At 62.0% G+C, this 57671-nt stretch carries 53 protein-coding genes and 7 tRNA genes (1 of these 60 running past the window's edge); 12 read left to right on the top strand and 48 right to left on the bottom strand.

What is annotated here, in order from left to right; translation table 11 throughout:
• On the bottom strand, positions 1–260 hold the start of the coding sequence (rlmE, locus tag BMY52_RS00305; protein ID WP_090249430.1) for a 23S rRNA (uridine(2552)-2'-O)-methyltransferase RlmE. The gene continues 376 nt to the left of window position 1, outside the view; the window shows 260 of its 636 coding nt (coding positions 1–260); the start codon lies at positions 258–260; the stop codon falls past the left edge of the window.
• A 141-nt stretch (positions 261–401) separates the two neighbouring features.
• On the opposite strand from rlmE, the gene yhbY reads away from it, so the two are divergent.
• Positions 402–692, top strand: coding sequence for a ribosome assembly RNA-binding protein YhbY (gene yhbY / locus BMY52_RS00300; protein ID WP_090250441.1), 291 nt, complete (start codon positions 402–404; stop codon positions 690–692).
• 114 nt (positions 693–806) lie between these two features.
• On the opposite strand, the gene greA is transcribed toward yhbY, so the two are convergent.
• From greA to hrcA, 8 genes are all read right to left on the bottom strand, one after another.
• On the bottom strand, positions 807–1283 hold the full coding sequence (greA, locus tag BMY52_RS00295) for a transcription elongation factor GreA (RefSeq protein WP_090249427.1): 477 nt from the start codon (positions 1281–1283) through the stop codon (positions 807–809).
• The gene (carB, locus tag BMY52_RS00290) at positions 1280–4504 is read right to left on the bottom strand and encodes a carbamoyl-phosphate synthase large subunit (RefSeq protein ID WP_090249424.1); all 3225 of its coding nucleotides are present in this window, start codon (positions 4502–4504) and stop codon (positions 1280–1282) included. Before carB ends, greA begins: the two co-directional genes overlap by 4 nt.
• Positions 4505–4589: 85 nt before the next feature.
• The gene (carA, locus tag BMY52_RS00285; RefSeq protein WP_090249421.1) at positions 4590–5726 is read right to left on the bottom strand and encodes a glutamine-hydrolyzing carbamoyl-phosphate synthase small subunit; all 1137 of its coding nucleotides are present in this window, start codon (positions 5724–5726) and stop codon (positions 4590–4592) included.
• Between the two features lie 148 nt (positions 5727–5874).
• On the bottom strand, positions 5875–6684 hold the full coding sequence (dapB, locus tag BMY52_RS00280; RefSeq protein WP_090249419.1) for a 4-hydroxy-tetrahydrodipicolinate reductase: 810 nt from the start codon (positions 6682–6684) through the stop codon (positions 5875–5877).
• Positions 6681–7832: a molecular chaperone DnaJ gene (dnaJ, locus tag BMY52_RS00275; protein ID WP_090249417.1), complete on the bottom strand. Its 1152-nt coding sequence runs from the start codon at positions 7830–7832 to the stop codon at positions 6681–6683. Before dnaJ ends, dapB begins: the two co-directional genes overlap by 4 nt.
• A gap of 129 nt (positions 7833–7961) precedes the next feature.
• Positions 7962–9908 (bottom strand): molecular chaperone DnaK, encoded by a 1947-nt coding sequence (gene dnaK, locus BMY52_RS00270; protein ID WP_090249414.1) that lies wholly within the window; start codon positions 9906–9908, stop codon positions 7962–7964.
• 115 nt (positions 9909–10023) lie between these two features.
• A complete protein-coding gene (gene grpE, locus BMY52_RS00265; protein ID WP_090249411.1) occupies positions 10024–10611 on the bottom strand; it encodes a nucleotide exchange factor GrpE in 588 nt (195 codons plus the stop codon).
• Between the two features lie 52 nt (positions 10612–10663).
• Positions 10664–11722, bottom strand: a complete 1059-nt coding sequence (gene hrcA, locus BMY52_RS00260; RefSeq protein ID WP_090249408.1) for a heat-inducible transcriptional repressor HrcA — start codon at positions 11720–11722, stop codon at positions 10664–10666.
• Between the two features lie 149 nt (positions 11723–11871).
• On the opposite strand from hrcA, the gene BMY52_RS00255 reads away from it, so the two are divergent.
• Both BMY52_RS00255 and recN read left to right on the top strand, forming a co-directional pair.
• A complete protein-coding gene (locus tag BMY52_RS00255; RefSeq protein WP_090249405.1) occupies positions 11872–12753 on the top strand; it encodes an NAD(+) kinase in 882 nt (293 codons plus the stop codon).
• 66 nt (positions 12754–12819) lie between these two features.
• Positions 12820–14508 carry a DNA repair protein RecN gene (gene recN / locus BMY52_RS00250; protein WP_090249402.1) on the top strand — a complete coding sequence of 563 codons (1689 nt, stop codon included), beginning with the start codon at positions 12820–12822 and terminating at the stop codon, positions 14506–14508.
• A gap of 6 nt (positions 14509–14514) precedes the next feature.
• Here recN and fur read toward each other — a convergent pair whose 3' ends face one another.
• The gene (fur, locus tag BMY52_RS00245) at positions 14515–14952 is read right to left on the bottom strand and encodes a ferric iron uptake transcriptional regulator (RefSeq protein ID WP_090249399.1); all 438 of its coding nucleotides are present in this window, start codon (positions 14950–14952) and stop codon (positions 14515–14517) included.
• A 107-nt stretch (positions 14953–15059) separates the two neighbouring features.
• Between fur and BMY52_RS00240 the strand changes: the two genes are divergently transcribed.
• Positions 15060–15389 carry an outer membrane protein assembly factor BamE gene (locus tag BMY52_RS00240; protein ID WP_090249396.1) on the top strand — a complete coding sequence of 110 codons (330 nt, stop codon included), beginning with the start codon at positions 15060–15062 and terminating at the stop codon, positions 15387–15389.
• A gap of 15 nt (positions 15390–15404) precedes the next feature.
• On the opposite strand, the gene BMY52_RS00235 is transcribed toward BMY52_RS00240, so the two are convergent.
• Genes BMY52_RS00235 through BMY52_RS00225 form a run of 3 tightly spaced genes read right to left on the bottom strand, consistent with a single transcriptional unit; the run spans position 15405 to position 17529 of the window.
• Positions 15405–15695, bottom strand: a complete 291-nt coding sequence (locus BMY52_RS00235; protein WP_177169785.1) for an RnfH family protein — start codon at positions 15693–15695, stop codon at positions 15405–15407.
• Positions 15685–16122 carry a type II toxin-antitoxin system RatA family toxin gene (locus BMY52_RS00230; protein WP_090249393.1) on the bottom strand — a complete coding sequence of 146 codons (438 nt, stop codon included), beginning with the start codon at positions 16120–16122 and terminating at the stop codon, positions 15685–15687. Before BMY52_RS00230 ends, BMY52_RS00235 begins: the two co-directional genes overlap by 11 nt.
• A gap of 15 nt (positions 16123–16137) precedes the next feature.
• Positions 16138–17529: a sodium-dependent transporter gene (locus tag BMY52_RS00225; RefSeq protein WP_090249389.1), complete on the bottom strand. Its 1392-nt coding sequence runs from the start codon at positions 17527–17529 to the stop codon at positions 16138–16140.
• A gap of 96 nt (positions 17530–17625) precedes the next feature.
• Here BMY52_RS00225 and smpB point away from each other — a divergent pair, with 96 nt between their 5' ends.
• Complete coding sequence (gene smpB / locus BMY52_RS00220; RefSeq protein WP_090249386.1) at positions 17626–18102, top strand: SsrA-binding protein SmpB; 477 nt, start codon at positions 17626–17628, stop codon at positions 18100–18102.
• A 4-nt stretch (positions 18103–18106) separates the two neighbouring features.
• Here smpB and dnaQ read toward each other — a convergent pair whose 3' ends face one another.
• Genes dnaQ through BMY52_RS00205 form a run of 3 tightly spaced genes read right to left on the bottom strand, consistent with a single transcriptional unit; the run spans position 18107 to position 20082 of the window.
• The gene (dnaQ, locus tag BMY52_RS00215; protein ID WP_090249383.1) at positions 18107–18820 is read right to left on the bottom strand and encodes a DNA polymerase III subunit epsilon; all 714 of its coding nucleotides are present in this window, start codon (positions 18818–18820) and stop codon (positions 18107–18109) included.
• Between the two features lie 55 nt (positions 18821–18875).
• Positions 18876–19331 (bottom strand): ribonuclease HI, encoded by a 456-nt coding sequence (gene rnhA / locus BMY52_RS00210; protein ID WP_090249380.1) that lies wholly within the window; start codon positions 19329–19331, stop codon positions 18876–18878.
• Complete coding sequence (locus BMY52_RS00205) at positions 19324–20082, bottom strand: class I SAM-dependent methyltransferase (RefSeq protein ID WP_090249377.1); 759 nt, start codon at positions 20080–20082, stop codon at positions 19324–19326. The genes rnhA and BMY52_RS00205 overlap by 8 nt, the downstream gene beginning before the upstream one ends.
• Before the next feature lie 90 nt (positions 20083–20172).
• On the opposite strand from BMY52_RS00205, the gene BMY52_RS00200 reads away from it, so the two are divergent.
• The 3 genes from BMY52_RS00200 (at position 20173) to BMY52_RS00190 (ending at position 23288) form a co-directional block, all read left to right on the top strand.
• Positions 20173–21615 (top strand): LysM peptidoglycan-binding domain-containing protein, encoded by a 1443-nt coding sequence (locus tag BMY52_RS00200; RefSeq protein ID WP_090249374.1) that lies wholly within the window; start codon positions 20173–20175, stop codon positions 21613–21615.
• A 121-nt stretch (positions 21616–21736) separates the two neighbouring features.
• Positions 21737–22555: a Stp1/IreP family PP2C-type Ser/Thr phosphatase gene (locus BMY52_RS00195; protein WP_090249371.1), complete on the top strand. Its 819-nt coding sequence runs from the start codon at positions 21737–21739 to the stop codon at positions 22553–22555.
• A gap of 10 nt (positions 22556–22565) precedes the next feature.
• Positions 22566–23288: an FHA domain-containing protein gene (locus tag BMY52_RS00190; protein ID WP_090250436.1), complete on the top strand. Its 723-nt coding sequence runs from the start codon at positions 22566–22568 to the stop codon at positions 23286–23288.
• Between the two features lie 199 nt (positions 23289–23487).
• On the opposite strand, the gene BMY52_RS00185 is transcribed toward BMY52_RS00190, so the two are convergent.
• Genes BMY52_RS00185 through BMY52_RS00170 form a run of 4 tightly spaced genes read right to left on the bottom strand, consistent with a single transcriptional unit; the run spans position 23488 to position 29593 of the window.
• The gene (locus BMY52_RS00185; protein ID WP_245740506.1) at positions 23488–25140 is read right to left on the bottom strand and encodes an ABC transporter ATP-binding protein; all 1653 of its coding nucleotides are present in this window, start codon (positions 25138–25140) and stop codon (positions 23488–23490) included.
• A gap of 5 nt (positions 25141–25145) precedes the next feature.
• Entirely contained in the window at positions 25146–26339 is a 1194-nt protein-coding gene (locus BMY52_RS00180; RefSeq protein WP_090249365.1) for an ABC transporter permease, read from the bottom strand.
• Entirely contained in the window at positions 26332–27714 is a 1383-nt protein-coding gene (locus tag BMY52_RS00175; RefSeq protein ID WP_090249362.1) for an ABC transporter permease, read from the bottom strand. Before BMY52_RS00175 ends, BMY52_RS00180 begins: the two co-directional genes overlap by 8 nt.
• 4 nt (positions 27715–27718) lie before the next feature.
• Positions 27719–29593 (bottom strand): peptide-binding protein, encoded by a 1875-nt coding sequence (locus tag BMY52_RS00170; RefSeq protein ID WP_090249357.1) that lies wholly within the window; start codon positions 29591–29593, stop codon positions 27719–27721.
• Between the two features lie 150 nt (positions 29594–29743).
• Between BMY52_RS00170 and fabI the strand changes: the two genes are divergently transcribed.
• Positions 29744–30532 (top strand): enoyl-ACP reductase FabI, encoded by a 789-nt coding sequence (fabI, locus tag BMY52_RS00165; RefSeq protein ID WP_090249353.1) that lies wholly within the window; start codon positions 29744–29746, stop codon positions 30530–30532.
• Positions 30533–30786: 254 nt separating this feature from the next.
• On the opposite strand, the gene BMY52_RS00160 is transcribed toward fabI, so the two are convergent.
• The 22 genes from BMY52_RS00160 to hypF all read right to left on the bottom strand — a co-directional run bounded on the left by BMY52_RS00160 (position 30787) and on the right by hypF (position 49846).
• Positions 30787–32688 carry a SurA N-terminal domain-containing protein gene (locus tag BMY52_RS00160; protein WP_090249349.1) on the bottom strand — a complete coding sequence of 634 codons (1902 nt, stop codon included), beginning with the start codon at positions 32686–32688 and terminating at the stop codon, positions 30787–30789.
• Between the two features lie 140 nt (positions 32689–32828).
• A tRNA-Asp gene (locus BMY52_RS00155) sits at positions 32829–32905 on the bottom strand.
• A gap of 26 nt (positions 32906–32931) precedes the next feature.
• A tRNA-Val gene (locus tag BMY52_RS00150) sits at positions 32932–33007 on the bottom strand.
• Between the two features lie 12 nt (positions 33008–33019).
• Entirely contained in the window at positions 33020–33292 is a 273-nt protein-coding gene (locus tag BMY52_RS00145) for an HU family DNA-binding protein (protein ID WP_090249347.1), read from the bottom strand.
• A gap of 334 nt (positions 33293–33626) precedes the next feature.
• Positions 33627–36065, bottom strand: coding sequence for an endopeptidase La (gene lon / locus BMY52_RS00140; RefSeq protein ID WP_090249344.1), 2439 nt, complete (start codon positions 36063–36065; stop codon positions 33627–33629).
• A gap of 314 nt (positions 36066–36379) precedes the next feature.
• Positions 36380–37654: an ATP-dependent Clp protease ATP-binding subunit ClpX gene (gene clpX / locus BMY52_RS00135; protein WP_090249341.1), complete on the bottom strand. Its 1275-nt coding sequence runs from the start codon at positions 37652–37654 to the stop codon at positions 36380–36382.
• Between the two features lie 114 nt (positions 37655–37768).
• A complete protein-coding gene (gene clpP, locus BMY52_RS00130; protein WP_090249339.1) occupies positions 37769–38416 on the bottom strand; it encodes an ATP-dependent Clp endopeptidase proteolytic subunit ClpP in 648 nt (215 codons plus the stop codon).
• Positions 38416–39726, bottom strand: coding sequence for a trigger factor (gene tig / locus BMY52_RS00125; RefSeq protein WP_090249336.1), 1311 nt, complete (start codon positions 39724–39726; stop codon positions 38416–38418). Before tig ends, clpP begins: the two co-directional genes overlap by 1 nt.
• 113 nt (positions 39727–39839) lie before the next feature.
• A tRNA-Leu gene (locus BMY52_RS00120) sits at positions 39840–39924 on the bottom strand.
• Between the two features lie 131 nt (positions 39925–40055).
• Positions 40056–40131, bottom strand: a tRNA-Lys gene (locus tag BMY52_RS00115).
• A 59-nt stretch (positions 40132–40190) separates the two neighbouring features.
• Positions 40191–40266 (bottom strand) — tRNA-His (locus BMY52_RS00110).
• Between the two features lie 36 nt (positions 40267–40302).
• A tRNA-Arg gene (locus BMY52_RS00105) sits at positions 40303–40379 on the bottom strand.
• Between the two features lie 27 nt (positions 40380–40406).
• Positions 40407–40483, bottom strand: a tRNA-Pro gene (locus tag BMY52_RS00100).
• Between the two features lie 88 nt (positions 40484–40571).
• Complete coding sequence (pssA, locus tag BMY52_RS00095) at positions 40572–41327, bottom strand: CDP-diacylglycerol--serine O-phosphatidyltransferase (protein ID WP_090249333.1); 756 nt, start codon at positions 41325–41327, stop codon at positions 40572–40574.
• On the bottom strand, positions 41324–41953 hold the full coding sequence (locus BMY52_RS00090) for a phosphatidylserine decarboxylase (protein ID WP_143050387.1): 630 nt from the start codon (positions 41951–41953) through the stop codon (positions 41324–41326). Before BMY52_RS00090 ends, pssA begins: the two co-directional genes overlap by 4 nt.
• A 48-nt stretch (positions 41954–42001) precedes the next feature.
• A complete protein-coding gene (gene ilvC, locus BMY52_RS00085) occupies positions 42002–43018 on the bottom strand; it encodes a ketol-acid reductoisomerase (RefSeq protein WP_090249327.1) in 1017 nt (338 codons plus the stop codon).
• A gap of 47 nt (positions 43019–43065) precedes the next feature.
• Positions 43066–43560: an acetolactate synthase small subunit gene (ilvN, locus tag BMY52_RS00080; protein WP_090249324.1), complete on the bottom strand. Its 495-nt coding sequence runs from the start codon at positions 43558–43560 to the stop codon at positions 43066–43068.
• 2 nt (positions 43561–43562) lie between these two features.
• On the bottom strand, positions 43563–45257 hold the full coding sequence (locus tag BMY52_RS00075) for an acetolactate synthase 3 large subunit (RefSeq protein ID WP_090249321.1): 1695 nt from the start codon (positions 45255–45257) through the stop codon (positions 43563–43565).
• 308 nt (positions 45258–45565) lie between these two features.
• The gene (hypE, locus tag BMY52_RS00070) at positions 45566–46591 is read right to left on the bottom strand and encodes a hydrogenase expression/formation protein HypE (protein WP_090249318.1); all 1026 of its coding nucleotides are present in this window, start codon (positions 46589–46591) and stop codon (positions 45566–45568) included.
• Between the two features lie 6 nt (positions 46592–46597).
• A complete protein-coding gene (hypD, locus tag BMY52_RS00065) occupies positions 46598–47728 on the bottom strand; it encodes a hydrogenase formation protein HypD (RefSeq protein ID WP_090249316.1) in 1131 nt (376 codons plus the stop codon).
• On the bottom strand, positions 47725–47937 hold the full coding sequence (locus BMY52_RS00060; protein WP_245740446.1) for a HypC/HybG/HupF family hydrogenase formation chaperone: 213 nt from the start codon (positions 47935–47937) through the stop codon (positions 47725–47727). The genes hypD and BMY52_RS00060 overlap by 4 nt, the downstream gene beginning before the upstream one ends.
• Before the next feature lie 7 nt (positions 47938–47944).
• Complete coding sequence (gene hypF / locus BMY52_RS00055) at positions 47945–49846, bottom strand: carbamoyltransferase HypF (RefSeq protein ID WP_143050386.1); 1902 nt, start codon at positions 49844–49846, stop codon at positions 47945–47947.
• A 74-nt stretch (positions 49847–49920) separates the two neighbouring features.
• On the opposite strand from hypF, the gene BMY52_RS00050 reads away from it, so the two are divergent.
• Positions 49921–51056 (top strand): IS3 family transposase gene (locus BMY52_RS00050; RefSeq protein ID WP_425429211.1). Its coding sequence is split into 2 segments (ribosomal slippage): positions 49921–50197 and positions 50197–51056, totalling 1137 coding nucleotides; the frame shifts between segments, so codons are not numbered across the junction.
• Positions 51057–51124: 68 nt separating this feature from the next.
• On the opposite strand, the gene BMY52_RS00045 is transcribed toward BMY52_RS00050, so the two are convergent.
• Complete coding sequence (locus BMY52_RS00045) at positions 51125–51577, bottom strand: acylphosphatase (protein ID WP_177169784.1); 453 nt, start codon at positions 51575–51577, stop codon at positions 51125–51127.
• A 462-nt stretch (positions 51578–52039) separates the two neighbouring features.
• Here BMY52_RS00045 and BMY52_RS00040 point away from each other — a divergent pair, with 462 nt between their 5' ends.
• Positions 52040–53422 carry a nicotinate phosphoribosyltransferase gene (locus tag BMY52_RS00040; RefSeq protein ID WP_090249301.1) on the top strand — a complete coding sequence of 461 codons (1383 nt, stop codon included), beginning with the start codon at positions 52040–52042 and terminating at the stop codon, positions 53420–53422.
• 43 nt (positions 53423–53465) lie between these two features.
• On the top strand, positions 53466–53648 hold the full coding sequence (locus BMY52_RS00035) for an isochorismatase family protein (protein WP_090250433.1): 183 nt from the start codon (positions 53466–53468) through the stop codon (positions 53646–53648).
• Between the two features lie 134 nt (positions 53649–53782).
• Here BMY52_RS00035 and BMY52_RS00025 read toward each other — a convergent pair whose 3' ends face one another.
• From BMY52_RS00025 to BMY52_RS00005, 5 genes are all read right to left on the bottom strand, one after another.
• Positions 53783–54049 (bottom strand): DUF2442 domain-containing protein, encoded by a 267-nt coding sequence (locus BMY52_RS00025; RefSeq protein WP_090250430.1) that lies wholly within the window; start codon positions 54047–54049, stop codon positions 53783–53785.
• A gap of 10 nt (positions 54050–54059) precedes the next feature.
• Positions 54060–54311, bottom strand: coding sequence for a DUF4160 domain-containing protein (locus BMY52_RS00020; RefSeq protein WP_218140377.1), 252 nt, complete (start codon positions 54309–54311; stop codon positions 54060–54062).
• A gap of 66 nt (positions 54312–54377) precedes the next feature.
• Positions 54378–55172 carry a hypothetical protein gene (locus BMY52_RS00015; protein ID WP_177169783.1) on the bottom strand — a complete coding sequence of 265 codons (795 nt, stop codon included), beginning with the start codon at positions 55170–55172 and terminating at the stop codon, positions 54378–54380.
• A 42-nt stretch (positions 55173–55214) separates the two neighbouring features.
• A complete protein-coding gene (ltrA, locus tag BMY52_RS00010; RefSeq protein WP_281244058.1) occupies positions 55215–56480 on the bottom strand; it encodes a group II intron reverse transcriptase/maturase in 1266 nt (421 codons plus the stop codon).
• A gap of 736 nt (positions 56481–57216) precedes the next feature.
• The coding region (locus BMY52_RS00005) for a LysE family translocator (protein ID WP_143050384.1) at positions 57217–57671 on the bottom strand (455 nt) is incomplete at its 5' end.

Raw genomic sequence — 57671 nt, 5'->3', positions numbered from 1 at the left:
AGGGGCGCCATTTCCAGGATATCCGAGGCAATCACGCAGCCCTTGCGACCCACCAAGCCGGCAGCATACTGACTCCACCCTCCGGGCGCCGACCCCAGATCCAGCACCCGCATCCCCGACCGGATCAATCGATCCCGCTCCTGGATCTCCTGGAGCTTGTACACGGCGCGACAGCGCCAGCCCTCTTCCTGGGCCTGCTGCACGTAGGGGTCGCTAAAATGTTCCTTGAGCCAGCGCTGGCTGCTTTTGCTGCGGGACATGATTGGCAGGATCTGTGAGTGGGAATGACGGTTCAGGATACCCTAACGAGGTATGCCTCGGGGGATAGCTACTTGAGAGTTGAGGTGAGAGCCCTCAAACTGCGCGGCCTGTTCATCCTAGTCGGAACCCTGTTAGCCACCATGCCCACCCCTCAGCAGATCAAACACCTCCGCGCCCTGGCCCACGACAAAAAACCCGTGGTCAGCCTCGGCCGGCACGGCCTGACCGATGCCGTGCTGGAAGAACTCGACATCGCCCTGAACCATCATGAACTGATCAAGGTCAAGGTGGGCGTGGGCGATCGTGAACTGAGGGATCAGGTGGTGACGCAGATGTGCGAGCGCAGCGGTGCTGCGCTGGTACAGCGGATCGGCAACATCGCCATCTTGTTCCGACGCAATCCGGAGAAGCCGGTGGTGAAACTGCCCTGATTCTCAGGCATCCACAGGATGAGAGGGAAGGATCGGCGTCGTGCCTACCTCCCCCTCATCCCCGCTTTGAAGCTCTACTCTCCCGTGGGTAGAGGGACTGGGGTGAGGGGGCGCTCACACATACCGGACGGCGACGATCTCGTAGTGCTTTTCCCCCGCCGGGGCATTGAAGGTGATCTCGTCACCCTCCTCCTTACCGATCAGGGCGCGGGCAATGGGTGAATTCACGGAGATTCGGCCCGCCTTGATATCCGCCTCATCGTCCCCCACGATCTGGTATTTGACCTCCTGATCCGTATCCAGATCCAGCAGTTCCACCGTGGCACCAAAGACCACCTTGCCACCCGCGTTCAGCGTGGTCACATCGATGATCTGGGCATTGGAAAGCTTGCCCTCCAGTTCCTTGATGCGCCCCTCGATGAACCCCTGCTGCTCCCGGGCGGCATGATACTCGGCATTCTCCTTGAGATCGCCGTGCGCCCGAGCTTCGGAAATGGCGGCGATCACCCGGGGGCGATCCTCGCTCTTGAGCTTTTGCAGTTCTGCCTTGAGCAGTTCGGCCCCGCGGACCGTCAGCGGCGTCTTGCTCATGCCAGGTTCTCCTTATGCATGTCCTGCAGGCAGTACACATTCTCACTGTCCAGGAAGGACAAGGCCTCAACGGTGGCAAAGGCACCCGCCAGCGTGGTGGTGTAGCTCACCTTGTGTTGCAGCGCCTCGCGGCGGATCGTGTAGGAATCGGCAATGGCCTGCCTGCCCTCGGTGGTATTGATGATCAGACTGATCTCGTCGTTCTTGATCATGTCGACGATATGCGGCCGCCCTTCAGTTACCTTATTGATGCGCTTGCAGGCGATGCCGGCGTCCTCGAGAACCTGCGCCGTCCCCCGGGTGGCGATCAACTCAAAGCCCTTGTCGGCCAATTGACGCACCACATCGGCAATACCGTCCTTGTCAGCATCGCGCACGCTGATGAAGGCCTTGCCTGATGTGGGCAGGGTCACACCCGCGCCCAGCTGACTCTTGGCGAAGGCCTCGGGGAAGCTACGACCCACACCCATCACCTCACCAGTGGACTTCATTTCGGGGCCCAGGATGGGGTCCACGCCAGGGAACTTGATGAACGGGAACACCGCCTCCTTCACGGAGAAATACTTGGGCCGGATCACATCGGTCACGCCCTGTTCAGCCAGGCTACGACCCGCCATGCAGCGCGCGGCGATCTTGGCCAGGGGCATGCCGATGGCCTTGGAGACGAAGGGCACGGTGCGTGAGGCCCGCGGATTCACCTCCAGTACGAAGATCTTGTTGCCGCCCTGAACGGCGAACTGGGTGTTCATCAGCCCCACCACATTCAGGCCCACGGCCATCTTGCGCACCTGCTCGGCAATCTCGTCCTGCAACTCCATGCTCAGGCTGTACGGGGGCAAGGAGCAGGCGGAATCACCGGAGTGCACACCGGCCTGTTCGATATGCTGCATGATGCCGCCGATGACCACTTCCTTGCCGTCGCTGATGGCGTCCACGTCCACCTCGACGGCATCATCCAGGAAACGGTCCAGCAGCACCGGGGCATCATTGGACACCTGCACAGCATCGCGCATGTAGCGGCGCAGGTCAGTCTCGTTGTAGACAATCTCCATGGCCCGACCGCCCAGCACATACGAGGGGCGCACCACCACCGGGAAGCCGATGGCCTCGGCGTGGCGCACAGCCTCTTCCACGCTGCGGGCGGTGCGGTTGGGCGGCTGAATCAGATCCAGTTCATTGATCAGGTTCTGGAAACGCTCCCGGTCCTCGGCCAGGTCGATGGAGTCCGGAGTGGTGCCGATCACGGGCGCGCCGGCGGCCTCCAGATCCCGGGCCAGCTTCAGCGGGGTCTGGCCACCGAACTGGATGATGATCCCCTTGGGCTGCTCCAGATGCACGATCTCCAGCACATCCTCCAGGGTGAGGGGCTCGAAGAACAGGCGGTCGGAGGTATCGTAATCAGTGGAAACGGTCTCCGGGTTGCAATTGACCATGATGGTCTCATAGCCATCCTCACGCATGGCCAGGGCCGCGTGCACACAGCAATAGTCGAACTCGATACCCTGGCCGATGCGGTTGGGGCCGCCCCCGAGCACCATGATCTTTTCCCGACCCGAGGGCTCGGCCTCGCATTCCTCCTCGTAGGTGGAATACATGTAGGCCGTGGTGGAGGCAAACTCGGCGGCACAGGTATCCACCCGCTTGTAGACCGGATGGACCTTGAGGCCGTGGCGGTACTCACGCACGGTGCGCTCGGTCTCGTTCAGCAGGGCGGCCAGACGGCGGTCAGAGAAGCCGTACTGCTTGAGGCGGAACATCTCCAGGGCATCGACGCTCTTGAGCGAGCGATCCTTGAGGGACTGCTCGATCGCCACCAGTTCCTGGATCTGCTCCAGGAACCAGGGGTCGATCCAGGTCATCTCCACCAACTGTTCCACGCTGTAGCCCAAACGGAAGGCGTCGGCGGCATACCAGATCCGTTCCGGGCCGGGATCGGCCAGGCGGGAGCGCACCTGAGCGTCAGCGTCCTCGCTACCCAGGTCCACCTTGCCATTGAGGCCATCGTTGCCCGTCTCCAGGCTGCGCAGCGCCTTCTGGAAGGACTCCTGAAAAGTCCGACCGATGGCCATGGCCTCACCCACCGACTTCATCTGCGTGGTCAGCCTGGCCTCGGCACTGGGGAATTTCTCGAAGGTGAACCGCGGGATCTTGGTGACCACGTAGTCGATGGAGGGCTCAAAAGACGCCGGCGTGACACCGCCGGTGATCTCGTTGCGCAACTCATCCAGGGTAAAGCCCACGGCCAGTTTGGCCGCCACCTTGGCGATGGGGAAACCGGTGGCCTTTGAGGCCAGGGCCGAGGAGCGGGATACCCGGGGGTTCATCTCGATGACCACCAGGCGGCCATTTTCCGGGTTCACGGCAAACTGCACGTTGGACCCACCGGTTTCCACACCGATCTTGCGCAGCACCGCCACGGAGGCGTCGCGCATGATCTGGTATTCCTTGTCGGTGAGGGTCTGGGCCGGCGCCACGGTGATGGAGTCACCGGTATGCACCCCCATGGGGTCCAGGTTTTCGATGGAGCAGATGATGATGCAGTTGTCCGCCTTGTCGCGGACCACCTCCATCTCGAACTCCTTCCACCCCAGAACGGACTCCTCCACCTGCACCTCGTTCACCGGAGAGAGATCCAGGCCGCGCTTGACGATGTCTTCGTATTCCTCGCGGTTGTAGGCGATGCCGCCACCGCTGCCCCCCATGGTGAACGAGGGCCGAATGATGATGGGATAGCCGATCTGGGGCTGAACCCTCTGGGCCTCCTCCCAACTGTTGACCATGTGGGCCACCGGACTGTCCAGCCCGATCTCGCTCATGGCCTCGCGGAAGCGTTGCCGGTCCTCGGCCATGTCGATGGCATCCTCGGAAGCCCCGATGAGTTTGACCCCATGCTTGTCCAGTACGCCATGTTTGGCCAGGTCCAGGGCACAGTTCAGGGCCGTCTGCCCCCCCATGGTGGGCAGGACCGCATCCGGCTTCTCGCGGGCAATGATGCGCGACACGGTCTTCCATTCCACCGGCTCGATGTACACCGCATCGGCCATCTCCGGGTCCGTCATGATGGTGGCCGGGTTGGAGTTCACCAGGATCACCCGGTAGCCCTCCTCGCGCAGGGCCTTGCAGGCCTGGGCACCGGAATAGTCGAACTCGCAGGCCTGGCCGATGACGATGGGGCCGGCACCGAGGATCAGGATGCTCTTCAGATCGGTTCTCTTGGGCATGGAATGTCTTACCGTGGGCAACGCGGCGCGCCAGGCGCGCCGGTGGGCGAATGGGGTCTGGCGGAGCCGGAGACCACCGGCGTCCTCAGGACGCGCGGGATCTCATCATGTCAATGAACCGGTCGAATTCCGGGGCCACGTCGGTGGGCCCCGGCGAGGCCTCCGGGTGTCCCTGAAAACTGCGTGCCGGACGATCGGTAAGCTCAATACCCTGCAGGGTGCCATCGAACAGGGAGCGGTGCGTAGGTCGCACGTTGTCCGGCAGGTTGGCATCGTCCAGGGCAAAACCGTGGTTCTGGCTGGAGATCATCACCCGTTGGCTGTCCAGATCCTGGACCGGATGATTGGCGCCATGGTGGCCGAATTTCATCTTCAGGGAGCGAGCGCCCGTGGCCAATCCCAGCAGCTGATGGCCCAGGCAGATGCCGAAGACAGGGACCTCCTTGTGGTCCAGCACCTCCCGGATGGCCGCAATGGCGTAATCGCACGGCTCCGGGTCACCGGGACCGTTGGAAAGCAGCACGCCATCAGGCTTGAGAGCCAGCACTTCGGCTGCCGGGGTCCTGGCGGGCACCACGGTGATGCGGCACCCGCGATCCACCAGCATGCGCAGAATGTTGCGCTTGGTACCAAAATCATAGGCCACCACGTGGTAGGGCTGATCCTCGGGGGCCTTGCGATGTCCCTCTCCCAGCACCCAGGTACCCTCGTCCCAGGTGTAGCTCTCCTGGGTGGTGACTTCCTTGGCCAGGTCCATGCCCTTGAGCCCGGCAAAGCCCCGGGCAGCCTCGATGGCCTTCTGCGCATCCACCGCACCCGCCATGATGCATCCGTTCTGGGCACCCTTTTCACGCAGCAGACGGGTCAGACGCCGGGTATCCACGCCACTGATGGCCACGACACCGTGACGGGCCAGGTAATCCGGCAGACTCTCTGTGGCCCGCCAATTGGACATGCGCGCAGGCACATGGCGCACGATCAACCCGGCTGCCTGGGGCGCGGCGGATTCCTCGTCCTCCGGATTGACCCCGGTGTTGCCGATGTGCGGATAGGTGAGCGTGACCAACTGACGCGAATAGGAAGGATCGGTGAGGATCTCCTGATAGCCGGTCATGGCGGTGTTGAACACCACCTCGCCCACGGTGAGACCTTCAGCACCCACGGCATAACCGTGAAAGAGGCTGCCATCTTCCAATGCCAACAAGGCGGGTGTGGTTTTCAAGCTGACCTCCGACACGCATACAGACGGGGCGGGACGAGACCAGCCCGACCAGCCCGGATGGGATTAAACAGAAACGTAAGGATAACGAAATAGTAGCGGATCCGGCCTGGGGGTGTCCAATGCCACCCCGCGGCGCCAAGCCCTGACATCAGCGCAGACCCAGCACGTCCTGCATGTCGTAAAGCCCGGCCGGGCGCCCCGCCAGCCAAGTGGCGGCACGGGCAGCCCCCTTGGCGAAGGTCATGCGGCTGGAGGCCTTGTGGGTGATCTCCACCCGCTCCCCCAGGCCGGCAAACATGACCGTATGCTCGCCGACGATATCACCGGCGCGAATGGTCTCGAAGCCGATGGTTTGACGATCCCGCTCCCCGGTGACGCCTTCACGACCATAGACGGCGCAGTCCTTGAGATCACGCCCCAGGGCCGAGGCCACCACCTCCCCCATGCGCAGGGCCGTGCCGGAGGGGGCGTCCACCTTGTGGCGGTGATGGGCCTCCACCACTTCCACATCCACCTCATCCCCCAGCACCCGGGCGGCCATGTCCAGCAATTGCAGGCACAGGTTGACGCCCACGCTCATGTTGGGCGCGAAGACCACCGGGATGTCCCGGGCCGCCTCGCTGATCCGCGCCTTCTGCTCATCGGTGAAGCCGGTGGTACCAATGATGATCCCCCGTCCTGCCTGACGGCAGATCTCCAGATGGGCCAGGGTGCCTTCTGGCCGCGTGAAGTCGATGAGCAGGTCGAAATCTTCGGTCAGTGCAGCCAGATCCGACGCCAGGGCCACCCCCAGGCGCCCCTGACCCGCCAGTTCTCCGGCATCGCTCCCCAGCAGGCTGCTCTCAGGCTGTTCCGTGGCCACGGTCAGTTCCAGACCCGGCGCTTGGCCCACGGCCTCAATCAGGGTCCGGCCCATGCGACCACCGGCACCGACGATGGCGATACGTGCAGGGGTCATGACTTTCTCCAGAATTTCAGATCTTCAAAAAAGCCCTTCACACCATCCAGCCAGCCCTCGTGTTGCGGGCTATGGCGCTCGCCGCCGGCCTTCATGCTGGCCTCGAACTGCTGCAGCAGTTCCTTCTGCTCCTTGGTGAGATTGATGGGGGTTTCCAGCTTCACGCTGCAGATCATGTCGCCCTCGGCGCCGCCATGCACCGAACGCACCCCCTTGCCCCGCAGCCGGAACAGCCGCCCGGTCTGAGTTTCCGGTGGAACCTTCAGGGCGACCCGACCCTTGAGGGTGGGGATCTCCAGTTCGCCACCCAGGGTGGCGGTGGCAAAGCTGATGGGCACCTCGCAGTACAAGTCGCTGCCCTTACGGGTAAATATCTGGTGGGGCTTCACATGCACCTGCACATAAAGATCCCCGGACGGGCCGCCATTGATACCGGCCTCGCCCTCACCCGACAGGCGGATGCGGTCGCCACTGTCCACGCCGGGTGGCACGGTCACCGTCAGCGTGCGGCGCTCTTCCACACGACCCTGTCCACGACAGGTACCACAGGGCTTGGGAATGATCTTGCCGGTCCCCCGGCAACGGGGGCAGGTCTGCTGCACGGAGAAAAACCCCTGCTGCATGCGGACGCGGCCCATGCCGCCGCAGGTGTCACAGGTCTCCGGCGTGGTGCCGGGCGCAGCGCCACTGCCATTGCAGGCCTGACAGGTGGACAGGGTGGGCACGCGAATCTTCACGTCCGTACCGAACACCGCCTCCTCGAGGGTCATCTCCAGGTTGTACTGGAGATCGGATCCGCGGAAGGCGCCACTGCCACCACCGCCCCGGGCGCTGGTGCCAAAGATATCGCCAAAGATGTCCTCGAAGATATCGCTGAAGCTGCCACCACCAGCCCCACCGCCACCTCCGCCACCGCGGACCCCATCCACGCCGGCGTGACCGAACTGGTCATAGGCAGCCCGCTTGCGGGCATCGGAGAGCACCTCGTAGGCCTCACGGGCCTCCTTGAAACGGTCCTCCGCCTGCTTGTCACCGGGATTGCGATCCGGGTGATATTTCATGGCCATCCGCCGGAAGGCCTTTTTGAGCGCGTCCTCGCTGGCGTTCTTCGCCACCCCCAGGACTTCGTAATAGTCGCGTTTTGCCATGATTACCGTGGGTCACTCAGAAACGGTAAAGCCCGCAGGCCGCCTTCCTCCCCGGGTGGAGACAAAGATGGCCAGCGGACCTTGATTGCCTGACACGGGACCGCCAAAGCGGCGGCCCCCTGCGCGGGTTTACTTCTTCTTGTCGTCCACTTCCTCGAACTCAGCGTCCACCACGTCATCCTGGGCGGACTGCTGTCCCTGGCCACCGGATGGCTCACCGGCACCGCCGGTGGCACCCTCAGCGCCCCCCTGGCCGGCCTGCTGAGCATACATGCGTTCAGCCAGTTTACCGGAGACCTCGGTCAACTTCTGCGTCTTGGCCTCGATATCCTCCTTGTTATCGCCCTTCATGGCCTCACGCAGCTCACCCAGGGCCGATTCGATACTGCTCTTCTCATCGGCCTCTACCTGCTCACCCATGTCGGAGAGGGTCTTCTCCACCGAGTGGATCAGATTATCGGCCTGGTTGCGCACGGCCACCAGTTCGTGGAAACGCTTGTCCTCCTCGGCGTGGGCCTCTGCATCCTTGACCATCTTGTCAATCTCATCCTCACTCAGACCGGAAGAGGCCTTGATGACGATGGACTGCTCGCGGCCGGTGGCCTTGTCCTTGGCGGACACGTTGAGGATGCCGTTGGCATCGATGTCGAAGGTGACCTCGATCTGCGGCACACCGCGCGGCGCAGGCGGGATGTCCGTGAGATCGAAGCGTCCCAGGGACTTGTTGGCGCCAGCCTGCTCACGCTCACCCTGCAACACGTGCACGGTGACCGCTGTCTGGTTGTCCTCGGCGGTGGAAAACACCTGATTCGCCTTGGTGGGGATGGTGGTGTTCTTCTCGATGAGCTTGGTCATCACCCCGCCCAGGGTTTCGATGCCCAGGGACAATGGCGTCACGTCCAGCAGCAGCACGTCCTTGACGTCGCCACCCAGCACGCCCCCCTGGATGGCGGCACCCACGGCCACGGCCTCGTCCGGGTTCACGTCGCGACGCGGCTCCTTACCGAAGAAGTCCTTCACCGCCTCCTGGACCTTGGGCATGCGGGTCTGACCGCCCACGAGGATGACATCATCCACTTCGGATACCGACAGACCGGCATCCTTCAGCGCCACCTTGCAGGGCTCGATGGTGCGCTTGATGAGTTCTTCCACCAGGGACTCCATCTTCGCCCGGGATACCTTGATGTTGAGGTGCTTGGGCCCGGTGTTGTCCGCCGTGATGTAGGGCAGGTTCACGTCGGTCTGCTGGCTGGAGGACAACTCGATCTTGGCCTTCTCGGCGGCTTCCTTGAGACGCTGCATGGCCAGCGGATCACCCTTGAGATCGATACCCTGCTCCTTCTTGAACTCGGAGGCCAGGTAATCGATCAGGCGGGTATCAAAGTCCTCACCGCCCAGGAAGGTGTCACCGTTGGTGGCCAGCACCTCGAACTGATGCTCACCGTCCACCTCGGCAATCTCGATAATGGAGATGTCAAAGGTGCCACCGCCCAGGTCGTACACGGCCACCTTGCTATCACCGCGACTCTTGTCCAGGCCATAGGCCAGGGCCGCCGCGGTGGGCTCATTGATGATGCGCTTCACTTCCAGACCGGCAATCTTGCCCGCATCCTTGGTGGCCTGGCGCTGGGAATCGTTAAAGTAGGCCGGCACCGTGATCACCGCCTCGGTGACCGACTCGCCCAGATAGTCCTCGGCGGTCTTCTTCATCTTCTGCAGCACGCGTGCGGAGATCTCGGGCGGGGCCATCTTCTTGCCGCGCACTTCCACCCAGGCGTCATTGTTGTCCGCCTTCATGATCTTGTAGGGCACCATGTTGATGTCCTTTTGCACCTCGGGCTCCTCGAAACGCCGCCCGATCAGACGCTTGACCGCAAACAGGGTGTTGGTGGGGTTGGTCACCGCCTGGCGCTTGGCGGATTGTCCCACCAGCACCTCGCCGTCTTCGGCGAAGGCCACAATGGAGGGTGTCGTGCGCCCACCTTCCGAATTCTCAATGACCTTGGCTTTTCCACCTTCCATCAAGGCGACGCAGGAATTGGTGGTTCCCAGGTCGATACCAATTGTTTTACCCATGGTGATTCTCCAGATTTCAAATGACTTTCAAGACGGTATTCGTCAGGACTACCCGGAAGGTGGGGGCACTCCCGGGCTTTTCAACCCCTGACGCTTTCATTGTGCGATGACTTCATTACCCGGCATTCGGATCCTGCGACGCGGGTGGCTCCGAGGCCGGGGCCCGGCTGACGATCACCATGGCGGGGCGCAGCAAACGGTCATTGAGGATGTAGCCTTTCTGCATCACCGTGATCACCGTATTGGGTTCCAGCTCGGCGTTCTCCTGCATGGACATGGCCTGATGCTGCTCCGGGTCGAAGCGCTCACCCTCGGGATTCAATTCCTGAACCCCGTGCTTGGACATGGCCTGCACGAGCATCTTCAAGGTCAACTCGGTGCCCTCGCGGATCTTGTTCACATCCGCCTCGCCCTGGGCCGCGTCCAGCCCCATTTCCAGGCTGTCGCGCACCGGCAGCAGTTCGCCAGCGAACTTCTCCAGGGCGTACTTGTGGGCCTGCTCCACATCGCGCTTCATGCGCTTGCGCAGGTTTTCCAGCTCCGCCTGGCTGCGCACCAGCTTGTCCCAGTACTCCCGGGCTTCGTTCTGGGATTCTTCCAACTGCTTGAGCAGCGTGGCTGGATTGAATTCCGTCTGCTGTTCCTGCGTGGGCGCAGTGTCCTCGGCGGCCTGCGCATCTTCTTTGTGTTCGTCGTTCGCCATGAAAACTCCGCTCGGCTATTACGTGACTGGTGTGTTGCCACCAATGTGGGATTCAATTCCGGGAATTCAAGGCCGCGCCCAATAACTTCGCGGTGATGTCCACCACCGGAATGATGCGCTCGTAGGCCATGCGGGTGGGACCGATCACGCCCAGCACCCCCACCACCTGCCCCCCCACGTTGTAGGGGGCCGTGACCACACTGCAGTCATCCAGCACCTTGTGGCCCGACTCCTGGCCAATGAAGATCTGCACTCCCTGGGCGCTGATACAGGTATCCAGCAGGGTGAGCAGGTCCCGTTTCTCGGTGAAGGCCTCGAACAGGCTGCGCAGCTTGTCCACGCTGGACAGTTCGGCGTAGTCCATCAGGTGAATCTGCCCCGTGAACACCACCTGGTCATCCTGTTCCTGGTCGCTGAAGACCTGCTCACCCAGCTCGATGGCGGCCAGCATCATCGTGTTCATGTGTTCACGCACCGCCTTCATCTCCCGCAGCACCTGCTCGCGGGCCTGGCGCAGATCCAGTCCCGCCAGATGTTCATTGAGATAGTTGGCCATCTGCTGCAACTCGCTGTGGGAATATTCCCGGTCCAGCTGCAGGATGCGGTTTTGCACCTCGTTCTTGTTCATCACCAGAATGGCAAGCACCTGGCGACCGGACAGCTTGAGAAACTCGATCTGCATGAGGGCAGCATGATCCCGCCGTGGCACCCGCACCATGCCGGCCATCTGCGTCACGGCGGAGAGCAGGTCCGAGGCGGACTCCACCAGCGATTTGGTGTCCAGCTCCGGATTCAGACGCTCCTTGAGGATGCGCACCTCATGACTATCCAGAGGCTTGACCTCCAGGAGAGAATCCACGAACAAGCGATATCCCTGGGCCGTGGGCACGCGACCGGCCGAGGTGTGCGGCGAACTGACCAGCCCCATTTCCTCCAGATCCGACATCACGTTGCGAATCGAGGCAGGACTCAGGTCCAGACCCGCAGTGCGCGCCAGGGTGCGCGACCCCACCGGCTGACCTTCGCGGACATAGCTTTCCACCAACGCCCGCAGCAGGCGGCGGGCGCGATCATTGAGAAGCTGCGAATTCGAAGTGTGGGACGTCTTCATGGGCCACCTTGGCACTCATCAGGGTAGAGTGCCAGGTCCGCATGTTACTCCTGCGCCCCCTGCTGTCAAGAAACCCCCGGCCCCCACTATTGATCGCGCATGGACCTGGGCCCATACCCTCCCGGCAGGATTTCCACCATAATCCGGCCATGAACCAGCATTTTCAAACCATTGGCATCATTGCCAAGACCGGCGACCAGCCACTCGCCGACATCCTCGATGCCCTGGTGTCACATCTTCGGCATCATCAGCGACATATCCTGCTCGACAGCAGCGCCATTCCCTGGCTGAGCGACACCGTTGGCTGCGAAACGGCCTCCCGGGAACAGATTGCTGCCCGTGCCGACCTGGCCATCATCGCCGGGGGAGATGGCACCTTTCTGGCAGCGGCCCGCACCCTGGTGGACACCGGCGTGCCCCTACTGGGCATCAACGCGGGGCGACTGGGCTTTTTGGTGGACGTCTCTCCCCACGAGATGCTGGGCCGACTGGACGAGATCCTCTCGGGGCTCTACGTGGAGGATGACCGTCACATGCTCACTGCCCGCGTCATGCGTGGCGATCAGGTGGTGGCGGAAGGGGACGCCCTGAATGACGTGGTGATGCATATCCGCGACGTGGTACGCATGATCGAATTCGACACCTGGATCAATGGACGCTTCGTGAATACCCAGCGGGCCGACGGCATGGTGGTGGCCACCCCCACCGGTTCCACCGCCTATGCACTTTCCGGAGGCGGCCCCATCCTTTCCCCTTGCCTGGAAGCCGTGGTGCTGGTCCCCATCTGCCCCCACGGCCTGAGCAACCGCCCCCTGGTGGTGCCGGCCGGCGCCCGCATCGAGATCGCCGTCAACGAGCACAGCCGCACCCGAGCCCAGGCCGCCCTGGATGGTCAGGACACCATCGATATGGAACCGCTGGACCGTATCATCATCGAGAGCAAACCGCGCAAGCTGCACCTGATCCACCCCACCGGTTACGACTATCTGCAGATCCTTCGGGTGAAGCTGGGCTGGGGTGAGCAACCCTGAGCCGGGTGCGCGGCACTACTGTATGTGATTACAATAGGACGAACCTGACAGCGGACACCCGAGGCCATGCTCACCCACATCCATATCCGTGACTTCGCCATCGTTGATGAACTCTCGCTGGACCTGTGCGATGGCATGACCGCCCTCACTGGCGAGACCGGTGCCGGTAAATCCATCCTGGTGGATGCCCTGGGCCTTGTCCTGGGGGACCGGGCCGACAGCGGCACGGTGCGACACGGGGCGCAGCGCGCCGAAGTGAGCGTCCAGATCGAGATCGGCAACGAGGCGGCAGCTTCCGCCTGGTTGGAGGAACAGGGCATGGAAAGCGGTGAATGCCTGCTGCGCCGGGTGGTCAACCGCGACGGCAAGAGCCGGGCCTGGATCAATGGCAGCCCCGCCACCCTGCAATCCCTCAAGACCCTGGGCGAGATGCTGGTGGATATCCACGGCCAGCACGCCCATCAGTCACTGCTGCGCAAGGAGGTGCAAAGACGCATCCTGGATGAATACGCCGACCATCCCAAGCGGCTGGCGGCCATGCGCCAGCACCACGCCCAGTGGCAAAAGCTGGCCCGGCGCCTGGCCGATCTGAGCGAGGACAGCCAGGCCCGGGATTCCCGCCGGGACCTGCTGCGGTTTCAGGTGGATGAACTTGAGGCACTGGCACTGGGCCCGGACGAATGGTCACAACTGGAGGAGGAACATGGCCGACTGGCGCATGCCGGGAAACTCATGGAATTGGCGGAATCTGCCTACCAGGCACTGTATGAGCGCGATGGCAGCGCCGAGTCCCTCATCGGACACTTTACCGGAGAACTGGAACAGGGCCAGACACTGGACGCCCGCCTGGACGAACCCCGCGACCTGCTGGCCACCGCCCACATCCAGATCCGCGAAGCGGCAGACTGGCTCCGTCGCTATGCCGACGGCCTGGAGATGGACCCGGCGCGCCTGGAATTCGTGGAATCGCGCATGGCGGCCATCCAGGATCTCGCCCGCAAACACCGGGTGGAACCGCAGGCGCTTCCCCTGGTGCTGGAACAGATGCAGGCCGAATTGACCGATCTGGAAGAAGGGATGGGCAACCTGGATGAGTTGCGTCAGGCGGTCGATCAGGCCCTGGCGGAGTGCCGCAAGGTGGCCCAAGCCCTGCACCAGTCCCGTCGCAAGGCCGCCGACCGGCTTTCTCGTGCGGTCACTGAGGCGATGCAGGGTCTGGGGATGGAGGGCGGATGTTTCCAGTGCCATGTGGAGACACAGACCAAGGCCGAGCCCACCGCGCAGGGGACCGATCAGGTCAGCTTCCAGGTCAGTGCCAATCCCGGCCAGCCGGTTCAGCCCCTGGCCCGGGTGGCTTCCGGGGGAGAGCTTTCACGCATCAGTCTGGCCATCCAGATGATTGCTGCCCGCGCCCTACCCACGGCCACCCTCATCTTCGATGAGGTGGATACCGGCATCGGTGGCGCGGTGGCCGAGGTGGTGGGTCGGCAGTTGCGGGCCCAGGGGGAATACCGTCAGGTGCTGTGCGTGACCCACCTGCCCCAGGTGGCGGCACAGGCCCATCATCACCTGCAGGTCAGCAAGCACAAGGGCCGGGATCACACCGCAACGCACATCCAGCCCCTGGTGGACGACAACCGCATCAGGGAACTGGCCCGCATGCTCGGCGGCGTGGAGATCACCGATCAGACCCTGGCCCACGCAGCAGAGATGGTCGACCGGGTGGGGCCAACGAAACCGTCGTCCAGCCCTTGATGCGCCCTACTCGTCTTCCCCGTCCTTGTCGCAGGGGCACGGGCTCTGGCTGCATTCACCATAAATGATCAGGGCGTGATCCTTGATGGTATAGCCCAGACGGTCGGCAATGGCCCGCTGGCGCTCCTCAATGATTGGATCCACGAATTCATCCACGCGCCCACATTTAACGCAGACGATGTGGTCATGATGACGACCACGCTCAAGTTCAAACACCGCCTGATTGCCTTCAAAGTGATGGCGAGTCACCAGACCGGCGGCCTCGAACTGGGTCAACACCCGGTACACGGTGGCCAGACCGATTTCCTCCCCGGCCTCCAGCAATTCCCGGTAGATGGCCTCCGCGCTCATGTGGTGATCTTCCTCCTTCTCCAGGATCTGCAGGATCTTGACCCTGGGCAACGTCACCTTGAGTCCGGCCTTTTTGAGGTTTTGGGTTTCCACGGGGGATTCTCCATGCGGGGCTACACCCTGGCTTGGTGTAGAATTCCGCGCTGTATGGTGTTCGGGACGGGACCCATCTTGCAATTCACGGCTTACTGGAAGCAATCATGGCAAGACTGATTCTCTATTCTATCCTCATCGCCGGCCTGCTGCAGGGTTGCGGCGGCGGGCTGTTCTCGGTTTTCGAGCCGGACGTGCAACAGGGCAATGCCCTCAACGAAGATCAGGTGGAACAACTCCAGGAGGGCATGACGCCACGCCAGGTGCGCTTCCTGCTGGGGGAACCCGTGCTCAAGGATCCCTTCCAGGGGGACCGGCGTTGGGACTACGTCTATTACCTCAACCCCGGGGATGGCCCTGTGGAACGCCGACGCCTGACAGTGTTCTTTGAACAGGGGCAAGTGAGCCAGATCAGCGATACCGGCATCTACCCATGATGCTGAAGCGGGCCGCTACTTGGCGGCCCGCTGCTTGCGTACGGCCTTGGGGTCGGCGATCAGTGGCCGATAGATTTCCACCCGGTCCCGGTCCCGCAGGGGCGCATTGAGCTTGGCCAGCTTGCCGTACACCCCCACCTTGTTGCTGGACAGGTCGATCTCCGGACACTGCTCCAGAATGCCTGATTCCCGAATGGCCTCTTCCACCGTGGCCTCTTTCGGCAGGGAGACCTCCAGCACCACCTGCTTCTCCGGCCGGGCATAGGCCACTTCCACGCGCAGACCCGATGCATTGTCAGCGGGCACCGTAGACCTCCCGAGCACGTTTCACAAAAGAATCCACCAGGCTGTTGGCCACCTGGTGGAACACCGGCCCGATCACGGTACTCATGATGCGGTTGGAGAACTCGAACTCCAGGTCCAGAGAGACCCGCGTGGCCCCCTCACTCAGGGCATCAAACCGCCAGAACCCCTCCAGGTGACGGAAGGGACCGTCCACCAGGCGCATTTCGATCATCTTGTTACGCTGCAGACGATTGCGCGTGGTGAACGATTTGCGCACCGCCCCCTTGGCCAACTCGATGGACGCCTTGATCTCGTCCTCATCGGCTGAGAGCACCGCCGAGGAACGGCACCCGGGTAGGAAGGCCGGATACGCCTTGACGTCGTTCACCAGGTCGAACATCTCCTGAGGCGTGTGCGGCACGATGGCCTGACGACTGATGGAAGGCATGAGACTCCTCTGGCATTAGATAAGATTGACCGCTTTGAGGAACACCAGCAGGATACCGATGGGCGCCGCGAAGCGCAGCAAATAATACCACGCCCCAAAAATCACCCGGGAGCTGATGCCCAATTCATCCTCCACCGAGCGCCGGGTCATGCGCCAGCCCACGAACAGGGCGATCAGCAATCCTCCCAGGGGCAGCAGGATGTTCATGGTCAGGTATTCCAGGATCTCGAACAGCGTGCCACCAATGTAGATCATCTCCCCACCCCAGGAGACATGGAAGCCGATACCGGCGGACCACAGGTTGAAGGATAACAACGTCCCGACCCCCAGCAGCCAGGCCACGGCGCCGACGATCACCGCTGCCACCGGGCGGTCAATATCCCGGTTTTCCGAGAGCCAGGCCACCGCCGGTTCCATCAGGGAAATGGACGAGGTCCAGGCAGCCATCACCAGCAGCACGAAGAACAGGGTGCCGAAAAAGATGCCGAAGGGCATCTCCGCGAAGGCCAGGGGCAAAGTCATGAAGATCAGCCCCGGCCCCGCATCGGCGGCCAGGCCACTGGCGAAGACGATGGGGAAGATGGCCAGGCCGGCCAGCAGCGCGACCGCCGTATCGGCAGCCACCACAGCGGTCGATGTCCGGGCAATGGAGGCCCGGGAACTCAGGTAGGAGCCGTAGATCATGATGGCCCCCATACCCAGGCTCAAGGTAAAGAATGACTGCCCCATGGCCAGCAGGATGGTATCCCCGGTCACCTTGCTGAAATCGGGCTGGAACAGGAAGCGCAGGGCCTCACCAAAGTGGCCCAGGGTGTAGGCATAGCCCACCATGACCAGCAATAAGACGAAGAGGGCCGGCATCAGGAGTTTCACCGCCTGCTCAAGGCCTGAACGCACCCCCCTGGCCACCACCAGCACATTCATTGCCATGAAAATGGTGTGCCAGGCCAGAAGACGCTCCGGATCGGCCACCAAGCCATCAAACAAGGCCTTTACGCCGTCCGTATCCAGCCCGGAGAAGGCGCCGCCCGCGGCACGAAACACATAAGACAGCGACCATCCGGCGATGACGCTGTAGAAGGACAGGATCATGAAACCAGCCGCCACGCCCAGCCAACCTACCATGCCCCAGAAACGACTCAATCCTTCTTCCCGCGCCAGGGTGGTCATGGTGTTGATGGGGCTTTGCCGACCCCTCCGCCCCAGGGCGATCTCCGCGACCATGATGGGCAGCCCGATGGCCAGAATGCATGCCAGGTAGATGAGCACAAAGGCCGCGCCGCCATTGTCCCCGGCAATGTACGGAAACCGCCAGATATTCCCCAGCCCCACTGCCGAGCCGGTGGCCGCCAGCACGAAGACCAGCTTGGACGACCACTGCCCGTGTATCGAGGTTTCTCTTCTCATTGTTGACCCTCCGGATTTGAGGCTCATTTTGATGAAATTCGGCTCTGGCCTCAACGTCTCACCCCGAGGAGGGCCCCCTCGTTTATAATCGCCCGCATGAGCAAGAAACAGAAAAACCAGGGGGGCGGCAGTACCATCGCCCTGAACAAGAAGGCCAAACACGACTATTTCATCGAGGATCGCCTGGAGGCGGGCCTGGTGCTTGAGGGCTGGGAGGTCAAGAGCATGCGTGCCGGACGGGCGCAGCTCAGTGAGAGCTACGTCCTGATCAAGCGCGGCGAGGCCTGGCTGTTCGGGGCCCATATCAGCCCACTCACCACGGCCTCCACCCACATCAACCCGGACCCGTCCCGCACCCGGAAGCTGCTGTTGCACGGCGCAGAACTGAGCAAGCTCATCGGTCTGGTGGAACGCCGTGGTTACACGGTCGTGCCGCTGGCCCTGTATTGGAAACGGGGTCGGGCAAAGCTGGAGATCGGCCTGGCCAAGGGCAAGAAGGCCCACGACAAGCGGGCCGTGGAAAAGGAGCGGGACTGGCAGCGGGAGAAGGCGCGGGTACTCAAGACCGGCTGAAGGCTTACCAGCGCGCTTCAACCCCCAGCTTGTCCAGCACGCGCTGGTGGGCCTCGAGCTCCTGTTCGCTGGCCCGCGGCACCGCGAGCCGGGGCCGGTCGGCGGACAGGCGGCGGATGGCCGCTTCGACAGGTCCCGTTGAAGTCGCCTCTTCCGACTCTCCCCCTAACGACAGGGTTTTCTGCCCGCCGGTCATGGCCAGGTAGACATCCGCCAGTATGCGGGCATCCAGCAGGGCCCCGTGGAGTTCGCGACCGGAATTATCGATCTGGTAACGCTTGCACAGGGCATCCAGGCTGTTGCGCTGGCCCGGGTGCATCTTCCTGGCCATCACCAGGGAGTCAGTGACCGTACAGTAATCCTCCACGCACCCCCGGTCTTTCCCCAGCAGCTTCAACTCGTGGTTGATGAACCCTACGTCGAAGGGGGCGTTGTGGATGATCAGTTCGGCGCCACGGATGAAGTCGAGGAAGTCTTCCACCACATCGGCGAAGCGAGGCTTGTCGGCCAGAAACGCATTGCTGATGCCATGGACCTCCTCGGCACCCGCATCCACCTCCCGATCCGGCTGCAGATACTGGTGATAGTGCTGCCGGGTCAGGCGGCGCTTGACCATCTCCACGCAGCCGATCTCGATGATTCGGTGCCCCTGAGCCGGCTCCAGGCCGGTGGTTTCGGTGTCGAGGACGATCTGGCGTGCGGGGGTATCGTTCTGCATGGGTCTCTCGGTCAGGCTTGTACGGCGCGATGCCGCGTGCTTTACGGGCGCCGGTTCACCCGGCCAGCGCACCCGCCTTCATCTCGTCAATGGCCTGATTGGCCAATGTATCGGCCAACTCGTTTTCAGGGTGACCGGTGTGACCACGCACCCAGTGCCAGCTCACCTGATGCAACGCGCCGGCGGCATCCAGACGTTGCCAGAGATCCTGATTCTTCACCGGCTGGCCACCGGCCGTGCGCCACTGGCGTTTTTTCCAGTTGGGCATCCACTGGTTGACGCCGTTCTTCACATACTGTGAATCGGTGGTCAGGGCGACCTGGCAGGGGCGTTTGAGGGTTTCCAGGGCCTGGATGGCGGCCATCAGCTCCATGCGGTTATTGGTGGTCATTGCCTCCGCCCCCTTGAGATGCTTTTCCTTCCCCTTGAAGCGCAACACGGCCCCCCACCCCCCGGGACCGGGATTGCCTCGACAGGCGCCGTCGGTATAGATCTCCACCACTTCACTCACGATCACGTCTCCTGCACAGGGGTTTTGCCACACCACCGGGGACCATCCCCCGCACGGCACGCCAGCGGGGACGCATCGGGGTCATGGTGGACACCCGCTTGCGAGCCAGAATGACATAGGCGCCCCCAAGATAAGGCAGATTGCGCCCCCCCAGACCCTGGACAATGCTCAGCCGCTCCTTCAGCCCGGTGCCACCCGCGGGCGGCGTGAACCCCGCATAGGCCCGGGCAAGCACCTCGAATCCCAGCAAAGACAACCATTCCCGCGTGCGTCCGGTACTGTAACAGGGCCGGGCCCAGGGTGTGCTGCCACGACGACCGGGGAGCATCTCCCAGAGGCCCACCGGGCTCAGGGGGTTGAAGCCCACGATGATCACATTCCCCTCCGGCAACAGGGTACGCTCGACTTCCCGCATCACCTGGTGCGGGTCCTCACTCAGTTCAAGGGTGTGCATCAGCACCACCAGGTCCAGGGAATCAGCCTGCACCGGCCAGGCCTCCGGCAGGGCCGCCACATGCCCCTCACCCGAGCGATATTCCATGCAAAAGCGATGGTTGATACGGCTGCTGGCCAGCAGATCCTCACCCAGGGCCACCTGCCCCAGTTGCAGGGCATGGAAACCGAACAACTCCGGCAAAAAACGCTCCAGGTGCACCTGGAGCGCCGCCAGAAGTGCTCGCCCGGGGGGCGTCGAATACCAGCGACGCAGTGCATCCTGGCAATCGACGATGGGGATATGGGCGCGCGACATAGGGCGGAGGATAGAGACTTTCGCGGACAGTGGCCAGTCAGGGTTGAGAGGGGGAACCGGCCCCGCTATCCTAGCGCGCCTATGATAAAGATGAAAACGCTCGGTCACCGGGGGGTTGCCACCGGCATCTGCATCCTGCTCACGGGCTGTGCCGGCCTGTCCGAGCGGACGACCCCGGCCCCCTCCGGGGAAGCGGCCGCGCAAGAGGCTCGCGCCACTCAGGCACCGGTCCAGCCCAGGTTTCAGCACCCCGCTGCCGAAGCGGAGGTGGAACTTCTGAAAAGCGATGCGGCGCGGGCCATCAGCGCGCAGCCGGCGACCGAAGTCGAGATTGAGGATGATCTGTGGGCCCGGGTGCGACGGGGCATGAACATGCCCGATGCCAGGGATGAGCCCCGGGTTTTGCGGTATATCGAATGGCACCAGGAACATGACCACTACCTGGAGCAGGTCACGGCCCGAGCCACCCCTTATCTGCACTACATCCTGGAGGAAATCGAGGCACGGGGACTGCCCACCGAGTTGTTGCTGCTGCCCATCGTCGAGAGCGCCTACATCCCCAGGGCCCAGTCCCCCAGTCAAGCGGCGGGCATCTGGCAATTCATCCCTTCCACTGGCCGCCACTTCGGCCTGCACAGCAACTGGTGGTATGACGGTCGCCGGGACGTCCATGCCTCCACCCAGGCAGCCCTGGACTATCTGACCCAGCTCCACGAGCGCTTCGATAATGACTGGCTGCTGGCCCTGGCCGCCTATAACGCGGGCCAGGGCACGGTGAGCCGGGCCATCGCCCGGAACGAACGGCAGGGAAAGCCCGCCGACTACTGGCATCTGGACCTGCCCCGGGAGACCCAGCACTACGTCCCTCGCCTGCTGGCCCTGCAGGCCATTGTGCGCGACCCCCAGGGCTATCAGGTGGGCCTCGCCCCAGTGCCTGATGAACCCCGCATCCAGGTGGTGGACACCCAGGGACAGATTGAGCTGGCGGTGGCAGCAGACCTGGCCGGGGTGGATCTGGAAACCCTGCAAACGCTCAACCCCGGATTCAACCGCTGGGCCACAGCCCCCGGTGGCCCGCATCACCTGTTATTGCCAGCGGACCGCGTGGCAGACTTTCACGATGGCCTGAGCCGGCTGGATGACAGTGCGCGCGTCACCTGGCAGCGCCATCGCATCCGTCCGGGCGAGAATCTAGGCCGTATCGCCGCGCGGTACAACGTCACCGTGGGCACGCTCAAGGAGGTCAACAGTCTGCAAGGCACCCTGATCCGCGCTGGTGATCACCTGCTGATTCCCTCCCCGGCCACACCGGATGCCCACCCACAGGCCACCGCCTCCGCCACCCGCGGCAACGAGCCGACCCGCCAAGTGGAATACACAGTGCAGCCCGGCGACACCCTCTGGCATGTGGCTCGACATCATGGTGTCACGGTCCGGGATCTGGCGCGCTGGAATGAATTGTCCACCGCCGACATCCTGCGCCCGGGTCAGACCCTGATCATCCGCACCGGCGGTGATACGGTCTCTGCCTGAGGGCCGACCATTCCACGGATTACCACCTTTTGCTCCATTCTCCGATGGCATCGGGAAACGGGCGGGGCTATCCTGAAGCCTCCCTGACCCAACTCACCGCGACCAGGCGGCGACAACCCGAATGACCCAGAAAGACACGCTGCAGATTGCCGGCTGTACCGACCCGGGTCGCACCCGGGCAAGAAACGAGGATGCCATCGGCGAGGACGCAGAACTGGGCCTGATGGTGCTTGCCGATGGCATGGGCGGTCATTCCGGGGGGGATGTGGCCAGCCGCATGGCCGTGGACACCATTCTTGGGGAATTGCGCCAGGCCCTGGGTCGGGTCGGGGGCAATGCCCAGGGGAAAGGCACCGACGAAACCAGCCTGCAGGTGCGCGAGGCCATCATCCAGGCCAACCGCGCCATTCATGAGGCCGCGGCCGATGATGTGCGCAACACCGGCATGGGCACCACACTGGCGGTGGCCCTGCTGCGCCCCGGAACAATCATCCTCGCCCATGTGGGGGACTCGCGGATCTATCGCTTTCGCAACGGCCAACTGGAACAAATGACCGTTGATCACACCCTCATCCAGGAACTGGTGGATCGAGGCCTGTGCAATGCCGATCAGGCGCGAACCTCACTGAACCGTAATCTGGTCACCCGTGCCCTGGGCATCGACTCCACCGTCGCGGTGGACATTCGTCAGGAACCCGTCATGCCGGGTGACCTCTACCTGCTCTGTTCCGACGGCCTCAACGACATGCTGGAGGATGCCATCATCGAGGATATCCTGAGCCGGCATCAGACCCATCTCCAAGAGGCCACGCGAGAACTGGTGCGACACGCCAACGACTCGGGAGGCCGAGACAACATCTCGGTCCTGATTGGGCGCATCCCGACGGCCTCGCGGCCGCAGGGTCGCTGGTATCACCGACTCCTGGGTCTGCGACGGTGAACTCATGGCCATGAAGTCACTTCCTCGACTGATCATCAGCACCGGCAACACCCTCAGGGGGACGGTGCCCCTGGGTAGCAAGCCCATCACCATCGGCCGCCGCCCGGACAATGACATCCGTCTGGACAATCTGGCGGTCAGTGGATACCACGCCCAGTTGATCCCGCTGCTCAATGACATGATCCTGGAGGATCTGAACAGCACCAACGGCACCCTGGTCAATGACCTGCCCATCCGCAAGCGAGTGCTGCTCGAGGGTGACAGGATCGCCATTGGCAGCCACGAACTGCTGTTCACCCGCATCCCGCCGGAGGACATGACCGAGGAAGAGGCTGCCGACCCGCCGGACGAGACCCTGATCGTCAGCCCCCGCACCGACACCGCCGCATCGGGTGGAACCGGCGTCGGTGCTACCCGGACACCGGGGCGCACGCCGCCCACCCATGGCGCCTACCTGCAGGTGCTCACGGGAGCCCAGGCCGGGCGGGAATGGCCGCTGAACAAGGCGCTGACCACCATTGGCAGTCCCGGCGTGCAGGTGGCTGCCATCAGTCGTCGTGGCGACCACTTTCATATTACCCGCATAGAGGGAGGCAGCCATCCCCACCCCCCTCGCCTCAATGGCGAGGATCTGGGCTCCCACGCCCGGGCACTGCAACACCAGGACGTGATCGAAATCGCCGGCGTGAGCATGGAGTTCATCGACCGATCCACGCTGAGCCCACATCACTGACCGCCCCCCCCCATGGCACGACTCCTGGCCTAGTGGTGGTCATCACCCTGGGCGGGCCTGGTCAGGCGGCCACCCTGACGAATCTGTTTTCGGAGATGGATCCCCCCCCAGGTCAACGCGCAAGCGCTGACTCAGGGGGACAGCCATCCCCTGAATGACGGCGACCTGCTGGAGGTGGCCGGGGTGCGCATGGTTCTGGTCATGGACTGAGCCGGGGCACCGCGGCCAGCAGCTTGCGGGTATATTCGTGCTGCGGCTGATGACAGATCTGCCGCGCCGGCCCATATTCCACCACCCGCCCCTGATACATCACCGCCATGGTATCGGCCAGATATTCCACCACGCCGATGTTGTGGGTGATGAACAACAGGGTGAGCCCCCGCTCCCGGGTGAGCGCCATGAGGATCTCCAGGATCTGCGCCTGCACCGAGACATCCAGGGCACTGGTCACCTCGTCGCAGACAATGAACGCCGGATCCAGCACCAAGGCCCGGGCGATGCCGATGCGCTGGCGCTGCCCACCGGAGAATTCATGGGGATAGCGCCACAGGGTGTCGGCGGGCAGTTGCACCTGCTCCAGCACCTGGGCCGCCCGCACCAGGCGATCCTCCTTGTCGATGCCGATCCCGTGGACCGCCATGGGTTCGGTCAGCATGGCCGCCACGGTGAGGCGTGGGTTCAGGGACGACATGGGGTCCTGAAAGATGATCTGCATACGCCGCCGATAAGGCTGCAGGCGGGCCCGGGGCAAGCGGGTGATATCATCCCCGGCAAAGTGAATCTGTCCACCGGTGGGCTCCACCAGGCGGAGGATGGCCCGCCCCAGGGTGGTCTTGCCGCAACCGGACTCCCCCACCAGGGCCAGCACCTGCCCGCGAGGGATCGCAAGGCTCACGCCATCCACGGCCCGTACGTGGTCCACCACCCGACGCATCAGCCCCTTGCGCACCGGGAAATGGATCTGTAGATCATCCAGGCGGACCAGGGGTTCGCCGACGGGCGCGGGACGCCCTCCCTCCCCCGCGGCTTCCCGGCGGCGGGTGAGGTTTTCCGGCAGGGCGTCGATGAGCTGACGAGTATAAGGATGCTCCGGATGGTCCAGCACCTGGCGCACCGTGCCCTCCTCCACCAGCTTGCCCAGACGCATCACCCCCAGCCGATGCCCCATCTGCGCCACCACGCCGAAATCGTGGGTGATGAACAGGATGGACATGCCGTTACGCTCCTGCAGTTCCCGCATCAGCCGCAGGATCTCCGCCTGAACGGTCACATCCAGGGCAGTGGTAGGCTCATCGGCGATCAACAGGTCCGGCTCGCAGGCCATGGCCATGGCGATCATCACCCGCTGGCGCTGTCCACCCGAGAGGCGGTGGGGGAACTCATTCGCCCGCTCGGCGGGGTTGGGGATCTGCACCTGGGCCAGCGCCTCCACGGCCCGCTCCCGGGCCTCGGCATCACTGAGGTGCGACTGGTGCAGCTTGAGCACCTCGACGATCTGGTCGCCCACCGAAAACACCGGATTCAGGGAGGTCATGGGCTCTTGAAAGATCATGCTCATGCGCATGCCGCGGATCTGTCGGCGCCGGGCCTCGTCCAGTTGCAGCATGTCCACCACCTCGCTGTGGCCCTGGACATCCCGGGCCCGGAACAGGATCTGGCCCCCCGGGTGCCGGCTGATATCCCGGGGCAGGAGCTGGATCACCGATAGGGCAGTCACTGACTTGCCGCTGCCCGACTCCCCCACCAGGCAGAAGGTCTCACCGGGCTTGATGCCAAAACTCACCCCGTCCACGGCGCGCACGGTCTCGCCGCCGGCCTCCAGATGGGTGTGCAGATCCTTCACTTCCAGCAGCACGGTCAGGCCTTCTTCTTCAGGTAGGGGTCCAGGGCGTCGCGCAGGGACTCGCCCACCAGGTTGTAGGCGAATACCGTCAGGAAGATGGCCCCGCCAGGGAAGGCGGCCATCCACCAGTTGAAGGAGGAGGACTGCACCGCCTGGTTGAGCATCTGCCCCCAGGAGGGATCATCCACCAGCCCCAGTCCCAGAAAGCTCAAGGTGGCCTCCGCCAGGATGGCCGAGGCCACGCCGAAACTGGCGGCCACCAGGATCGGCGCGATCCCATTGGGCAACATGTGCCTGAACAGCACCGAACGCAGTGGCAAGCCGCAGGCCACGGCCGCCTGCACATAGTCCTGCTCGCGCAGCTTGAGAAATTCGGCACGCACATAACGGGCGTACCCGGACCAGGAGGTGATGCCGATGATGATCATCATCATGTAAAGGCTGCGCCCGAAGAAGGCCACGAAGGTCAGCAGCAGGAACAGGGTGGGAATGGCCTCGAAGATCTCCACGATGCGCATGCCGATGATGTCCACGATGCCCGAGAAATAGCCCATCAACCCACCCACGATGATGCCGATGCCCAGGGCAATGCCGGTGGCGATGAAACCGATACCCAGGGCGATGCGCGAGGCATGGATCATGCGCGAGAGTACATCGGCGCCATTCTCCTCGGTGCCCAGCCAGTGGCGGCGAATCTCCTCACTCAAGGGGGCTTCCAGGCCCGTGTCGCCAAAGTCACGCAGATAGTCCTTGGGGGAATACGGCACCGGGGCCCACATCACCCAGTCATACTGACCCGCCGCCTCGGCCTCGCGATGCTGCTCGTAGATCACCAGTTCCGGCGGCGATACCGTGAAGGCGCTGATGCTGCCGCTGATCACCAGCATGGCCAGCACCGCCAGCAACTTGTGCCAGAAGGGGCGAGGCAGGAACGACACCAGCACCGCCGTGAAAAACACGACCAGCAGGGTCACGTCTGCGGCGGTGAGATGCGCCAGCACCGGTGCCATCAGACCGCCCTCCCCCATGGCCAGCAACGGATGGCTGGTGGCCAGGAAAGGGGCGAACACCGCCACCATCACCAGCAGCAGGATCCAGGTCAGGCCGATGCGGGCCCCCCAGCGCAGCAGCACCTCCCGTGCCACCTGGGCGGCATAGCTTCGGCGATGGCGCGGCGGGGCAAGCGCTTCCTGGCTCGATTCAGTCATAACTCACCCGGGGATCGGCAATGGCGTAACACAGATCGGCAATCAGGTAACCGGCCAGGGTGAGCATGCCACTGATCAGGGTGACCGACAGCACCAGCTCCCGATCCCGGGTCTGCACCGCCTCCACGGCCAGCTTGCCCATGCCATCGATGGAGAAGATGGTCTCGACAATCACCGAGCCCGCCAGCAGGCTGGGCAACAGGGTGGCCGAGACAGTAATCAGGGGCAGCAGGGAATTGCGGAACACATGTCGCCAGAGCACGTCACGTTCACTCACCCCCTTGGCCCGAGCGGTGCGTGCATAGTCCGAGAGCAGGTTCTCCAGCACCGCCGAGCGGGTCAGCTTGGCCAGGAACGCAAATCCCCCATAGGCCAGGCACAGCACCGGCAGCACCAGATGCCAGAGCCGATCCAGCAGGAAACCGCGCACGAACGCCCCCTGCGCCAGTTCCGCTGCCAGACCGATGCCCATGGCCATGCCCACCAGGCCCAGCAGCCCGACACGCAGGGCCACGAAACCGTTCCCCGCCGCCAGGGCCAGGCTGCCGCCCACGCCGGCCATGAGCAGCAGATGCAGCAGACCGAAGGCCTGATCCGATACCTGGGCCGCCATCATGAAACCCAGGATTGCACCCGTGGCGCTGCCCACCAGCACCCGCCAGCGTTGCGCGGCCTTCAGGGCCAGCCAGACCATCAGCGCGGCCCCCAGGCCCACCAGCAGGAACAGCATGAGCAGATCGGTGGCCGTGCCCCAGTGGGGCAGGAAGGTCATATCCAGGGCCTCGCGACGGTTAACGCCACCGGTGGGGAACCAGCGCCAGAACTGCTCCGAGGCGAAGAAACCGATCAGCAGCACGCCGGCCAGCATGGTGGGCACCGACCACAGGCCCAGCAGCAGCACGCCGGAGCCGGTGTCGAAACTGCCCCCGCGCCGGGTGGCGGCCTGCACCCCCACGGCGATGGCAATGATGTAGATGATGGGAATCGACAGCACGTTCAGAAGCAGTGTGATGGGCAGACGTTCCGCGATCAGATCCCCGACCGGTCGCCCGTAGCGGAAGCTGGTGCCCAGTTCCGACCCCTTCCAGAAGGAGAAGCCCTCGATGGCCCCGTCCCGGTCGAAGGTGAACCCGGCCGGAGAGATGTTGTTCACCCAGCGCAGATACTGCACTGGCGGCGGCTGATCCAGCCCGTACATGCGATTGTAATAGTCCTCCATGGCCTGCTTGGCCTGAGGCTCCAGGTTCATGCCATCCACCAGAGACTGGGCACTGATGCCCCCGGGGGCGGCGGCCATGACCACGAACACCACGATGGTGATCCCCATGAGGGTGGGGATCATCAACAACAGGCGCCGCAGGATATAGGTGAGCACGGAATCAGCGCGCGTGACGTTGCTGTTCGCTGGGCACGTAGATCTCCAGCGGTACGGTGCCCAGGTTCAGCCCCAGACGGGTGCGCTTGAGATTGGCCAGCCGATCATCCACGAAGGCCAGGGTCTGGCGACGCATCAGGAAGGTATAGGGCTGGTCCTCGTGCAGCACCCGCTCCACCTCATGCCAGATGGCCATGCGCTCCTCTTCGTCCACCGTGCCCCGGGCCTTTTCGATCAGGGCATCCAGCTCCGGATTTTCGTAACTGATGAAGTTGTCCCCGCCCGAGACCGTCTGGCTGGAGTGGAACATCTGGTAAACGTCGATCTCCACGCCGCTGGTCCAACCCAAGGTGATGGCATCGAAGTCCTTGCGGTTGAGCAGATCCAGCATCACCGACCACTCGGTGGGCCGAGGTTGCATGAGGATGCCGGCACGGGCATACAGATCCCGCAGGAACAGCACCATGCGGCGGGTGTCCTCGTTGTCCTGGAAGAACACCATGTCGAACTCGAAGCGCTCACCGTCAGGCCCCTGCAGGATGCCATCGCCACTGCGATCCGCAAACCCGGCCTCCTCAAGCAGGCTTCGGGCCTTGTCGACACTGAACCCATAGGGCTCGATCCCGCTGTCATGCTGGGGACTGCGCGGGTTGAAGGGGCTGATGGCCACCTCCGCGTAACCCAGCATGATCTCCTCGATCACCCGCTCCAGATCGGTGAGATGGGTCATGGCCTGGCGTACGCGCTTGTCCGCAAAGCGGGTGGGCTCGTCATCACGCCGCTGGTTCCAGCCGATATAGCTGTAGCCCCCGGTGGGACTCATGTACTCAAAATGCTCGGTGCGGTCCCGCAGCGACTCATCCTCGAGCAATTGCTGATATTCCCGGGGCCTGGCCGTGTACAGGTCAATATCCTGATTGCGGAAGGTGGTCAAACGGGCGCTGTCGTTCTCGATCACCCGCCACAGCAGGCGGTTGAAGGGCGGGTCCACCGGCCCCCAGTAGCGGGGGTTACGCCGCAATTCCACCATGCCGGCATCCGGCGTCCAGCCCTCGGGGTCCGCCAGGCGGTAAGGGCCCGACCCCAGCAACAGACCGCGGGACTCATTGAATCGGCGCGGTTCATCCAGATAGGGCTCATAGAAATGCCGCGGCATCACCTGCAGACCGCCGGCCAGGGACAGGCTGTTGAAATAGGGCTCGGAAAAGGTGAACGCCACCTCATGCTCCCCCAGGGCCTCCACCTTCTCCAGTTTTTCCAGATACGCCCGGGCCCGGGGAGCGGCGATGTCATCATTCATGATGAACTGGTAGGTGAAGACCACGTCATCGGCGGTGAGGGGCTCGCCGTCGGAGAACTCCAATCCCCGGCGCAATTGGAAGGTGATGGTGAGTCCATCGTCGCTGAAGTCCCAGTCCCGGGCCAGCAGGCCCTGCCATTCCAGGGTGTCCGGGTCGCGCACCAGCAGCGACTCCAGCACGTAGCTTTGTACCTCGCTGGCATAGGCGTCGCTGGACACCAGTGGCGTCAGGGTGGACAGACCCGTGGGAAAGGCGCGCACCAGCCAGTCACCGCTGGCAAAGTCTGGCTGGCGGGTGGCTTCAAAGGCCCGGGCAAAGGCCTCGGGTAACTCATCGGCGTCCACCGTCTCCTGCCCCGCACCCGGCGCCACCACCCCTGCCCGCAGTCGCGAATCCAGCCCCTGCACCGCCCCACGGATACGGCGCAGATCGTCGCCCTGCTCCTGCAGGGTGCGCTGCATCTCGGCCATGCGGGACCACTGGCGGTCCACCTGATACATGAGCAGGATCAGCAACAGCCCCAGGCCCAGCAGCAGGCCCAGCATCACGAAGTCTTTCGAGGTGTAGCGTTTTTCCATGGGGACGGATCCATGACGGCTTGAAGGCCAAGTCTCCGGGTTCGGGGAGGGTGTGACAAGGGGTGGGGCGCGCGTCCCGCACCGTTAGTAGTATCATGTCCGCCGAATCAACCTGATACCACTGAAACGAAACAGACAGGAGATCACAGCATGGGTTTCATGACCGGCAAGCGGGTGCTTATCACAGGCGTGGCCAGCAACCGCTCCATCGCGTACGGCATTGCCAAGGCCATGGCGCGGGAGGGCGCGGAGCTGGCCTTCACCTACCAGAACGATCGTCTCAAGGATCGGGTGGTCAAGCTCGCCGGAGAATGCGGTTCCGACATCGTGCTGCCCTGTGATGTCTCCAGTGACGAGCAGATTGAGGCCACCTTCGAGCAGCTGGGTCAGCACTGGGACGGCCTGGAGGGTCTGGTGCATGCAGTCGCCTTTGCCCCCAAGGAGGCCCTGGAGGGCGACTTCCTGGACGGCATGTCCCGTGAGGCCTTCAACACCGCCCATGACATCAGCAGCTACAGTCTGGCGGCCCTGGCCAAGGCGGCCCGTCCGATGATGAAGGGTCGCGACGCGGCCATCCTGACCCTGTCCTATCTGGGCGCCGTGCGCTCCATGCCCAACTACAACCTCATGGGCCTGGCCAAGGCCAGTCTGGAGGCCAACGTGCGCTTCCTGGCCTACACCCTGGGCCCTGAAGGCGTGCGTGTGAACGGCATCTCCGCCGGCCCCATCCGCACCCTGGCCGCCGCCGGTATCGGTGACTTCCGCAAGATCCTGGATCACGTGGAGAACAATGCCCCGCTGCGGCGCAACGTGACCATCGAGCAGGTGGGGAATGCCGCCGCGTTCCTGTGCTCGGACCTGGCATCGGGCATCACGGGGGAGATCACTTACGTGGATTCCGGCTACAGCACCCTGGGACTGGGGCCGGCGGAGGTCTGAGGAAGGTACTTCTCCCCCTTGGAAAGAAGTGCCGGGGATAAGGCTCAGGTAGCGGGCTGAGTGCTACCTAACTCCCTTCTCCCCCTTGGAAAGAAGGGCCGGGGATAAGGCTCAGGTAGCGGGCTGAGTGCTACCTAACTCCCTTCTCCCCCTTGGAAAGAAGGGCCGGGAATAAGGCTCGGGTAGCGGGCTGAGTGCTACCTAACTCCCTTCTCCCCCTTGGGGGAGAAGGGCTGGGGATGAGGGGCGCGGTGTCAGAGATTGTCCTGATGGATCGTGATATCGGCCTGAGCCTCCAGCGACTCCAGTACCGCCTCGAAATCCAGCGCCCCATAAAGACCGCGCAGGTGGCTGCGGGCACTCTCCAGCTCCCGCTGGTCCGGCTCCACATTCGTGACTGCCTGCAAGGTCACCAGTGCATAGTCCCCGCCATCCAGGCTCACCCCACCCACCGTCGGCTCCCCTTCCTGGGGATCCGACAGGCTGAAGGCCGTATCCAGGATCTCGCCGGGCACCTGGGCACCTTCACGGGTCACTGTCTGATTCTCTTCCAATTCCCCCGGCAGGCCTTGTGTCACCTGTGACAACGCCTCGCCCTCGCGCAGCGCTTGCAGCAACGTCTCACCGGCTTCCCGAGCCAATCGCGAGGACTCCTCGGCGCGAATCAGTTCACGAATCCGGTCCTCCACCTCTTCCACCGGGCGAGGTGTGGATGGCGCATGCTCGCCGACACGAATCACCAGGGAACGGCCATCGGGCAACTCCAGCAGATCACTGTTGCGCTCTTCCTGCAACACCGGAGCACTGAAGGCCGCCTGGCGCACCGGTTCATACTGGCCGATGCCCTCGCCTTCCTCCCGGGTCAACCAGTCCGTTTCACGGATCTCCAGGCCTGTGGCGTCGGCCACGGCTGCCAGGCTGCGGGGGTTTTCATAGGCCTGAGTGATCATCTGTTCAATCAGTTCAATCTGCCTGGACTCGACCTGGCGAGCGCGAAGCTCCTGCTCCACCTCGTCACGCACCACCTCGAAGGGCTCCGATTCCGCAGGCTGAATGTCGGTCAGGCGCAGGATATGAAACCCCTCACGGGTTTGTACTGGCTGACTGATTTCCCCCTCGTCCATGGTGAACAGCACGCCGTCCAGGGCTGACCCCAGGTCGCCGCGCTGCAGATAACCCAGATCGCCCCCTTCCTCGGCGGTGAAATCATCCTCGGAGGCCTCCCGGGCCACCGTCTCGAAGCCCTCTCCAGCCTCGATGCGAGCGCGCAATTCACGAGCCTTGGCGCGCAACGCCTCCACCTGGGCCTCGTCCGCATCTCCGGGCACGCGCACCAGAATATGTGCCGCACGACGCTCCTCCGGCGAGGTATACCGGTCCAACTGCTGCCGATACTGGCGCCGCAGTTCCGACTCGGAGACGTTCAATTCCGACTCCAACCGATCCAGGTCCAGCTCAACATAGCGCAATCGCACCCGCTCGGGCGTGCGGAAGCGCTCTTCATGCTGGGCATAATAGGCTTGCACCTGCGCGTCATCGATCTCTACGTCCCGGGCATATTCCTCGGCCGGGATGACAAAGTAGCTCAGGGTGCGCTCCTGGTTGCTCAGACGCAGGTATTCCCGTACCTCGGCATCGGTCACCAAGGCGGAGTTGCGCACCCCGGCCTCGAACTGCTCCACACGCAGCCCCTGGGCCACATCCGCCTCGAAGGCAGCGCGACTGATCCGCTGGGCATCCAGCAGACGCTGGTAGCGCTCGGGATCAAACGCGCCATTCTCATGGAAGACCTCAATGCCCGCCAACTCCCGGGCCACCGCCTGCTGGCTGATGCTGATGCCACGCTCATCCACCATCTGTCTGACCAGTTCCCGCCGAATCACGGATTGCAGGGCGTGCTCGCGCAGGGCATCTTCGTCCAGAACGCCATCGGGCAGGCGTCCACCGAAGAATTGTGCCATCTGGTCACGCTGACGCTGCACCTCCCTTTGCAGGTCCCGGGTGGTGATTTCGACGCCATTGACCTCGGCGGCCACCAGGCGGGCGCCGCCGCCAAAATATTCCTGGACCCCCCACAGCGCAAAGGGGATGGCAATCATGATGATGATGGCATAGGCGAACCAGCCGGACGCCTTGTCGCGAATTTTCAGAAGCATGGGGTATCGGCTATCGGACAGCGGAAAGTGAGGCCCATGATACCCAAAAGTGCATCGGGTTTCGCGGGGGGCGCGAGAAGAACAACAGGGCGGGAGCAGAAAGCAAAAAGGGTGCCTGAGGCACCCTTTTTGCTTGAAGATGGCGGAGCGGACGGGACTCGAACCCGCGACCCCCGGCGTGACAGGCCGGTATTCTAACCAACTGAACTACCGCTCCAAATTGTAACTTTCAACAGTGCACCTTGGTGGGTGCTGAGGGGATCGAACCCCCGACATTCGCCTTGTAAGGGCGACGCTCTACCAGCTGAGCTAAGCACCCATTGAAAGCACGCTAGTTTACAGCATCTTTCAGTGCTTTACCAGCCTTAAAACTCGGAACATTCGAGGCCGGAATCTGGATGGCGTCGCCGGTGCGCGGATTGCGGCCACTACGGGCATCGCGCTGACGAACCAGGAACGTACCAAAACCAACGATCGTTACCTGATCACCTTGGCGAAGTGTATCAGAAATCACATCAACAATGGAATCCACCGCACGGGCAGCCGCTGCCTTGGGGAGGTCGGCGGAGCTGGCGACGGCGTCAATGAGTTCGGATTTATTCATTCAGTTGTACCTTAGGTTAGGCAAGAGCGTGGACGGAGCGCGTGGCGTCGCGCCGAGTCAAAGGAAATAGCCACCCTGAGCGCCTGAAAAACGGGCGGCTCGGACTCGGGTCGTCATAGGTTCTAGGAATTTATTGTTATGGGCGCTTGGACAAGAACGCCGACTTTATACCAAGCGGATTTCAAAGCTGTCAACAACGCGCAGGCGCCGCAAAGCCCCGCGCGGCGCCGTTTACAGCCATTTCAAGAACCTGCGCACACCCCCGGGGAGCCCTTTCGGACCCGTCCCGAGGATCGGCGGCAGGTAACTCCCGACAAAACGTCGGGAGACGACATCAGTGATGCGGCACGCGACGCGTGGATCCCTTGCCCTCGGACTTGGGTGTCACCTCCGGTTTTTCTGGCGCCTCGGACTCCACTCCAGCCGGACGCTCCTTGAGGGCAATACCCAAGACCTCATCAATCCAGCGCACGGGGCGGATATCCAGACGACTCTTGATATTCTTGGGAATATCCGCCAGATCCTTCTCGTTCTCGTGCGGAATCAGGACCGTCTCGATACCGCCCCGGTGGGCCGCCAGCAACTTCTCCTTGAGACCACCGATGGGCAGCACCTCGCCTCGCAGGGTGATCTCGCCGGTCATGGCCACATCAGAGCGCACTGGAATCCCCGTGAGCGACGAGACAATGGCCGTACACATGCCAATCCCGGCGCTGGGACCATCCTTGGGCGTGGCCCCTTCGGGCACATGAATGTGGATGTCCTTTTTCTCGTGGAAGTCCTCGGCGATACCCAGCGTCTGGCAGCGACTGCGCACCACGGTCATGGCCGCCTGGATGGACTCCTGCATCACGTCCCCAAGCTTGCCGGTATGGATGCACTTGCCCTTGCCGGGCACCACAGCTGCCTCGATGGTCAGCAACTCGCCACCCACCTCGGTCCAGGCCAGGCCAGTGACCTGCCCCACCTGATCGTGCTCCTCGGCCACGCCATAACGGAAGCGCCGCACCCCCAGGTACTTGTCCAGGTTCTTGGGCGAGACCAGGGTCTTGCGATCCGAGGCCTTGATCAGATGGGTTTTCACCACCTTCCGGCAGACCTTGGAGATCTCGCGTTCCAGGTTACGCACACCCGACTCGCGGGTGTAGTAACGCACGATGTCGCGGATGGCCGCCTCGCTGATGACCAACTCATCCTCCTTGAGACCGTTATTCTTCACCTGCTTGGGCACCAGGTAGTTCTGGGCAATATTGGTCTTCTCGTCTTCGGTATAACCCGGCAGGCGAATCACCTCCATGCGGTCCAGCAACGGCCCGGGGATGTTCATGCTGTTGGCCGTGGCCACGAACATGGTATCCGACAGATCGAAATCCACCTCCAGGTAGTGATCTGCAAAGGTACTGTTCTGCTCGGGATCCAGCACCTCCAACAGGGCCGAGGCCGGATCACCACGGAAATCCATGGCCATCTTGTCGATCTCGTCCAGCAGGAAGAGCGGGTTGCGGGTGCCCGCCTTGGCCAGATTCTGGACAATCTTGCCCGGCAGGGCACCGATGTAGGTGCGGCGGTGACCACGGATCTCGGCCTCGTCGCGCACCCCCCCCAGGGACATGCGGGTGAACTTGCGGTTGGTGGCTCGGGCAATGGAACGCCCCAGGGAGGTCTTACCTACCCCCGGCGGCCCCACCAGACACAGGATCGGACCCTTGAGCTTGCGCACCCGCTGCTGCACGGCCAGATATTCGAGGATGCGTTCCTTGACCTTCTCAAGGCCGTAGTGATCCTCGTCCAGAACCCGCTGGGCCTCCTCGATATCGTTGCGTACCTTGGAACGCTTCTTCCACGGTACGCTGGTCAGCCATTCCACGTAGTTGCGCACCACTGTCGCTTCGGCCGACATGGGTGACATCATCTTGAGCTTGTTGAGTTCGTTCTGGGCCTTCTGTTTGGCCTCCTTGGGCATGCCGGCCTTCTCCACCCGGCGCTGCAGTTCCTCGAACTCGTTGGGGGCATCCTCCAGGTCGCCCAGTTCCTTCTGGATCGCCTTCATCTGCTCGTTGAGGTAGTACTCCCGCTGGCTCTTCTCCATCTGCTGCTTCACGCGTCCACGGATGCGCTTCTCGATCTGCAAAATGTCGATTTCCCCTTCGATCAGGGACATCAGATGCTCCAAGCGGGCGCGCACGTCATCCACCTCAAGGATCTTCTGCTTCTCCTCGATCTTCAGAGACATGTGCGCGGCAATGGTGTCAGCCAGACGTGCGGCGTCCTCAATGCCTGCCAGGGAGGTGAGGATCTCCGGCGGAATCTTCTTGTTGAGCTTCACATACTGGTCAAAGAGGTTGAGCACCGAACGGGTCAACACCTCCATCTCCCGCTCGTCAACGCTGGTCTCCTGGGGGATCATCGAGATCTGTGCCGAGAAATGCTCCTCGCCATCGGTGAGTTCCATCACCCGTGCCCGCTCGGAGCCCTCCACCAGCACCTTGATGGTGCCATCAGGCAGCTTGAGCAGTTGCAGGATGGTGGACAGGGTGCCCACGCGATGGATCTCCTTCGCCGACGGCTCATCCACCTCGGCACTCTTCTGGGCCACTAGCAGGATCTGCTTGTTGTTCTCCATGGCGGTGTCCAGCGCACGGATGGACTTTTCGCGGCCCACGAAGAGCGGGATCACCATATGGGGATAGACCACCACATCGCGCAGCGGCAGGACGGGCACCGTCTGAATGGGCTCGTTGGTGGCTGCCTGGGTCTTCTGTTCGTTGTCCATGGTGCTTGGCTCTCATCTGGATTCGGTATGGGCCCCCGCCGATCCACGGCGCGCGGGGGGTGGCACGCGCCAATACCTTATTTGATGGGTATGTGAACGGCGAATTCAAGGACCAAGGGGTAAAAAAGCCGGAAATTCCGGCCTGGGAGGGGGCAAAACGAGAAAAAAAGGGCCAATCAAGGGCACATGAAAAGGTCGGCGCAGCGCCGAACGATGGAAGTGAGAGGAAGAACAGACCCAGAAGGAACGAGGGGGACGATTCACACCGCCCCCCTCATGCCCTTCAGGGGCCTATTGCCTCACCGACAGCCGCGTCAGTCCGACGCGGCCTTCTGGTAGTCGGAATTCTCGTAGATCAGGTAGGGCTTGGCATCCCCCATGATCACCGCATCATCGATCACCACCTTGGAGACGTTCTCCGTGGAGGGGATCTCATACATGCTGTCCAGAAGCACCTGTTCCAGAATGGTGCGCAGACCGCGGGCACCCGTCTTGCGCTCCATGGCCTTTTTGGCCACGGCCCGCAAGGCATCCTCGCGGAATTCGATTTCCACCCCTTCCATCTCGAACAACTTGCGATACTGCTTGGTCAGGGCATTCTTGGGCTCGGTGAGGATACGAATCAGCGCATCGGAATCCAGTTCCTCCAGCGTGGCCACCAAGGGCAGACGTCCCACAAACTCGGGGATCAGACCAAACTTGACCAGATCCTCCGGCTCCACACCAAACAGCACCTGAGAGCTGGACTGGGACTCGTCCTTGGCCTTCACCTCAGCGGAGAAGCCGATCCCTCCCTTCTCGGTGCGGTCCCGGATCACCTTTTCCAGACCGGAGAACGCGCCGCCCACGATGAACAGGATGTTGCGCGTATCCACCTGCAGGAATTCTTGCTGGGGGTGCTTGCGTCCCCCCTGCGGCGGCACGGAAGCCACGGTGCCCTCAATCAGTTTCAACAAGGCCTGCTGCACTCCCTCACCGGAAACGTCCCGGGTAATGGAGGGGTTGTCGGACTTGCGGGAGATCTTGTCGATCTCGTCAATGTAGACAATGCCCGTCTGGGCCTTTTCCACATCGTAATCGCACTTTTGCAGCAGTTTCTGAATGATGTTCTCCACATCCTCGCCCACATATCCCGCCTCGGTGAGAGTGGTGGCATCGGCGATGGTGAAGGGAACATTCAACAGGCGGGCCAGGGTTTCGGCCAGCAGTGTCTTGCCCGAGCCGGTGGGACCGACGAGCAGGATGTTGCTCTTGGCCAGTTCCACGTCGTCCTTGCCGCTCTTGGCTTCCAAGCGCTTGTAATGATTATAGACGGCCACGGAGAGGATTTTTTTCGCCCGCTCCTGGCCAATCACGTATTCGTCGAGGATCTGATTGATCTCGTGGGGTGTGGGCAGTTTGCTGCCGGATGCGGCCGCCTGCTCCTGCATCTCCTCACGGATGATGTCGTTGCACAGTTCCACGCACTCGTCGCAGATGAACACGGACGGACCCGCGATCAGCTTACGCACCTCATGCTGGCTTTTGCCGCAAAAGGAGCAGTAAAGCAGCTTCCCGCTGTCCGAATCCTTGCCTTTGTTGTCGCTCATCGCCGACCTCAATTCGTACCATTCGGTTACACCTTGCCCCTTTTAACAGCAAGATGCAAGCCGCCCACGGGCAGGGTTAATGGGTGCCAAGGAGCGTGCCCTGGCACCCGGCTATCAGGACTTGACGGGCGGCGTGCGGACGTCGAGCACCTTATCCACGATACCGTAATCCTGGCTCTCGGGGCCGCTCAGGAAACGGTCGCGCTCGGTATCCTCGGCGATACGCTCGATGGACTGCCCCGTGTGATGGGCCAGGATGCCATTGAGCTGGTCCCGTACTTTCAGGATTTCCCGGGCGTGGATGTCGATATCCGTTGCCTGACCCTGGAACCCCCCCAGAGGCTGGTGAATCATCACCCGTGAATGGGGCAGACAATATCGTTTGCCCTTGGCACCACCCGCCAGGAGCACGGCCCCCATGCTGGCGGCCTGACCGATGCACAAGGTGCTCACATCGGGCTTGATGAACTGCATGGTGTCGTAAATCGCCAGGCCCGCCGTGACCACGCCGCCGGGCGAGTTGATGTAGAGGCTGATGTCCTTGTCGGGATTCTCCGACTCCAGAAACAGCATCTGGGCCACAATGACATTGGCCATGTAGTCTTCCACCGGACCCACGGCGAAGATCACCCGCTCCTTGAGCAGGCGGGAATAGATATCGTAAGCGCGTTCGCCCCGGGCGGTCTGTTCGACCACCATGGGCACGAGGTTCAGAGCCTGGGTGTCCTGGGCCCCACCACTTGTCAAACCGTTATCACGCATCAGGCCTGATTCTCCTGGGAAGGATTCATGAGGGCGTCGAAACTCATGGGCTCATCGCTGACCTCGCACTGAGACAGCACCCACTCGACCACCTGCTGCTCAAGCACCATGGCTTCCAATCCGCTCATGGCCTGCTTGTTACCACGATAGTAGCTGATCACTTGCTGCGGATCTTCATAACCGGCGGCCATGGCCTCCAGTTCGGCGGTGACCTTGTCCTGATCCACCTTGATTTCGTGCTGACGGACAATCTCGCGGATCACCAGCCCCAGACCAACGCGCCGTTCTGCATCGGCCTTGAACTGCTCGTCGGGCAGCTGCGGGCCACCCTCCTGGTTCATGCCGTAGCGAGACTGTGTCTGTTCACGCAGTCGATTGATTTCCTCCTGCACGATCGCCGCCGGCAGATCCACTGAATTGCGCTCCAGCAGGGCATCCATGACCTGATCCTTGACCCGGGCCTTGACCGCCTGTTCCATCTCGCGCGTCATGTTGTTCTTTACTTCCTCGCGCAGCTTTTCCATGCCGCCCTCTTCCACACCGAACGCCTTGGCGAACTCTTCGTTCAGCTCCGGCAGGGACGCTTCCTGGACCTTTTTCACGGTGAGCGCGAACTCGGCCTTACGGCCCGCCAGATGTTCGGCGGGGTAATCCTCGGGGAAGTTCACCTCAATGGTCTTTTCTTCACCGGGGGTCACGCCGGGCAACTGGTCTTCAAAGTCTTTGATCATCCGACCCTGGCCCAGTTCAATCGGCACATCCTCGGCCTGCCCTCCCTCAAAGGCCTCACCGTCCAGGGTGCCCTTGAAGTCCACGACCACCTGATCGCCCTCGGCGGCGGGGCGTTCCACATCCACCCAGTCGCGGCGCTGCTTGCGCAGGGATTCGATCACCTTGTCCACGTCGGCCTCGCCAATCTCCACCTGGGGACGCTTGACCTGGGCACCGGACATGTCGGCGGGCTGCACCTCGGGGAAGACCTCGAAGGTTGCCACGTACTCAAGAGGCTGGCCGGCCTCCATGGACTGGGGCTCGATATCGGGGGTTCCGGCAGGGATGATGCTTTCCTGAGCCAGGGCCTCCTGGTAGGAAGACTGCAACACCTCGCCCAGCACTTCTTGGTAGACACCTTCGCCGTAGCGCTTCTGCACGACCTTGAGGGGCACCTTGCCGGGACGGAAACCATCGATGCGCACGCGCTTGACCAGCGACTTGAGGCGACGATCCACCTCTTCCTGAATGCGATCGGCAGGCACCTGCACCGTCATCCGCCGCTCCAGGTTGCTCAGGGACTCCACTGATACTTGCATGGAATGAAAACCTCTTCGCCTCTAAATTTTCGAATCTTGAGTCGTGGCAAATTCGGCATCCCTTAGGGCACCTTGGGGCCACTGCAGGGCTACACTTGCCAAACGCGTGAAATTGGTGCGAAAGGAGAGACTCGAACTCTCACGGGTTTCCCCACTGGAACCTAAATCCAGCGCGTCTACCAGTTCCGCCACTTTCGCATGCATCCATTACCAACCGTGCAAACCCGGGATTATACAAGCACGCCACACGCACTATAACCCATTGCGCCGTCCGTGCCGCGGATACGAAAAGGCCCGGCATGCGCCGGGCCTTTTCGTGACACGCAAAATGGTGGGCCGTGAAGGACTTGAACCTTCAACCAATGGATTAAGAGTCCACTGCTCTACCAATTGAGCTAACGGCCCGTCTGACTGGCTCCCGTTTCCGGGTTGCTGCCAGGGTCGTCAGATACCCTGCCAGGAGATGGGGTGGCCGACGGGGCTCGAACCCGCGACAACCGGAATCACAATCCGGGACTCTACCATCTGAGCTACGGCCACCATCATTTTCAACACTTCCACCGGTCACCCGGCAAATGGCGCGCCCGGCAGGACTCGAACCTGCAACCCTCGGCTTAGAAGGCCGATGCTCTATCCAGTTGAGCTACGGGCGCGGAGTCCACGCATCCTCCGGGTCTTTCTGGTCGGGGTAGAGGGATTCGAACCCCCGACATCCTGCTCCCAAAGCAGGCGCGCTACCAGACTGCGCTATACCCCGGATTTCCCGAGCCTCGCTACCAGCCAAGGCGACGCGGAAGCCGTGGATATTAAACCCATATTTACACCGCGTCAATGCGCGGAACGGGTCAATTCCCTCCGGCGCGCAGCTGGCGCTTGCGCCGCCAGCGCAATAACACCAGCCCTGGCCCGGACAAGGCATACAACAGGAACCCGGTCCACAATACCTTGGCGGGATCCAGGGCGGTCAACATCACGGCAAACAGCATTCCCAGCACCACGAAGAACGGCACGCGATGGCGAAAATCCATGTCCTTGAAACTGAAGTAAGTGAGGTTGCTCACCATGGCAGCCCCCGCAAACACGGTCATCAGTAGCGCCAGCAGAACCAGATCCTCGCCCGCAAAGCCCAACTCGTTCCACACCCAGACCATCCCCATCAGGACAGCTGCTGCTGAAGGACTGGGCAGCCCCTGGAAAAAACGCTTGTCAGAGCTGCCCGCCTTGACGTTAAACCTGGCCAGACGCAGGGCGGTGGCGGCGGCATAGAAAAAGGCGACCACCCAGCCCAACTGCCCCAGCCCCGACAGCGCCCATAGATAGACGATGATGGCCGGCGCCAAGCCAAAGGAGGCCATATCCGCCAGGGAATCATATTCTGCCCCGAAGGCCGTCTGGGTCTGGGTCATGCGGGCCACGCGCCCGTCCAGGCCATCCAGGACCATGGCCACAAAAATTGCCACCGCTGCAGCAGTGAACTGACCTTCAAAGGCGGCGATGATGCCGTAGAAACCGGCAAACAGCGCCCCCGTGGTGAATAGATTGGGGAGCAGATAGATGCCACGCCGCCCCCGCGGAGAGCGTATTTGATGACCGTTATTCACGCGTCGGCATCCTGCTTCTTGTGTACCAGTGTGGCGATCACATCAGTGGCCGCGCTGATACGCTGCCCGGGTCTTACTTCGGCACGGGCCGTTGGCGGCAGATAGACCTGCGCCCATCGGGCGAACCCCAGAAAACCGCAACGACGGCTCTGGCCCAGACGGTCACCGGCGCCGGCCATGCAGTGGAACACATGCGGCCAGGAGCGGCACTGCATGGCCACCACCACATCTTCCGCCTCGTCAGTCTTCAGCCAGACGGCCAGATACCCGCTCGCATCCACGGCGGTATCCGTCTTGCGCCGGAAGAATTGCTGCACCCGGCACTCCACCGGGCTGTACATATTGAACTCCCCTCGCCAACTCTGGCGCAGGGTGACACACAGCGCCGGACGCTCCAGGAAGGGGTCGTGGCATTCGTCCACGGCCATCACCCGAGCATCCAATGGGCTGACAACGGCCAGCGGGCGGGAAGGTGTCTCCCGCCCCCAATTCCGAAAAATGAAGAAACCACCCAGCAACAACAGCCACGTGGGCAGGGCCCAGACGCCCAGAAACAAATGCGCCACGGCCACCAACACGGCCAGCAGCGCAAGATAGAGGCGTCCTTCCGGAGCGATGGGTAACATGATGATCCCGGCCCCGGGCACGCGTGGCGCACCCGGGGCATTGCGGCTTTAGTTCTTGGACTTATCGACGATCTTGTTGTCCTTGATCCAGGGCATCATGTCCCGCAGGCGACTGCCCACCACTTCCAGATCATGCTCGCGGGCCAGACGACGGCTGGCCTTGAGGCGCGGCGCACCGGCCTTGTTTTCCAGGATGAACTCACGCGCGAACTCGCCTGTCTGGATCTCACGCAGGATCTTGCGCATCTCATCCTTGGTCTGCTCGTTCACCACGCGCGGGCCACGGGTGATGTCACCGTACTCGGCGGTGTTGGAAATGGAGTAGCGCATATCGGCCACGCCACCTTCGTACATCAGGTCAACGATCAGCTTGAGTTCGTGCAAGCACTCGAAGTAGGCCATCTCCGGCGGGTAACCCGCCTCGACCAGGGTTTCAAAACCGGCCTGCACCAGGGCGGAGGCGCCGCCACACAGCACGGCCTGCTCGCCGAACAGGTCGGTCTCGGTCTCGTCCTTGAAGGTGGTCTCGATGATGCCGGCACGACCACCGCCATTGGCGGAGGCATAGGACAGGGCGATATCGCGACCCCGACCAGAGGCATCCTGGTAGACGGCGATCAGGCTGGGCACGCCGCCACCCTGAGTGTAGGTGGAGCGCACCAGGTGACCAGGGCCCTTGGGGGCGATCATCAGCACGTCCAGATCCGCGCGGGGCTGGATCTGTTCGAAATGCACATTGAACCCATGGGCGAAGGCCAGGGCACCGCCCTCCTTCAGGTTGGGCTCGATCTGCTGAGCATACAGGTCGGCCTGATGCTCATCCGGGGCCAGCACCATCACCAGGTCGGCACCCTTCACGGCCACTTCGATGTTCTTCACATTCAGGCCAGCGTCCTCGGCCTTCTTGGCGGAGGACGAACCCGGGCGCAAGCCCACGGTCACGTCGACGCCGGAATCCTTCAGGTTGTTGGCATGGGCATGACCCTGGGAGCCATAACCGATGATGGCCACCTTCATCCCCTGGATGATGGAAAGATCGGCGTCTTTGTCGTAATAGACCTGCATTTGGTAAATCCCCGGAAAATGAACGTTGGGTTGAAGGGAAAGAGTAATCAGAGTTTCAGGGCCACGTCGCCACGGGCAATGCCCATGACGCCGGAGCGCACCACCTCGATCACCTCGAAGTGGCCCATGGATTCCACGAAGGCGTCCAGTTTTTCGCTGTCGCCGGTAAGCTCCACCACGTAGGTGGCGGCGCTCACATCGATGATGTGGCCGCGGAAGATCTCGGCCATACGCATGACCTCGGCCCGCTGGTCGGCATCCTGCACCTTGAGCTTGATGAGCATCATCTCGCGCTCGATGTGGCGATGCTCGGTCAGATCCAGCAGCTTGACCACGTCCACCAGCTTGTTGAGCTGCTTGGTGATCTGCTCGATCACCTGGTCCGACCCCCGGGTCACCAGGGTGAGCCGGGACAGGGTGGGATCCTCAGTGGGGGCCACGGTCAGCGATTCAATATTGTAGCCGCGAGCCGAGAACAGGCCGGCCACCCGGGAGAGGGCGCCGGACTCGTTTTCCATCAGTATCGAGATAATATGTCGCATGATTACAGGAGGATCATTTCGTTCTGGCCCGCACCGGCCGGGATCATGGGATAGACGTTCTCACTCTGGTCAGTGATGAAGTCCATGAAGACCAGACGATCCTTCATGTCCAGGGCCTCCTTGAGCGCCCCTTCCACGTCGCCCGGCGACTCAATGCGCATGCCCACATGCCCGTAGGCCTCGGCCAGCTGCACGAAGTCCGGCAGGGCATCCATGTAGGACATGGCATAACGCCCCTGATAGAAGAACTCCTGCCACTGGCGCACCATGCCCATGTAGCGGTTGTTCAGGGCCACCACTTTGATGGGCAGATGATACTGCAGGGCCGTGGACAACTCCTGGATGCACATCTGGATGCTGGCCTCGCCGGTCACGCAGACCACGGTCTCGTCCCGATGGGCCAGCTGGGTGCCGATGGCTGCCGGCAGGCCGAAGCCCATGGTGCCCAGCCCCCCGGAGTTGATCCAGCGATTGGGCTTGTCGAAACCATAGAACTGCGCCGCCCACATCTGGTGCTGGCCCACATCGGAGGTGACGAAGGCATCCCCCTTGGTGAGACGATGCAGGGTCTCCAGCACGTACTGGGGCTTGATCAACTCGCTGTCGCGATCGTATTTCAGGCAGTCCATGGAGCGCCATTCGTCGATCTGCTTCCACCAGTTTTCCAGGGGTTCGGGATCGGGGCGGCGCTCTCCGGCCTTGATCTCCTTGATCATGGCCTTGAGCACGCTGTCCACCTGACCCACGATGGGCACATCCACCTTCACGTTCTTGGAGATGGAGGCCGGATCCACGTCCACGTGGACGATGCGGGCATTGGGGCAGAACTTCTCGATATTGCCTGTCACCCGGTCATCGAAGCGGGCGCCGATGGCAATCAGCACATCCGCGTGATGCATGGCCATATTGGCCTCGTAGGTGCCGTGCATCCCCAGCATGCCCATGAACTGCCTATCCGACGAGGGGTAAGCGCCCAGGCCCATCAAGGTATTGGTGATGGGGTAGTTCAGCAGCCGGGTCAATTCGGTCAGGGACTTGGAGGCATTGCTCAGGATCACGCCACCGCCACTGTAGATCACCGGCTGGTGGGCGGAGAGCATCAGGTCCACGGCACGACGGATCTGCCCCGGGTGGCCCTTCACCGTGGGGTTGTACGAGCGCATCTTGATGGAACGCGGGTAATGAAACTCGCACTTGTCGGCGGTGATGTCCTTGGGGATGTCCACCACTACCGGCCCCGGGCGCCCGGTGGTGGCCACATAGAAGGCCTTCTTGATGGTGGTGGCCAGATCCTTCACGTCCTTGACCAGGAAGTTGTGCTTCACGCAGGGCCGCGTGATGCCCACGGTGTCCACCTCCTGGAAGGCATCGTTACCGATCAGACTGGTGGGCACCTGACCGCTGAAGACCACCAGGGGCACGGAGTCCATGTAGGCATCGGCAATACCGGTGACCGCATTGGTGGCCCCGGGACCGGACGTCACCAGCACTGCACCGGGCCGCCCAGTGGACTTGGCATAGCCCTCGGCGGCGTGCACGGCGGCCTGTTCGTGGCGCACCAGGATGTGCTCCACCTTATCCTGGCGGTACAGGGCATCGTAGATATGCAGTACCGAACCGCCGGGATAACCGAACAACGTGTCGACATTTTCTTCTTGCAGACATCGGACAAATATCTCGGCGCCGGTCAATTCCACGGTCTTGGTCTCCTGCTGCGCACTGTGCGAGCCTGGTCTTGGGATCGCCCCCGGGCGCGTGATGGCCGCGCCGCACGGAAACGATGGGGAAAAGGTTCGATCATAATATGATCCGGGGGGAATTTCACTACCATCGACCAGACGCTGGCCAGTCCGTGACAAACCTCGACCGGTCATCCAGCTTCAGGGTAAAGCCGATCCCCTCGAGGCCACCCCCATGAACGGCATATGCGAAAAGCCCGACAGTGAGCAACTGGCCTTACGAACCCACCATGCTGCATGCCTCTGGACCCAGCGCAACCGTCAACCTAACAAATCCTGGGCAGTTGATCCCCCTGCAACCAGTCGATGATCCTTTGTCCACCCAAACGGGTTTGCATCTGTACCAGGTTTTGCGGATCCCGGGTGACCTGCCCGATGATCGCTGCCTCTTCACCTTGAGGATGACCGCGCATCGCCTGCAACAAGGCGGGGGCCTCTTTAGCCGGGCAGATGGCCACCAGCTTGCCTTCATTGGCACTGTAGAGAGGATCCAGACCCAGAAACTCGCAGGCGGCCCTGACGGTTTCCCGAACAGGCAACTGCCTTTCATCGATCTGCATCCCCACGCCGGATTGCTGAGCCAGTTCATTCAGACAGGTGGCCAGCCCGCCCCGGGTGGGATCACGTAGCCCTCGCAGGCCGGGGGACACCTCCAGCATGACCTCCACCAGGCGGTGCAAGGCCTGGGAGTCGGAGCAGATTTCGGTTTCAAAACCCAGGCTCTCACGCAGGGACAGCAGCGTCACCCCATGATCCCCGATGCTCCCGGAGACCAGGATGGCATCCCCTGGCCGAGCCTGATCACCAGACAACCTGCACCCCTCAGGAACCACGCCGACACCGCTGGTGGTGATGAAGACACCATCCCCCTTGCCCTTCTCCACCACCTTGGTGTCTCCGGTGACGATGGGGGTGCCCGCCTTCCTGGCGGCTTCCGCCATGGAAGCCACCAGTCTATGGAGATCAGCCAGGGGAAAGCCTTCTTCCAGGATAAAACCGGCCGACAGATAACAGGGACGGGCACCGGCCATGGCCAGATCATTGAGCGTGCCATGCACTGCCAGACTGCCGATGTCCCCGCCTGGGAAAAACAGCGGGGACACCACATGCCCATCCGTTGCCATCACCACCCTGCCGGGGGGCAGATCAAATACCGCCTGGTCATTTCTTTGATTGAGCCAGGGGTTATCCAACAGCGGCAGAAAAAGCTGCTCCAGCAGATCCTGACTGGCCCTGCCGCCACTGCCATGGATCATCTCGACACGGCCCTTCTTGATATCCAGTGTTGCCATGCCCGATCAACCCCTTGCCAAACGTTGCTCTTGCGTACGATTACGTCCATAGCTGTAGTAGGCAGCACAGGCACCCTCGGAGGAAACCATGCAGGACCCCAGGGGGTTTTCCGGACTACAGGGATTACCAAACAGTGGGCATTCGCTGGGCCTTTTCAGGCCACGCAGGACCGCGGGACACTCACAGGCCTTGTTTTCCCTGGACTGCCCAGCGCTGAAGGTAAAACGCTCTTCAGCATCCAGATGCGCCAGTTCAGGTCGCACACGAAGGGCACTTCGGGGCAGGCTGCCCAGGCCACGCCACTCAAAGCGGTCTCTCAGGGTGAACACCTCGTCCATCAGCTGTCTGGCCTTGAGGTTGCCTTGGGGGGTGACCGCACGGGTGAATTCGTTTTCCACCTCCGCCCGGCCCGCATTGAGCTGCCTGACCAGCAACAGGATGGCCTGAAGGACATCCAGCGGCTCAAAGCCGGCTATCACCACCGGTTTCTTATACTGCTCGGGGAAGACCTGATAGGCCTGGCTGCCAATCACCGTGCTGACATGCGCCGGGCCGATAAAGCCATCCAGGTGCCGGGGGCCATCATCGCTCAAGATGGCGTGCATGGCCGCCGGAGTGAGCACATGGTTGCAAAAGATGGAGAGGTTGGTGAACCCCAACTGATCGGCCTGGCGCAGGACCAGGGCGGTCGGTGGGGTGGTGGTCTCAAACCCGATGGCAAAAAACACCACCTGACGCTCAGGATTGTCGCGGGCAAGGGCCAGGACATCCAGTGGGGAATAGACCATGCGCACATCGCCCCCTTCGGCCCTGACCTTCAGTAGAGAGGTTCCACCCGAAGCGGGCACCCTCAACATATCGCCATAGGTGCAGAGGATCACCTGCGGGTTTTGGGCCAGTTCGATGGCCATATCCAGGCGGGCCATGGGCAACACACACACCGGGCAGCCCGGCCCATGAATCAGTTCGATTTCCTGGGGCAAGAGATCCACCAGGCCATCACGAAAAATGGCATGGGTATGGCCACCACAAAACTCCATCAAGCGGTAGCTTCGGCCTCCCCTGACCTGCTGATGGATCAGCCGGGCGATGTGTCTGGCCTTGTCTCCATCGCGAAATTCATCGATATACTTCATGGTGTGCTCTCGTGGCCCTGGGCGTGCTCCAAGGCCTCCAGCTCACCAAACAGCGCCAGGGTCTTGTCCGCCTCCTCCTGGTCCAGCTTTTTCAAGGCCACCCCCACATGCAGGATCACGTAGTCACCCACCTGAAGATCATCAACCAGGGCAATGTTGATGTTCTTCCTGATCCCACCCAGATTCGCCGTGGCGGTCTGGTCATCCACCAACGCGTCAATTCGGACCGGTACGGCCAGGCACATAGGACAACCTCTCCAAGAACTGTGAGTCATCGGTCTTTCTTGCCATGGATGCAACCCAGGCCTGGCCCAGGGCCAGCCCGGTATCATTCACCGAAACCCGTTGCGGGACATACACCTCCAGCCCCCTGGCTTGCAGGCGGGCCACCAATGCCTGGCGCAACACACCATTCAAGAAACACCCCCCGGACAGCACCACCTTCCTGAGGCCCGTGTCTTCACTGGCCTTCTCCAGCCATTCTTCCAGCCCCCCGATCAAACCGGCATGGAAGACTTCGGCACCCTGTCGCGGATCGGTCAAGGTGGACACCGCCGACAGCAAGGGCCAGAAACTCAGTTGCCCCTCCTTCAGGGTCCAGAGTCTTTCGGCAAGCGTTGGCAGGCCCGTCACCAGGGCTTCCAGTTGCATGGCGGCCTGGGCTTCATGGCTTTGGTGGCTGCACACCCCCAGAAGGCCCGCCGCAGCATCAAAAAGACGCCCTGCGCTCGTGGTGGGGCTGCATAGATGCGGCCTTGCCAGGAGTTTTTGCAACAGGGCATGACCCGGCTGATCACCAGGATCGAAGGCGGCAGAGGCCTTGAGCCCCAGTTGGTGCAACACCCCGGCCGCCAGACGCCAGGGTTCCCTGGCGGCCTGATCGCCACCGGGTAATAACAGTGGAGCCAGTTCCCCCAGACGGGAGAATCCCAGGGTATTGACCTCCAGAAGCTCCCCCCCGCGGGCCTGACCCTCTTCTCCCAGGCCCTGACCATCCAGGACCAGGCCCAGCACCCTCTCCTGTAACCCGAACTCCGCCATCACGGCGGCCACATGGGCATGATGATGCTGGACCTGCAGCCAGGGCAGCTGCCATTGCCTTGCCAATTCTTCAGCCAGGCGCGAAGAGTAAACATCCGGGTGCAGGTCACTGCAGATCATTTCCGGCCGGAAATCCAGCAGTTGGCAAAGGTGTTCAGCCGTTGCCCGCAGGCGTCGGCAGGTGGTGGCCTGATCCAGGTCGCCTACGTATTGGGAGAGACATGCCTGGTCTTCACCCAGCAGACAAACACTGGTTTTCAGGTAAGCCCCCAGGGCCAATACCCGCACTGGCGAAGCCTCAGGCAGCGTCAGGTGCAAAGGGGCCAGTCCCCGGCCTGGTCTCACCAGGGCCCGGGGTGAACGACTGGCTTGAAACACACTGTCATCGCAGCCGGTGATAATCTCCCGGTCGTGCAACAACCAAAGGTCGGCAATATCGGCCAGTTGTTCCAGTGCCTGGTGATTGTCCGTGATCAAGGGCTGGCCACCCAGGTTGGCACTGGTGGCCACCCAGGCGGTGGATAAGGGGCGTTGCAACCAACCACTGCCTTTCGGCTGACCCAACAGGGTGTGGAACAGTAGCCAGTGCAAGGGTGTAGACGGCAGAAGCACCCCCAAATCCTTTAACCCAGGCGCCAGGGCTTCCAACATCAATTGGCTTGCCGCTCCCTCCTTGTAGGGCACGATCAGCAGGGGCGCCGCCGCAGACTCCAGCAGCGCCCGGTTCTCACGACTCAACTCCACCCAGGGTTCCAGCGACGCCCCATTCAGGGCCATGATCGCCAGGGGCTTGTGTGGCCGGCGTTTTCTATGGCGCAGCTGCGCGATGGCCACCGGATCATCGGCGGCACACATCAGGTAAAAGCCCCCCATGCCCCGAATCGCCAGGATCTTCCCGGCTTGCAGGCCAGCAACGGCCCGTTCCAGGGGGTCCCCCGAAAGGGGTTCGCCATCGGCTGTCGAACACCAGAGACGGGGGCCACACTGGGCACAGGCATTGGGCTGGGCGTGGAAGCGCCGATCGGCCGGGTTCTGGTATTCAGCCAGGCAGGTGGGACACTGCTCAAAGGCCTGCATACTGGTCTGCGAGGTGGACCCCAAAATTCGGACCAGGGGTTAAGCTCTGATCATTCCGACAGGAGAATCTGATCATGAGCAGGAAACGCAAGCAATACAGTGCCGACTTCAAGGCCAAGGTGGCCCTTGAGGCCCTCAAAGGGGAGCAGACCACCTCGGAGCTGGCAGCCCGCTTCGAGATCCATCCGACCATGGTGAGTCAGTGGCGGCGTGAGTTGCTGGACAAGGCGACGGGGATCTTCGAGGGCAAGGGCGGGGGCAAGGCGGCCCAGAAGACCCAGGAGGAGATCGACACCCTGTACCGTGAGATCGGCAAGCTGACGGTGGAACGGGATTTTTTATCGCGCAGGCTCGGTCGTTGAGCCGGGCCCAGCGACAGGCCCTGGTGGAGTCGCAGGCGGTTGATGTCAGCGTTCGGCGACAGTGTCAGTTGCTCGACATCAGTCGTTCCTCGGTGTACTACCGGGCCAAGCCGGCCCAGGATAGCGACCTGGAGCTGATGCGCCTGATTGACGAGGAATACCTGCGAAGGCCGTTCTATGGTTCACGGCGGATGAGGGTCTATCTCAACCGCTTGGGCCACCCGGTAAACCGCAAGCGAGTCCAGCGGCTGATGCGCCAGATGGGCCTGCACGCCGTGTATCCGAGGCCGCGCACCAGTCGACCGGGCGAGGGCCACCGGATCTATCCCTACCTGCTGCGGGATCTGGTGATTGATCGTCCCAACCAGGTCTGGGCGACCGATGTGACGTTCATCCCGATGGCCCGGGGGTTCATGTACCTGGTGGCCATCATGGACTGGCACAGTCGTCGTGTGCTCTCCTGGCGTGTGTCGAACACCCTGGACACCGACTTCTGCATTGATGCCCTTGAGGAGGCTCTGGCACGCCATGGGCGGCCCGAGATCTTCAACACGGACCAAGGCTGCCAGTTCACCAGCAAGGCGTTCACCCAGGTGCTGGAATCCCACAAAATCCAGATCAGCATGGACGGCAAGGGCTGTTACCAGGACAACATCTTCGTGGAGCGGCTCTGGCGCAGCGTGAAGTACGAGTGCGTCTACCTGAAGGCCTTTGAAAATGGAGCCCACTTACGCCAGGATCTGAAGCAGTACTTCGCCTGGTACAACGCAGAGCGGCCCCACCAGGGGATGGACGATGCAACACCGGATGAGGTCTACTTCAACCAACCTCTGACTCGGGCGGCCTGACGCCTGAGAGATACAACCCGGTTAGAGCTTAAACCCCCTGTCAGGTGGTCCAGCAGATGGGGTCCACTTCACTGCGGGCGGTCATAGGGCCTTTGCCGCATCAGGGTGTAGCGTGGGCCACACTGAGTGCAATTGATAAAGGGATAGCGCCAGCGACGATCCTGGGGGTTAAACATCTCCTCCAGACAAGCCGGGCAGGGCCGGGTATCCAAAGGCGCCTCTAAGCTCAGGGTTTCTTGGCTATTGAGGCTGGGCTCAATCGTGAAGGCCTGATAGGCAGACGTATCCAGCCAGTCCTCTTGGCAAGCAGACACCCGGGCGTGGACCGGTGCCTGCATCAGCAGGCGGTGTTTGAAGTCCTCAAGTGCAGGCTGCGCCCCTTGTAAATGGATATTCACCCCGCCCTGGGTATTGCTCACCTGTCCCACCAGGTTCAAATCCCGGGCCAGACGATACACAAAGGGACGAAAACCCACGCCCTGAACTCGTCCGCTGACCCTGATTTGCAGGGTTTTCATCATTTTGCGCGAGAAACCCCATCCCTGCCCTGCTCGCGTCCTCCTGCATGGATTTGGGTTGAAAGGTATCGCCATAGCCATCAGCCCGTTGCAGCAGGCGGCAGTGGCGGTGTGAAATGCCTGGACAACGCCTTGGTCGGCTCAGGCTGAACATAGCCCGATTCCATGCTCAGCTTCAATGTTTCAGCCGCAGTGGAGACCGCTTTATGCCAAGGCATCGGACAAATTCTCGGCACCGGCCAATTCCACGGTCTGGATCTCCTGCTGCGCGCTCTGCGGGCCTGGTCTCGGGGTCGCTCCCGGGCGCGTCATGAGCGCGCCGCACGGAAGCCAGGGGAAAAGGCTCGTTCATAATATGATCTGGTGGGAATTTCACTACCGTCGGCCAGACACGGGGCAGCCCGTGACAAACCTTGGCCGGTCATCTAGCTTCAGGGTAAAGCCGATCCCGTCGAGGGCCCGCTCATGAACGGCATACGTGAAAACCCCGACAGTGCGCAACTGGCCTACGGCGGCGCCCTGGGCCTGCTGACCGACCTCTATGAACTCACCATGCTGCAGGCCTATCGGGAGGAAGGCCTGGAGGATGAGGCGGTGTTTTCCCTCTTCGTGCGACGCCTGCCCGCCGGGCGCAACACTCTGCTGGCCTGCGGCCTGGATACGGCGCTGGGACAGCTGGAAAACCTGTCGTTCGACCCGGCGGATCTGGACTACCTGGCCTCCCTGGGCCCCTTCAAGGACCGATTCCTCCAGTGGCTGGCGGATTTTCGCTTCACCGGGGACGTGTTCGCCGTGGCCGAGGGCACCCCCGTCTTTGCCAACGAGCCCATCCTGGAAATCCAGGCACCGCTGCCGCAAGCGCAACTGGTGGAAACCCTGGTGATGAACCAGATCCACCTGCAGACCGTGCTGGCCTCCAAGGCCGTGCGCATGGTGCATGCCGCCGACGGACGCCCCGTGATCGACTTCGGCGCCCGCCGCACCCACGGCGTGGACGCCTCGCTCAAGGGGACCCGGGCCTTTCATGTGGCGGGCATTGCCGGCACTTCCAATTGCCTGGCCGGACGCCTGTACGGCGTGCCGGTCCGGGGCACCATGGCCCACAGCTACATCCAGGCTCACGACAGCGAGGCCCAGGCGTTCGAGGCCTTCTCCCGCCTCTATCCCGACACCGTCCTGCTGGTGGACACCTACGACACCCTGGCCGGCATCGACCGCGTGATCGAACTGGCCCGGCAGCGCGGCGATGCCTTCCGGATACGCGCGGTGCGACTGGACTCCGGCGATCTGGGCAAACTGGCCCGGGCGAGCCGCGCCCGTCTGGACGCGGCCGGGCTGAACGCCGTGGAGATCTTTGCCAGCGGCAGCCTGAACGAACATGCCATCGCCGGGCTGATCGCCGACGGCGCCCCCATCGACGGCTTCGGCGTGGGCACCAGCCTGGGCGTGTCCCGGGACGCCCCGGATCTGGACATCGCCTACAAGCTGGCCGAATACGCCGGACAGGGTCGCCTCAAGCTCTCCAGCGGCAAGCCCATCCTGCCCGGGCGCAAACAGATCTTTCGCGAGCAGCACGGCGGTGAATTCAGCGCCGACACCATCGGCCGCGCCCACGAGGACCTGCCCGGCACCCCCCTGCTCCAGCCGGTGATGCGCGACGGTCGGCGCCTGCCGGACCACGTGCGGGACCTGGATGTCATCCGGGAGCACGCCCGGGCTCAGATGAGTCACCTGCCCGCCTACATCCGGGGCCTGATGCCCCCGGACACCCCTTACCCGGTCCACACCAGCCCGGCCCTGCAGCAGCATCAGGCCGAGGTGACCCGCCGGGTCAGCCAGGGCGGCTGATCCCCTGCCCTTTCGAGCCCCGCTCCCCGGAGGTATGCCCACCATGACCGAATTCGATGCCACCCCCCGCGTTGGCGACGCCCTGATCATCGTCGATGTGCAGAATGATTTTTGCGAGGGCGGAAAGCTGGCCCTGGATGACGCGGACGCGGTGGTGCCGGTGCTCAATCGATGGATCGCCCATGCCCGATTCCTTGAACTGCCGATCTTCGCCTCCCGGGACTGAACCACTTCATCCCCGTTTCTTCCGAAAGCTGCTTGAAATACTCCACCACGTTATCGCCCATGCGAATCGTCACCTGTCGCTTCAACTTCGACGCGTACGGGTTACGGGAGACGCCAGCGCTCAGCCGCACGGCTTCATGCGTCGGCTGGAGCGCCTTGTTGTGCCCTATTTCGCCTGCATTTTTCGTAAACAAACTCCGGATCAAGATCTATTCCAGAGTCCCACTCAACCGTATCAAAAGATACCCGGACACGCTCAAAAGCATTTCGGTCCTTCAGCCGCTGAAAAACACCGAAGTCGAGATACGGCTTCATATCTAGTATCCCGCGCTCGCCATTGTCAAAATCGACTTGCAGCGTATAGTTGTCAGAAGGAGTAACGTTTGTGACTGAGGGATGCATTTTGTTCACCTTACTGAAGTGGCTGAATCTTGAATGGTTCCTCACCATTCAAGACCAACTCCCAATCGGCCATCAACTCGTCTTGGCGAAGCTCCGCCCATGCCAAGGCAAGTTTCGTTTGTTTCTTTGGAAGATTGCCTTCGATAATCTCGCACGTAAGGATATCCACTATCGCCTTGTATTCGCCGTAGTAGACATGAAAGTGTGGCGGCGGATGCTCCTTCGGCGCGAAGTACATTCGCACAATAATCCCGTAGAACATAGATATTGTTGGCACTTTGGATCTCCCCTCGGTTACAGTGTCGGCCCTTCAAGCACAACGCCGCAATCACGCGCGTGTCGCGTGCATTGCTTTGTTAGCCTTGTCTTGTATTGATATTTCATCGAGCGCTTCAGCTGGTACCATAACGGCTATGTCTTCCAAGCTGCCTATCTCCAGCTGAATGGCGGTGCCGGTATTCTCACCGGTATAGACCGCTATTCTCAGCTCGTTTTGATGAGCGAAAATCTGATCTTTCACAAAAGGACCGACTTCAAAATCATCTTGCGAAAAATCTACATATTTAACCAGGCTTCGAAAGTGCTTGTAGCCTTTTGCTGCAGCCGCCTGCTTGATTCTAGTCACGAACTCTCCTGCATCGGCCACAACTACTGCATATTCACCAAAGCCTAGCTTTGCTCTCTCGGAAACCTCCTTTCCAAGGTTCTTAATCGGCATATCGGCCTTGAGATAGTACGAGCAGAAAACATTCACGTTCTGAAGATTGCTATTCAGCTCTCGAATTCTGCTATGGGTCAGCTGAGCGATCTCTTCGAAAGCACCATTTTCTGGATTCTTTCGCTTGAGAATGGCTCCCCTCCAATTTCGAACCCGCTCAGCCCCTTCATTAACATCTCGACGCTCATCATCGGCCTCTAAGGTCCGATAGAACTCTAAGGTATTCATGTAGATCACGCCATCTTCGAATAGTGACCGCATGTGTTCATGAGCGCCGAGCTTAATGATTAGTTCGATTGGACTATTTTCTGGATTGATGGAGACCTCCAATGGGATGGCGTCGCAGTAGGAACGCCGGTTACCCGACGCCCCCTGCACAGATCCCGGCGTGCGGTTTTCCCGCACCGGGCTCTTCAGTCATACTCACTCGCGCAGAAGGACGGTCCCTCACGCAAGCCCCCGATTCCGTATCCCCTGCATCGCCTCAACCGGTGTCGGAAACGCGTAGGCCTCCAGCACCCGCCTGAGACCTTCCCAGGTCAAACTTCGCCTTTCACTGCGACGGTTCAGCCACTTGTAGAGCAACCGGATTGCCGCGGTGTGAAAACACCACAGTGAGCTGATGTTACCGATGGCACGGAAGTAATTGTAGTGCCCCCGTACCTTGCGTTTCATCGTCGCCAACAGTATCGGCAGACGAAGATACCGGTGTGTCTTCAGCCAGTCCTTGCAGGCCCGGATGCTACTGCGCAGCTTCTTGCGGCTGGTCCGCCGCCATACCCGCGGTGTCCCCTTGCTATCCGCTTCCCAGTAGAATTCAAAACCAAGGAAGGTGAATCGCCGGGTCCGTGTTGGGTGAAAACGGCTGAAGCGGTGAATGCACGTCTTCTCCGAGGCCGCCTGGAGACCAAAGGCCCCCAGTCGCCTCGGCAAGGCTCGATAGAACCGCTGTGCATCCGCCCGGTACTGGAAAGCACACACGAAATCATCCGCAAAGCGGATGATGTACGCCTGTCCGGCACAGCTCGGCTTGATCCGCTTCTCAAACCACACATCCAGCACATAGTGCAGATAGATGTTCGCCAGTATCGGCGAGATCACACCGCCCTGTGGGGTTCCCGTATGCGGGTGGAGTACAGATCCATCTCGCTCCAGGATTCCGGCCTTCAGCCAGCTGGCAATGAGACCAACGAATGGTTTATCGTCAATCCGCTCCGCCAGCATCCGTAGCAGCCAGTCATGGTCAATGTTGTCGAAGAAGCCTTTAATGTCGGCTTCGACAACATAACCGTGACGTCCAAACTGCAGCTCATAGGTGAGATCCTTGGCCGCCTGCTGTGCACCACGCTTCGGCCGGTAGCCATAGCTGGTGGAGAGAAAATCCATTTCGTAGATAGCCTCCAGCAACAGGCGTGCTGCCGCCTGAAGCAGTCGGTCTTCCACCACCGGAATTCCCAGCGGTCGTTCCTTGTCGTTCCCCTTCGGAATGTACCGGCGCCGGATCAACCGGCTTCGATACTCGTTGCGTTTCAGGCGTTCTACCAGTTGTCTGATGTTTTCACTCAGGTTCTTGCCATATTCGGCCATCGTCACCTTGTCCACGCCCGGGGCTCCCCTTTGATTCAGGGTGCGCCATGCATGGTGCAGTAGTGATTCATTCAGAAGGCCATAAAGGTTCTGGAATCGGTGGGCTTTCGCAGTGCCCGCCTTGATGGATATCGCCCGCAGGAAGGTTGGCTCGTCGTTCTCCGGCCCAACAGTGTCCGGCGCGAGTGGCCTTTGCGGACTGTGTATGACTGTCACCCCCTTCCCCATGTGATCGGCTCTACCGTCTCGGAGTACTATGAGGTGATCCGACTCCCCGGTGGCCGTCAGGTCACGTTCCCTTTCTCGGGGTCCGCTTTCCTTACCTGTACCGGGCCTCTCAGGCTCACCCTGACTCTGGCCTAGCCCTGTATCCAGATTTCTCCTTCGTGCCTCAATAGCCATATGTCATTGTTTCCCAGAGGTTTTCCGGTTCAGGAGCCACAAGGGCCTCCCGCGTTCACGACGCATCTCTCGTCACATACCGTAGCTTGAGAACTCCGCCGGCTCTCTCCAGGCTCACCAATGCGCCCGGTTCGTCTAGGCTTCACGCGCGTTACAACGCTCGCCAATCCGGAACGGCTTTTCGAAGCGATTCCAGCTCTAAGGGGCTGCATCCCCATCCGGTCTATGACGTACCCTGTGTACGCTTCACCTCTCTTGTTCGCCTGTAGCCTCAGTTCTCACCGCGGCCACCGCTCCGCCAGAGGCGCAACACTCGGTAATGGTGGGTGGTTAACCCTTTCCATGCCAGGACTTACACCCGGCCAGATGCGCCGCGCTTTGCGCGGCGCGCTAACGCCCGGCTCACGCGCCGGTTTGGAGCCGCGAAGCGGCGGGAAATCGGTCGCTGTGCAGCCGATTGTTAAGCCTTTGCTATAAGATAGGATCCTGCTCCAACCATCAAACCACCAGCCGCAACTTTAACTGCTCGTTCTGCTCGATGATTGATTACGAATGACGCAACGACCCCTGAAAAATAGGCGTAGCCCAATTTGACACCACCAACTGCGACAATGGTTATCCCTGCAATTATTGCTATATCCATTGTCCCGATAGTGGCTAAATCAACGAAAGCAGGAAACAAACTCGCATAGAAAAATATAGCCTTTAAATCACCGAGGGTGAGGAGTAATCCAGAGAGAAAGCTCGCTGATAGTTTCGATGCTGACCGACCAGAATCCTCTAACTGCAATGAAGCTTTCGATCTAATGAGGCTTATACCTGCGTAGACCGCTGAAGGTTGCCACCCATTCCACGTGAAGCCTGCCACCCGGACCGGGGCAAAGCTGCCACCCATCGGAGCGTAGCGACGCGGGG

Source organism: Ectothiorhodospira marina (genome assembly GCF_900109495.1).
Classification (GTDB): Bacteria; Pseudomonadota; Gammaproteobacteria; order Ectothiorhodospirales; family Ectothiorhodospiraceae; genus Ectothiorhodospira; species Ectothiorhodospira marina.
This window is presented reverse-complemented; position numbering and strand designations above follow the sequence as displayed.

What these genes read in the sequence shown, in the direction of transcription:
- yhbY (WP_090250441.1), top strand. Translation starts at nt 402, where the DNA reads ATGCCCACCCCTCAGCAGATCAAACACCTCCGCGCCCTGGCCCACGAC.
- greA (WP_090249427.1), bottom strand. Translation starts at nt 1,283, where the DNA reads ATGAGCAAGACGCCGCTGACGGTCCGCGGGGCCGAACTGCTCAAGGCA.
- carB (WP_090249424.1), bottom strand. Translation starts at nt 4,504, where the DNA reads ATGCCCAAGAGAACCGATCTGAAGAGCATCCTGATCCTCGGTGCCGGC.
- dapB (WP_090249419.1), bottom strand. Translation starts at nt 6,684, where the DNA reads ATGACCCCTGCACGTATCGCCATCGTCGGTGCCGGTGGTCGCATGGGC.
- dnaJ (WP_090249417.1), bottom strand. Translation starts at nt 7,832, where the DNA reads ATGGCAAAACGCGACTATTACGAAGTCCTGGGGGTGGCGAAGAACGCC.
- dnaK (WP_090249414.1), bottom strand. Translation starts at nt 9,908, where the DNA reads ATGGGTAAAACAATTGGTATCGACCTGGGAACCACCAATTCCTGCGTC.
- grpE (WP_090249411.1), bottom strand. Translation starts at nt 10,611, where the DNA reads ATGGCGAACGACGAACACAAAGAAGATGCGCAGGCCGCCGAGGACACT.
- hrcA (WP_090249408.1), bottom strand. Translation starts at nt 11,722, where the DNA reads ATGAAGACGTCCCACACTTCGAATTCGCAGCTTCTCAATGATCGCGCC.
- BMY52_RS00255 (WP_090249405.1), top strand. Translation starts at nt 11,872, where the DNA reads ATGAACCAGCATTTTCAAACCATTGGCATCATTGCCAAGACCGGCGAC.
- recN (WP_090249402.1), top strand. Translation starts at nt 12,820, where the DNA reads ATGCTCACCCACATCCATATCCGTGACTTCGCCATCGTTGATGAACTC.
- BMY52_RS00240 (WP_090249396.1), top strand. Translation starts at nt 15,060, where the DNA reads ATGGCAAGACTGATTCTCTATTCTATCCTCATCGCCGGCCTGCTGCAG.
- BMY52_RS00230 (WP_090249393.1), bottom strand. Translation starts at nt 16,122, where the DNA reads ATGCCTTCCATCAGTCGTCAGGCCATCGTGCCGCACACGCCTCAGGAG.
- BMY52_RS00225 (WP_090249389.1), bottom strand. Translation starts at nt 17,529, where the DNA reads ATGAGAAGAGAAACCTCGATACACGGGCAGTGGTCGTCCAAGCTGGTC.
- smpB (WP_090249386.1), top strand. Translation starts at nt 17,626, where the DNA reads ATGAGCAAGAAACAGAAAAACCAGGGGGGCGGCAGTACCATCGCCCTG.
- dnaQ (WP_090249383.1), bottom strand. Translation starts at nt 18,820, where the DNA reads ATGCAGAACGATACCCCCGCACGCCAGATCGTCCTCGACACCGAAACC.
- BMY52_RS00205 (WP_090249377.1), bottom strand. Translation starts at nt 20,082, where the DNA reads ATGTCGCGCGCCCATATCCCCATCGTCGATTGCCAGGATGCACTGCGT.
- BMY52_RS00200 (WP_090249374.1), top strand. Translation starts at nt 20,173, where the DNA reads ATGAAAACGCTCGGTCACCGGGGGGTTGCCACCGGCATCTGCATCCTG.
- BMY52_RS00195 (WP_090249371.1), top strand. Translation starts at nt 21,737, where the DNA reads ATGACCCAGAAAGACACGCTGCAGATTGCCGGCTGTACCGACCCGGGT.
- BMY52_RS00190 (WP_090250436.1), top strand. Translation starts at nt 22,566, where the DNA reads ATGAAGTCACTTCCTCGACTGATCATCAGCACCGGCAACACCCTCAGG.
- BMY52_RS00180 (WP_090249365.1), bottom strand. Translation starts at nt 26,339, where the DNA reads ATGACTGAATCGAGCCAGGAAGCGCTTGCCCCGCCGCGCCATCGCCGA.
- BMY52_RS00170 (WP_090249357.1), bottom strand. Translation starts at nt 29,593, where the DNA reads ATGGAAAAACGCTACACCTCGAAAGACTTCGTGATGCTGGGCCTGCTG.
- fabI (WP_090249353.1), top strand. Translation starts at nt 29,744, where the DNA reads ATGGGTTTCATGACCGGCAAGCGGGTGCTTATCACAGGCGTGGCCAGC.
- BMY52_RS00160 (WP_090249349.1), bottom strand. Translation starts at nt 32,688, where the DNA reads ATGCTTCTGAAAATTCGCGACAAGGCGTCCGGCTGGTTCGCCTATGCC.
- BMY52_RS00145 (WP_090249347.1), bottom strand. Translation starts at nt 33,292, where the DNA reads ATGAATAAATCCGAACTCATTGACGCCGTCGCCAGCTCCGCCGACCTC.
- lon (WP_090249344.1), bottom strand. Translation starts at nt 36,065, where the DNA reads ATGGACAACGAACAGAAGACCCAGGCAGCCACCAACGAGCCCATTCAG.
- clpX (WP_090249341.1), bottom strand. Translation starts at nt 37,654, where the DNA reads ATGAGCGACAACAAAGGCAAGGATTCGGACAGCGGGAAGCTGCTTTAC.
- clpP (WP_090249339.1), bottom strand. Translation starts at nt 38,416, where the DNA reads ATGCGTGATAACGGTTTGACAAGTGGTGGGGCCCAGGACACCCAGGCT.
- tig (WP_090249336.1), bottom strand. Translation starts at nt 39,726, where the DNA reads ATGCAAGTATCAGTGGAGTCCCTGAGCAACCTGGAGCGGCGGATGACG.
- BMY52_RS00090 (WP_143050387.1), bottom strand. Translation starts at nt 41,953, where the DNA reads ATGTTACCCATCGCTCCGGAAGGACGCCTCTATCTTGCGCTGCTGGCC.
- ilvC (WP_090249327.1), bottom strand. Translation starts at nt 43,018, where the DNA reads ATGCAGGTCTATTACGACAAAGACGCCGATCTTTCCATCATCCAGGGG.
- ilvN (WP_090249324.1), bottom strand. Translation starts at nt 43,560, where the DNA reads ATGCGACATATTATCTCGATACTGATGGAAAACGAGTCCGGCGCCCTC.
- hypE (WP_090249318.1), bottom strand. Translation starts at nt 46,591, where the DNA reads ATGGCAACACTGGATATCAAGAAGGGCCGTGTCGAGATGATCCATGGC.
- hypD (WP_090249316.1), bottom strand. Translation starts at nt 47,728, where the DNA reads ATGAAGTATATCGATGAATTTCGCGATGGAGACAAGGCCAGACACATC.
- hypF (WP_143050386.1), bottom strand. Translation starts at nt 49,846, where the DNA reads ATGCAGGCCTTTGAGCAGTGTCCCACCTGCCTGGCTGAATACCAGAAC.
- BMY52_RS00045 (WP_177169784.1), bottom strand. Translation starts at nt 51,577, where the DNA reads ATGATGAAAACCCTGCAAATCAGGGTCAGCGGACGAGTTCAGGGCGTG.
- BMY52_RS00040 (WP_090249301.1), top strand. Translation starts at nt 52,040, where the DNA reads ATGAACGGCATACGTGAAAACCCCGACAGTGCGCAACTGGCCTACGGC.
- BMY52_RS00035 (WP_090250433.1), top strand. Translation starts at nt 53,466, where the DNA reads ATGACCGAATTCGATGCCACCCCCCGCGTTGGCGACGCCCTGATCATC.
- BMY52_RS00025 (WP_090250430.1), bottom strand. Translation starts at nt 54,049, where the DNA reads ATGCATCCCTCAGTCACAAACGTTACTCCTTCTGACAACTATACGCTG.
- BMY52_RS00020 (WP_218140377.1), bottom strand. Translation starts at nt 54,311, where the DNA reads ATGTTCTACGGGATTATTGTGCGAATGTACTTCGCGCCGAAGGAGCAT.